Genomic DNA, 57671 nt, shown 5'->3' with positions numbered 1-57671 from the left:
ATACATCAACGATAGCAAGGCGACCAATGTTAATGCGACTTATTTCGCTTTAGAAAGTATGAAGCAGCCGACGATTTGGATTGTTGGCGGAAAAGATAAAGGCAACGACTACACCGAAATTGAAGAATTGGTGAAGAAAAAAGTGAAAGCTATTGTTTGTCTTGGTATTGACAATCAAAAGATTATCGACTTTTTTAAAAATGATAAAGAACAAATCTATGACACATCGAGTATGGAAGATGCTGTTAAAATTTGTTCGCAATTAGCAGAAGAAGGTGATACGGTTTTGTTGTCTCCTTGTTGTGCAAGTTTTGATTTGTTCAATGGTTACGAAGATCGCGGGAACAAATTCAAGGCGGAAGTTTTGAAATTAATTAAGTAAAAGAAGCAGAAAAACGGAAGATGGAAAACCAAACGACAGATAATAAATTCGAATTACTAAAGGGCGACAAAGTCCTTTGGATGGTTATCATTTTGATATCCTTTCTGTCGATATTTCCTGTTTATTCGGCAAGTTCAAACCTAGAATATATCGCGAATAACGGTACAACAACCTCACACGTTCTTAAGCACATGATTTTCCTTGTGATAGGTTTAGGAATTATGCGCGGTATTGGCGCCATCAAATACGAATATATTGGTAAACTAAGTTCGATCTTGTTGGCGATTACTGTCGGATTATTGGTGGTTACGATGTTTACAGGACAGACTATTGACGGGGCGAGTGCGTCGCGTTGGTTGAAGATTCCGGGGACACCGATTTCGTTCCAGCCGTCGTCGTTTGCATATTTAATGTTAATCATTTATCTGTGTAGATATTTAACAAAGAAAATAGCGAGAGAGCGTTTACCTATCGAAAATGTCATGTACATTTTCGGACCAATTTTATTGGTTTTTGGTTTGGTTGCAAAAGATAACGGATCTACGGGTTTAATGATTTTAATAGTGTCCATCGCGGTTTTGGTCTTTGGACAATTGCATTGGAAGTACATTGCAGGTTTTATCTCGGTGTCAGTTATTGGAGTTATTATGTTTTTGTTGGTGGCATTAAATACTAACATCATCAACAATAACCGCGTACACACGTGGATGAGCCGTATCGAAACCTTTACAAATGCTAGAAAGAATGCTGATGTCGAAGATGAGTCTTTAAAGGCGAAAAACTACCAAGTCATGCAAGCGAAAGCAGCGATTGTTCACGGTGGATTTTATGGTATCGGACCAGGAAAAAGTGCTTTAAAACAAACGCTTCCACAATCGGTTTCGGATTTTATTTTCGCAATTATTGTTGAAGAATATGGTTGGATTGGGGCTTTTGTATTGATAAGTCTTTACATGATTATGATGATTAGAATTGTCATGATTGCGAGTAAAATGCCGGCATTTTTTGGTTCCTTATTGGTGCTCGCCATTGGATTAATGATTTTTGTGCAATTGGGTGTTAATATCGCGGTTGCAGTTAACCTAATTCCAGTTACAGGACAGCCTTTACCGCTGATAAGTTATGGTGGTACGTCGATGTTGGTGACTTACATTCAGTTGGGGATTATTTTAAGTATTAGTTCTCGAATCCAAGTTTATGACGAGGAAGGTATGGGCAAAAAACAAACGATAGAGGAGATTAACGATATCGCATAAAACAAAAAGAGTCCCAAGGGGACGGTTTAACAGAGAATAGGACGAAGTCCTATTAAAAGGAATAATAATTAAAGTCCCAAAGGGACGACTTAATAAAGAATAGGACAAAGTCCTATGTGAATAAATATTAGCAAATGAACAAATTAAAAGTTTTATTATCAGGTGGCGGAACAGGAGGACACATCTTCCCAGCTATCGCTATTGCTGATGAAATCAGAAAAAGATTTCCAGAAGCTGAGTTTTTGTTCATTGGTGCAAACGGCAAAATGGAAATGGAAAAAGTTCCCAATGCAGGTTACAAGATCGAAGGTCTTAACATTGCAGGAATTGACCGTGGTAATATTTTGTCAAATTTCAAATTGCCATTCAAGCTTTTGTCAAGTTTATCAAAAGCAAAAAGAATAATAAAGGAATTTCGTCCAGATGTAGCAATTGGGACGGGAGGATTTGCAAGTGGACCAGCTTTGTGGGCAGCTTCTAAATTGGGTGTTCCAACTTTTATTCAAGAGCAAAATGCCTATCCAGGAGTTACCAACAAGTTATTGAGTAAAAAAGCAAAAGCGGTTTTCACAGCTTATCCTAATATGGAAAAAGATTTTCCGAAGACGAAAGTTATCTTTTCTGGAAATCCGATTAGACAAAATATCGTAACAGATATGTTGGATTCTAAAACTGCTAAAGAACAACTTGGCTTGGATGCTGATAAATTGTGCATTTTGTCTGTTGGTGGTTCTTTAGGTTCTCGAACTTTAAATAATGCTTGGATGGATAATCTTGTAGAATTCGGTAATGAAAATATGCAGCTTATCTGGCAAACAGGAAAGACAGATTATAAAAATTTAGTTGAAGAATTGACTAACAACCAACAATCGACAACAAGCAACCAGATTCAAATAAAAGAATTCGTTTACGAAATGCCATTAGCGTATTCTGCGGCGGATGTGATTGTATCGAGAGCTGGAGCGATTGCAATTTCCGAATTGTCAGTTGCTGGCAAACCTGTGTTATTGGTGCCTTTCCCTTTTGCTGCGGAAGATCATCAGACTAAAAACGCACTCAATTTGGTTGAAAAAAATGCAGCAAAAATGGTAAAAGATTCAGAGATGAAGGACTTGTTTTGGCCAACATTAATGGGTATTTGCAAGGATGAAAATCTAAGAGCAGAGATGTCCAAAAATATCAAAACTTTTGCAAAACCAAACGCAACGGTTGAGATTGTTGATGAGATTTTAAAAACAATTAAAAAATAGTCTTCGGACAAAATATAAAATGAACTATCTAAATACATTCAAGCATTTCTATTTCATCGGTATCGGCGGTATCGGGATGAGTGCTTTGGCGAGATATTTCCACGCTTCAGGTCGCGAGGTTTTGGGTTATGATAAAACCAATACCAAGTTGACAACGCAACTAATGGCAGAGGGAATTGACATCACTTTCGAAGATAAAATTGATGACAAAATAAAAGCTTTGTCGCCACAAGATACGTTGGTGATTTATACACCAGCAATTAAGACTTTAGGTATTTTAGATTATTTTGATGAGGAAGGTTTCACGATTCAGAAGCGTGCAAAAGTTCTTGGATTGGTAACCGAAGATACGCAGTGTATAGCCGTTGCGGGTACGCACGGGAAGACGACAACTTCGACACTTATTTCGCATTTGTGCAAAGAAGCCAACTTGCCATTTTCTGCTTTCTTAGGCGGAATTTCAGAGAATTTTAAATCGAATTTTCTCTACAACGGTAACGAACTTTCTGTAGTTGAAGCCGACGAATACGACAGAAGTTTCCTAAATCTTTCACCAGATTGGGCGGTTGTAACTTCGACGGACGCTGACCATTTGGATATCTATGGCGATAAAAACCACATTGAAGAAGGTTTTCGTGCATTTGCAGCTTTGGTGCCAGATGACAAACAACTTTTTGTGAGAAAAGGTTTGGAGATTGGTCGTCCACATGTGACTTATGCGGTTAACGAAGAAGCCGATTATTACTCGAATAATTTGAGAATGGATCATGACAAAATTTATTTTGACTTCCATACGCCGACAGAGACGATTAAAGATTTCGTTTGGGAAATTCCGGGCATCCACAACGTTGAAAATGCAACGGTTTCTTTAGCGATTTTAAATAAAATGGGTGTTGATTTTGACACGCTTAAAAAAGCAATTGCAAACTTTAAAGGAATTAAAAGACGTTACACCAAACATATTTTTGACAACGGAAAAATATACATCGACGACTACGCACACCATCCAACTGAACTGAATGCTGTGATTGGTTCGATCAAAACTTTCTATCCAAATAAGAAATTGTTGATTGCGTTTCAGCCGCACTTGTTTAGTAGAACGCGCGATTTTGCTGATGATTTTGCGAAAAGTATTGCAAAAGGAGATGATTTGTTATTGTTAGATATTTATCCTGCACGCGAACTTCAGGAGAATTATCAAGGCGTAACATCAGCTTGGTTATTGGACAAAGTGGATGCCGAAAACAAAGAAGTCGTGACTTTAACCGAAAGTTTAGAAAAGATTAAATCTAAGGATTTCGACATTTTGTTGACCGTTGGAGCTGGTAATATTGATACACTTTATGACCCAATTATGGAGTGGTTGCCAACGATTTAGTAGGATTAAATTTAAAAATAAATAGAGACGACTTTTTGAATTGTACAGTAAATAATGAAGAATAAATACAGAATATTAAAAATTTTAGTAACCGTAGGAATATTGGTGTTCTTGCTGAGTTTCTCTTTGAAACGTTTCAGCGAAAAGCCAGTTTCTGAACCTAAAGTTAAGCTTAACCAAACAGCGCCTTCTGTATATTTTATTTCAGAAAAAGAAGTTTCGGAATTGATTAAAAAAAATAATCCCGAGAACAAAATTGGGACTTTGGATATTCCCAAGTTAGAGAAGAAACTCAATGACAACGACTTTGTAGACAGCGCTAATGTCTATTTAGATCTTAACGGAACTTTAAATATCGATGTTAAACAAAGAGTGCCTGTTTTTAGACTTCAAAAAGGAGGAAAAGATTCTTATGTGGATGCTAATGGTGTAGAATTTCCGATTTCTAGAAATTACTCGTTCCCATGTTTGTTGGTCTCGGGTGATGTTAAAAAAGAAGAATACCAAGCTTTAGGAAATCTGGTCTACAAAATCAACAAAGATGATTTTAGTAAAAAATACTTCATCGGAATTTCAAAATACAAAGGTGATTATAGCTTGTTAACCAGCGAAGGCAATTACAAAGTTGAGATTGGTGATCTCAATAATATTGATTTTAAGGTAAAAGGTTTTAAAACTTTTGTTGAGAAATACATGATTTATCAAAATCCAGAAAAATATAAAAAAATTTCTGTAAAGTACGAAAATCAAATTGTAACAACACTTAATCCTTATTTTAAGGAAAATGATAGCGTCTTAAAAGCGCAGCAAAAAGCTTTAGAAAAACCTCTGGCAAAAGCGGCTAGCAAAGAAGATGCTAATAAAACTGAAAAGAAACCAACTGTAACAACAGCAAGCAAACCAAAGTCGCAAGAAAAGGATAAAGCTGAACCTAAAAAACAAGAAAAGCCAAAGACAACGGCTAAACAGGATAAACCAAAAACACAACAAAGCGCTTCTCCTAAAAAAGAAAGTGCAAAGAAAAAAACAAAAATAGTAGTAGAATAAAAAAATCAAATCGAGCATAAAATGGAAAACCACGAGTATTCAGTAGGTCTGGACATTGGGACAACAAAGATTGTCGCCATTGTTGGTAGACGCAACGATCGAGGCAAGATCGAGGTCCTCGGCGTAGGAAAAGCAAAAAGTCTCGGCGTACACAAAGGGATTGTTAACAATATTGCGCAAACGATTAGCTCAATCAAAGCAGCAGTAGAACAAGCGGAATCTAGCGCAGGTGTTAGCATTAGAAAAGTGACAGTTGGGATTGCGGGTAAGCATATCCGTTCATTACAACATTCGGATTATATCATGCGAGAGCATCCGGATAAGTACATTACAGATGAAGACATCGAAGCACTTAAAGATCAAGTGCGCAAGTTAGTGATGTTGCCAGGTGAAGAGATCATCCATGTTCTTCCACAGGATTACAAAGTTGATTCGGAAGGTGAGATCCAGGAACCAATCGGTATGCATGGTAAACGTCTAGAGGCTAACTTCCACGTCGTAGTTGGGCAGATGGGTTCTATCCGTAATATCGTAAGATGCGTTCGCGAAGCTGGTCTAGATATGGAAGCTTTGACTTTGGAGCCATTGGCATCGTCAGAGTCTGTTTTAACTAAAGAAGAAAAAGAAGCTGGTGTCGCAATTGTTGACATCGGTGGTGGTACAACAGATATCGCTATTTTTAAAGATAATATCATCCGTCACACATGTGTTATTCCTTACGGTGGAGGGATTATCACAGACGACATCAAAGAAGGATGTTCTATTATCGAAAAACATGCAGAACAACTGAAAGTTAAATTCGGTTCTGCTGTTCCAGAATTAGAAAAAGACAGTACCTATGTAACCATTCCTGGTTTGCATGGTCGTCCAGATAAAGAGATCTCATTAAAATCTTTGGCGCAAATTATCAATGCGCGTATCGAAGAGGTTTTAGAAATGGTGAATACCGAACTAAAAGCTTACGGTGCATTCGAGCAAAAGAAAAAATTGATTGCAGGTATCGTGTTAACTGGTGGTGGGTCTAACCTAAAACACCTAAGACAACTTGCAAATTATATGACAGGATTCGACTCAAGAATTGGTTTCTCTAACGAATATGTTAGCAATGACAAGAGTCAACAATTAAAAGGTCCAGAATATGCGACATCCATCGGATTGTTGATGGAAAGTCTTAAGATTCGTGATAAGAGCGAAGTTAATTATGCACAAGAAGAAGTTGTAGAAGTTAAAAATACAGTAACAGAAGTTGACACAACTAATACCGTAACAGAGAAAGAAGCCGAAGCTCAAGTTGAAAAACAGATCGTTGAAGCAACTAAGCAAAAAGGTGGTCGATTAACTTTTGGACAATCGATTTTAGAAAAAGTAAAAAAATTCTTCGAAGAAGTAGAATAAATTTTGAAGCGAAAAAGCTATTTTTAAATAGTGGACAAGCGGAACATATTATAAAATGACAACAATGGAAAATACAAATAGCAACCAAGGATTTTCATTTGACCTACCAAAAGGCAACTCTGCGATCATCAAAGTTATTGGTGTTGGTGGCGGTGGAAATAATGCACTTAAGCATATGTACGAAAAAGGAATCTACGGTGTAGATTTCGTGATTTGCAATACAGATGCTCAAACTTTAGATAACAACCCGGTAGCTAACAAAGTACAATTGGGGATTACAATGACCGAAGGTCTTGGCGCAGGCGCTGATCCAGAGGTTGGCGAAAAAGCGGCCATCGAGAGTATCGACGAGATCAAAGCAGCAATGGGACAGAATACCAAAATGGTTTTCATCACAGCTGGTATGGGCGGTGGTACAGGTACAGGAGCTGCACCAGTTATCGCAAAAGTAGCAAAAGAGATGGGGATCTTGACTGTAGGTATCGTAACTGTACCTTTCAGTTTTGAAGGCAGAAGACGTCTCGATCAAGCAGAATTAGGTTTAGAAAAACTTAGAAATAATGTTGACTCACTTATTGTGATTAACAATGATAAATTAAGACAACAATTCGGGAACTTAGGTTTTAAATCTGGATTCTCAAAAGCCGATGAAGTGTTGACAAACGCTGCGAAAGGTATGGCAGAAGTTATTACGGGTTACTTCGATGTTAACATTGACTTCCGTGATGCGAAATCTGTACTGCAGAACTCTGGTACAGCTTTGATGTCAACGGGTACAGCACAAGGCGAAAACAAAGCCGAAGAAGCTGTTAAAAAAGCTTTAGATTCTCCGTTATTAAACGATAACAAAATCACTGGTGCGAAAAACGTTCTACTTCTTATCCGTTCTGGTAACGAAGAAGCAACAATGGACGAAATCGGTATCATCAACGACTATATCCAAAGAGAAGCTGGTAACACGGCGGACATTATTTTTGGAGTTGGTTCGGACGAAGAATTGGGCGATGCAATCAGCGTATTGGTTATTGCAACAGGTTTTTCTAAAGATGATGTTAGACAAACTAATGTTAAAGAAACGATCCAGAAGATCGACTTGTTCGCAGATAGAGATCAATCTATACCAAGACGTACGGATTCTCCTTTCAAAACCAGAGCTGAAAGAGATGCTGAAGGCGGCTTAGAAAATCGCGGAAAAAATGTTTTCCGTCTAGAAGATGATGAGGATTTTTCAACTCCCAATTTTCCAACTAATACCTTCGCGGGAACTGCTGTAGAAAAAGTTCCACAAGAAGTTAAGTTTTTCGAAAAAGAAGAATCCGAAAGCTTCAATCAAAATTGGGAGCGAGACGAAGCACCTCAAGAATTCAACCTTTTTAATTATGATGAAGAGGAAGAATTTAATCATAATGAAGACCTAGAAGCGGAAGCTTTTACGTTTGAGGTGGAACATAAAGTTAATGACCAACAAAATATCCAAATCTCTGATGAGGAAAAACCTGTTGAAATTAACTTCGTAATCAACGAGCCGATCAACGAAGAATCGATGTTTGTACACAAAGAGGAAGAAGTTGAGCCGATTATTAATAAAGTAGAAGAAGTTAAAGAAGATTTTAACCCAGTTTTCGAAACTAAAATTGAGGAAGAAATCCAGGTTCCAAAACCGGATATGCTTTACAATCGTCCTGCGGTTAACGAGCCAAAACCAGTAGAAAATTCATTGGAAAAAATCATTGAAAAACCTGTGGTAGAGGAGAAAGTTGATGAGTCAGAATTTACGTTTATCAATAAGTCAACCGAGTCTAACAAGATTCAGGAGAGAAGAAATAAACTTAAAGAATTCAATTCTCGTTATCAAAAATTTGATCACGTTGAAGAGTTTGAAAGCATCCCAGCATTCAAAAGAAAAAATATTGACATCGATAGCAATAGCGCATCAGATAGCAATATCAATAACTTTTTGAGTGACAACAACGGAAGAGTTCAACTTCGCGAAAACAAGTTTTTGAACAAAGACGTAGACTAAATAATATAACAATGTAAAAATGTAGCATTGTAACAGATAGACTTTAATTGCTAAACTGTTACTTTGATACATTGTTAAATTAATTAAAAATGAGTTTAGAACAGAAAATAACAGATGCGATGAAAACCGCTATGAAAGAGAAAGACAGAGTTGCTCTCGATTCTCTTCGTGCCGTTAAAGCGCAGATTCTTTTGCTTAAAACTGAGCACAAAGGTGCCGAAGTTTCAGAAGAACAAGAGATTGCAATTTTGCAAAGAATGATCAAACAAAGAAAAGATTCTTACGATCAGTTTTCGGCTCAAAATCGTATGGATTTGGCAGACGTAGAAGTTGCCCAATCCAAGGTTATCGAGCAGTTTTTGCCAGCCCAACTTTCAGAAGAAGAATTGGAAGCGGCTATCAAAAACATTATTGCTCAAACAGGTGCCGAAGGCGCCAAAGATCTAGGAAAAGTAATGGGTGTTGCATCCAAAGAATTAGCTGGTAAATCGGACGGAAAGAGCATTTCGACGATGGCTAAGAAATTACTTTCTTAGAAGGCTGCAGTTATTAAGATTGTGGTTGACGTTCTACTAAAACCTCCAATCTATAACCAAAACCTTAAAAAAGGATATCCAAACTTTGCATATCGATTTGATTAATGGAACCCAATTTCATCACGAAATTGGGTTTTTTTGTGTCAAAATGTCTCAATAGATTTTTGGCATTGTTTTAATAACATAACTCAATAACAGAATTACAGATTAATCAATATCTTTGTTAAACTAAAAAAATAATTATTATGTATCCAGCAGATTTAGTGCTGCCAATGAAGGCAGAACTTACCGATAAAGGTTTCCAAGACTTGACAACACCAGAGCAAGTTGATCAAGCTTTAAAACAATCAGGAACAACTTTGTTAATGATTAACTCCGTTTGCGGTTGTGCAGCCGGCGCAGCAAGACCAGGCGCAGTATATTCATTAACTGGTGACAAAAAGCCAGATCATTTGGTAACAGCCTTCGCAGGTTTCGATACAGAAGCCGTTGCAGAAGCTAGAAAATTATTAGCACCCTTCCCACCATCTTCACCATGCATCGCATTGTTCAAAGACGGAGAGTTGGTACACATGCTAGAGCGTCACCACATCGAAGGTAATCCAGCAGGCGCTATCGCTGCTAACCTGCAAGCGGCTTACAACGAATATTGCTAAGCCATTGCCGATTCAAAAAATAGAAAGCTTCCAAATTTTGGAAGCTTTTTTTGTTTTTTCTTGGGCGGACAATTCGCGCTATCCGCTATATCTTTAGTCTTCGCTCGGTCGGCTCCGCTGCGCTCCGCCGCCTCACTCCGCCCAAAGGATGCCGCTTCTATCGCGGCCGCAATTCGGGGTTCGTTGGAAGCTTTCAGTTTTTAAGCCTTTATAAGTCTAGATTTATTATTGTTTTACGATACGCCCATCAATTCTTTCGCTTGCGATATAGCAGCTTGCGTTACGGTGCTACCCGAAAGAAGTTGTGCAATCTCTTGCAGGCGATCATCTTCGCTTAATGGGATAATGTTCGAGCGCGTCAATCCGTCCACATCTATTTTAGTTACTTTGTAGTGGTCGTCGGCTTTTGCAGCAACCTGTGCGAGATGGGTAATGACAATGAGTTGCATATTTTTTCCCATATCGTGCATTACTTTTCCGATTTCTTCGGCAACGCGACCAGAAACGCCGGTGTCGATTTCGTCCAAAATCAAAGTTGGAAGATTGCTATGTTCTGCCAAGATTTTCTTTATCGATAACATAACGCGAGACCGCTCTCCACCAGAAATAGCACTTTGGATTGGCTTCATAGGAAAGCCCGAATTCGCCTGAAACATGATTTGGATATGCTCTTTGCCAAAAGCGTTATATTGCTCCGAAATCGAGCGTTCCAAAGCAATTTTGGCTTTTTCTAAACCTAACTGTTTTAGGAGACTTTCAATTTTTTCAATAAGATTAGGTGTGCCTTTATCACGAAGTTTAGAAAGTTCCTTGGCTTCTTTTTCCAAATCTTTTTCGAGCTGAATAATTTGACCTTCGATGTCCGCAATTTCTTCCTCCAAATGCGTGAAGCCAGATTGTTCTTTGTCGAGTTGTTTTCTAATTTCGACCAGCGACTCTACATCCGAAACCTGATGTTTTAGGAACAAAGAATTTAGTAGATTCATTTGTCGCAACATTTCTGCGAGAGCAGCAGGATCGATGTCAACTTTTTCAAGTTCGTTTTCGAGTTCGCTTAGAATATCTTTTATTTCAAAATAAGCTTCGTCAAAACGTCTTTGGATGTCTTCAAAATTTGGTGACAAGTCCGAAATCTTTTGCAGTTTTTGTCTAGTATCCAAAAAACTTTGTAACACGCCGATCTCATCTTGATGAAATTTTTGGATGATTTGACCAAGATTCTCAGAAATATATTCTGCATTTTCACGCGTACTCAACTCATTCTGAAGTTGTTTGAAATCAATTTCATCGAGATTAATTTCATTTAATTCATTTAACAAAAAGCTTTTGTAGTCAGACTCTTTATGCGCATCTGCAAATTTTTGTTTTAAATTTTGAAGTTGGCGTTTAAGACTTTGGTAGGTGCTAAACTTCTTTTGATACGACTCCAAAACCTTTTGATTTTCCGAAACAGAATCCAATATCTGAAACTGATAAGCTTCCGAAAATAATTGCGAAGTCTCAAACTGCGAATGGATGTCGATTAGCTTGGACGACAATTCTTTAAGAACGTCCAAAGTCACCGGAACATCATTAACGAAAGCCCGCGACTTCCCACTAGAAAGGATTTCTCGACGGATAATAGATTCGGTATCAAAATCCAAGTCTTGTTCGTCAAAAAAGTTTTTAAAATCTTCACCAATCGTGAAATGCGCTTCTACAAGGCATTTTTTGTCGGCGTTGCTAATCGATTTTAGGTCGGCGCGTTCGCCCATAATGAGACGTAAAGCACCAAGTATAATAGATTTTCCTGCGCCAGTCTCACCCGTGATGACTTCCATACCTTTGTGAAGTTGGATGTCGAGGTGGTCAATCAGCGCAAAATTCTGAATAACAATTCTTGAAAGCATAAGATAGTTTTCCTCTGTGGAGGCTTATTTCCACTTATTCCATTTTGTGTCAATCTCTTTAGGCGCGAACATTGACATCAATTGTTTAAGATCATTCATATTAACAGAACCATTGTTGTTGCTGTCAAAAATGCTGAATATTTCGTTTTTCTTCGTGTCGATAAACACGTTGAAAGCAGGATTCATTTGGAAGTCATTTTCGTAGACTTTTAGTTGCATCAACGCATCTGCTATATTCTTCTTAGCAGGATTTTGATCTGGTTTCGCCATATTATCAAGACCAATACGATGATAATTATAATAAACAGTTCTCAACGTGCTGTTAGACTCTTTTTGGATTGCGTCAATAACAGAACCACGAGATTTAAGACCTTCCACTTGAGACCAGCCTGCGTAGTTGTTGTTCATTGAGTTTTGCGAAATTTTCAAAGCTTTATCAAACCAAGGCTGACCACCTTTTAGTTTAAAACTATCGCCGTCATAACCCAAAATAACATAAACATAGAAGCTAATAACATCGATTAAGTTTTTTCCTGAAAATTGTCTTTCATTAAAAACTAAGTTCTCATTTTCACTATATTCAAAACCGAAGTTGTTATCGTTGAAGTTGATAAGTGGTGACTCATACTGTGAGTTAAAAACAGGTCTATTGGCTTGTACAACGATACTTGCTTTGTAAGTGTTCCCCGATTTTTCGGAAATAACGATCGCAAAATTTGATTTTACTTTTTCAAAATTTTGAAGTCTTTTGCCTGTCCAAGACGTGTTGTTGATGAAATCTCTTAAGGATTTTTCTAAAGTCTTATAGGTCTGTACGTTGCTACCGCCTAATTGCTGATAGTTGATTTGGACGGTTGCTAAAAGTTCTTGTGATTGTGCAAATCCTGTTAAAACCAATAAAATAAATATGCTGAATAACTTTTTCATTCTAAAATTAAACTTTGAAACGTAAAAATACACTTTTCGATTGAATAAAAAACGTGAAAAATACGGCTTTCTTATATAATCTGACTATAGCTTCATTTTTTCTTTAACCAAATTAAGAATATCGATGGCGACTTCTTCTTTTGACTTCAAATCAAAAACTCTTTTTTCGTCTTTTGTAAAGATTTTTATTTTATTAGTGTCGTTTTGAAAACCTGCACCTTCATCTCTTAAAGAATTAAGGACAATCATGTCAAGGTTTTTCTTTTCTAATTTTCCTTTTGCATTTTCTTCTTCATTTTGAGTTTCTAAAGCAAAACCGACCAAAAACTGATTTTGTTTTTCCTTTCCCATTTGGAGAAGAATATCTTTATTCTTTACTAACTCAATGCTAAATTCTGAGTCGTTTTTCTTGATTTTTTCTGAAGCGACAACTTTCGGCGCGTAATCTGCAACTGCTGCACTCGCAATTGCAATGTCAACATTTTGATAATATTTAAACACTTCATCAAACATTTGTGAAGCTGATGTCACACGATGGATTTCAATGTTAGGATTTTCGGGTTTTAGTTGCGATGGTCCCGAAACCAGAATAACCTTTGCGCCTTGCGAAGCTGCTTCCTCAGCTAATGCAAATCCCATTTTACCAGAAGAATGATTCCCGATAAAGCGCACGGGATCGATGTTTTCATAAGTTGGACCTGCAGTTATCAAAACTGTTTTTCCTTTAAAAGCTTTTTCACCTTGTTCTGAGAAATGACGTTTAATATATTTTAAAATCGTTTCATTTTCTGCTAAACGTCCTTGCCCAACTAATCCACTTGCTAATTCGCCATATTCTGCTGGTATAATTGTAAGACCAAATTCTTCTAATGTCGCTAAGTTTTTATTAGTTGACGGATGTTGGTACATATCCAAATCCATTGCTGGCGCAATTATCACAGGACATTTTGCAGACATATAAGTTGCCATGAGTAGATTGTCGCAAAGTCCAGTAGTCATCTTTGCCATTGTATTTGCTGTGCAAGGCGCGATCAGCATAAGATCTGCCCACAGCGCCAATTCTACATGGTTGTTCCAAGATTGGTCTTGGTTGTAAAAATCGATATATGCTGGTTTTTTAGAAAGTGTCGACAGCGTTAACGGACTTACAAAGTCTGCAGCGGATTTTGTTAAAATAACTTGGACTTCGGCGCCAGATTTTATTAAGTCTCTTACAAGATAATTTATTTTGTAAGCAGCGATTCCGCCAGTTATTCCGATTAAAATTTTCTTTCCAGAAAGTGTCATAATTTGGATTTTTAACTTAACAAAAGTATCAAATTTAAAACAAAAAAACCACAGAATAATCTGTGGTTTGTCTATTGGAAGTTGTATTCTTCTAGTTTTTTTCTCCAGTTTCTCTGAAGTAGATTTCGTCGTCTAACCATTCTTGGATAGCGATAGATGTCGGTTTTGGAAGTTTTTCGTAATGTTTAGAGATTTCGATTTGTTCTCTATTTTCAAAAACTTCTTCCAAAGTAGAGTTATGCACAGCAAATTCATCCAACTTATTATGTAACTCGGTACGGATCTCGGCATTAATTTGCTCCGCTCTTTTACCCATAATTACGATAGCTTCGTAGATGCTTCCTACTTTGTTCTCGATTTTGTTTCTGTCGTAGGTAATGGTATTAACCTCTGCTTTAGTATCTTTTACACTCATTGTGCGAAATTTTTTAGAATTGCAAATATACAAATTATCTTCTTATTCTGAAAGTCGAGTTAGGATCACTAACTGTTGCGCTATCTTTCTTAGCTTTTTCGATGTTATTCTCGATAGCCTCTTGGTTGTTTTCTTCTTTCTTAAGCTCAGTTTTTGCAGCATTTTTAGCTTCCTCAGCTTTTTGTTTTGCTGTTAATTCTGCTTGTCTTTTCTCAGCTTCAGCAACGATTTTTTCAAATCTTACTTTTTCTTCTTCCAATTTTGGACGGAAAGCTAAAGCTGTTTTTGTATAATCCGTGTTAGGAAGTTCTTTTTCAATTGTTCTTGTATAAGCAATAGCGTTGTCTAGACGATCTTTCTTTTTTTCAGGCATCGAGAACATTGCTAACTCATATTTAGATTTCATTTTAAAATCTAAAATTTTTGGTTTAAGCTTTGTCGCAGGAAAATCTTCTAAAACATTGTCAAATGCAATATCCGCAGAAAGATATTCTCCCATTTTGTAATACTGACGAGCGTTTTCATAAGCTTTGAATTCTAACTTATAACCCAACTCATCCAACATGGTTTGGATATTTTTTGATCTTTCAGAATCTGGATAGTTGTTCAAGAAGTCTTGAAGCTCTGTAATCGCAGATTGTGTATTAGTCTGATCAAGATTATAATCGTTAGAACCTTGATAATAACAGATCGCGGACATATAAGAAGCTTCTTCACGACGTGGATCCTGAGGGAAGCTTACTGCAAAGTTTTTGAACTGATGTCCAGCAAGCTTGTAGTTTTTATCGTAATAGTTAGCATAAGCCGTGTTGTATCCAACATTTTGGAATTCGTCGGTTCCTGCAACAAGATTAGAAACTCTTTCGTACAAGGCAATCGCGTCGCTCCACTTTTTGTTTGCAAATTTTTCATTGGCAGTTTTCAAGATGAAATCTTTGTCGGCACTTTTCAATGCGCGATCCATTTCACGATTACATGATATAATAAGGCTTGATGCCAGAGCAACAATAATTAATTTCTTCATAAGGATGTAGTAAAGTTGACAAGGTCCAACATTACGATTTGCAAAAATAAAACTTTTTTGATAATAGGATTTATTATTATGATAATATTAACGTTTGTAAAAGCTAAAAAGTATTTTTAACTTAGAAAACTTACGCATATAGCTCAAAACCTAACAATGCAAAAGTTGTTTGTAGAAGATGTGATTTTACTTTTTTCTCCGCTTCCGAAAGATAATTGGCTTCGGTTGCACTTGGAAGATAAAGCTCGTAAAAATTTTTATTTCTAATAACAAATAAAGTAGAACCAATAATGTTGGTAAGGATGTCTTCGGATTTTGGCGCGTTGGTAAAAACCCCACTAATAATACCTTTTTTGATGATTTCTTCTAATCGACTGACGCAGATTTTGTAAAAGTCTAAAAGATCGTCTTTAATAAAATCGTTAACGCGAATCTCCTGCGTTACAAAGCCATGGAAGTAATTGTATTTGAAAAGAAGTCCAACAATGTAGTTGATAATTTCCTTCATTTGCATTTCTGCTTTTCCTTCTTTAATAGTCTCAGCAAACTCCGAAAAACTTTCTTTAGAGCGTTGTACACGATATTGGTACAAGAAAGTCATCATTTTCTCTTTAGAACCAAAATAATAAGAAATCATGGCGACATTAATGCCAGCTTTGCTACAAATATCTCTTACAGAAGTTGCGTCAAAACCTTTGGTAGCAATAAGTTCTTCTGCAACATCTAAGATTTTTTTCTGCTTATCGGTAAATTTTTTCTTGACCATATTAATTGTAAATTTAAGTAAAATTTTTAATTGTAAGAATTTGATTTTAATTTCATTAAATTATCTTTGAAAATGGATTTTTTTGACTTTCATCACCATCATCTTGGACAATTTGGGATTTATAATCTCGATTTGTTTTCTGATGATAATCCTGAGTTTTTTTCTGTGGGCTTGCATCCAAAAGACATTACTAATGATTTTGAAAGTGCTTTGGATTGGGCTAAAAGTCGTGCGCAAGAACCGAATTGTCTAGCAATAGGAGAGTGTGGTCTCGATGCTTTGGTAGAAGTCGATTCGGCTTTGCAAGAAGAGCTTTTTACGCAGCAAATTTTATTGGCAAATAAATTACAAAAACCAATCATTATCCATTGTGTGAGACGACATCAAGATTTGTTGAAGTTTCAAAAAATAGCTAAAATTCCGTTGATTGTTCATGGTTTTAATAAAAAAGAAAATATCGCAACAAGTTTATTAAATGCGAGATTTTATTTAAGTTTTGGAAAATCTTTGTTGGAAAACTTATCTTTGCAATCTGTTTTTAAAGAATGTCCAGACAATCGTTTTTTTTTAGAAACTGATGCGGCGGAAATAAACATTTCAGATATTTATGAAAATGCATCAATCATTAAAGCGATGTCTACTCGTGAAATGCAACATCTTATAAAACAGAACTTGAATTTAATTTTAAAAAATGAGTGAAATTTGGTTAGAACGCACCGAACTTTTATTAAAAGAAGAGGGTCTTAAAGTACTGAATGATGCAAAAATATTGGTGGTTGGTCTTGGTGGCGTTGGGTCTTTTGCTGCTGAATTTCTAGCTCGTGCTGGTGTTGGGCATTTGTATATTGCAGATGGCGATACCGTTGATATTACTAATATTAATCGACAATTGCCAGCGTTAACCTCGACAGTTGGTCAACATAAAGTGGATGTTGTTGCTGATCGATTGATGGATATTAACCCAAAACTAGATTTAATAAAAATCAACGAATTTCTTAGTCCAGAACGAATGGAAGAATTGGTTGTCTCGGAGAAATTTAATTATGTTTTAGATTGCATAGATTCTTTAACACCGAAATTAAGTTTGATAAAAACTTGTCGCCGAAATAAAATTAAGTTAGTTTCTGCGATGGGCGCTGGTGGAAAGACTGATCCGAATAAAGTGATGGTTCGTGATATTAGCAAAACCAACAATTGTCTTCTTGCTAAACAAGTTAGAAAACGTTTAAAAAAAGAAGGCGTAACCAAAGGTTTTAGATGTGTTTTTTCAACCGAAATTCAGGACGAGAATAGTTTGAAATTAACTGATGGTAGTAATTTTAAAAAATCATTTTATGGCACAATCAGCTTTATTCCAGCATTGTTTGGACTTTATGCTGCTGCCGAAGTGATCAATAGTTTAACAGGACGAAAATAATATATGACAGACTTTCGATATCCAAAATCTGAAAAATTAAAAAAGAAATCTGATATTGATTTACTTTTCAAAAAAGGAAAGTGGATGTCGTATGGTAATGTTCGATTAATAGTTTTAAAAAATCTTCCCGACCAAAAGAACAATCGTGTTGGTGTTTCGGTATCGAAAAAGTTTTTTAAAAAAGCGGTCGATCGTAACCGTATCAAAAGATTGTTGAAAGAATATTATCGCTTGAACAAATCTGATGTTACAGAACAATTTGGAAGTTCGGCTTCCATCATGTTGTTTTGGGTTTCAAAACAACTTCCGGCGAATCTACAAACTGTAGAACAAGAATTCAAAAATCTTTTTGCTAGTAGAAAACACTAGATCAAGTCTTTGCATAGTTTTTGATGCACGATGAAGTAAATAAAAAACTATGTCCGAATTTCTTCCTTATGTCATCAGTATTTTTGTTGGTATTGGTTTGGCTGCTGCAACAGGTTTCCGTGTGTTTTTGCCAATGTTTGCTGTGAGTCTTGCCTCTTACTTTCATTGGATTCCTGCTAATGAAAGTTTCCAATGGCTGGCGTCTTTGCCCGCGCTTATAACAACTGGTGTTGCCACTGTTATGGAAATTTTAGCCTATTACATTCCGTACATTGATAATATTTTGGATAGTATTTCAATTCCGTTGGCTACTGTTGCTGGCTCTGTGCTTTTTGCAAGTCAATACATGGGACTTGATGGTGTGTCGGAGTGGGCTTTGGCATTAATAGCTGGTGGTGGAACTGCTGCAACTATTGCTTCTGGTTTTGCTGGTACGCGTGTCGCATCGACCGCTACAACAGGCGGCATAGGAAATCACGTTGTCGCTACTACCGAAACTGCTGGTGCTAGTGTGATGTCTATTTTTGCTTTAGCATTACCTGTTTTAGCATTTATTTTTGCAATTGGTCTTGTGATTTTAGTCTTTGTATTTGGTCGAAAAATTTGGAATAAATTCCGAAAGAAAGAACCCAAAATAGAAGATGCAGATTATATATAAATAAAAAAGCCTCGAATTATTCGAGGCTTTTTTGTATTAATTAGTCAGTAAAATGATTAGTCTATTTTGATATTATCAATATGTATATCGAATTTAGTAGCAGAACCAGCTTTAATTGCCATCATGTCTCCAGTTGTTTTCAATGTTTTTCCTGTAAGATCAAGAGTGACTAGACGCCATTCGTTTTTGGTGTCGATTGTACCTCCATATTGATTGTTCTCTGCTGGAGCTAATGTAACATCTTTGTCACCAACTGATCCAACATTATAGAATATTCTTCCAGCTGTCGTTTCAATATTTATTGATATTGATTTTGCTGCGTTACCTTTTATCCAGAATGTAATTTTCTTAGGAGCCGCTGGAATTGTTGACGATTCTGCTTTTGTAGTGAATACAAATGCATTGGTTGCCGGTGTTCCATTTAAATAAAAAGAGTTTGACCCATTTCTACCTGTTCCATTACTCTGCACTGCTAAACCTGCTGTTAGTCCAAAAGAGTTAAGTGAAGATAAGAAAGTATTCCAATTTTCGAAATCAGCACCAGAAAAGAATAAGTTAGTAGCTTCAACACCACCAGGGTTAGTACTTCCTCCAAAACGGTCCTTTGTAAAGTTGATATCAGATAGGTTTCTAATATACATTTGGTAAGGTTCATTACATCCATTTGGATTTGTACAATATGCACTTACAACAAAAGTAATATCACCACTTTTTGTAGGTAATATTTGTGCACCAAATGTAGAGAAACCAGAATTTCTAAGAGCAACTGAACCACCGTTTTTCGCAACTAAAGTTCTATTCGTATCTACTCCAGCTTGTGCTACAAAGTCAACAAATGTTTTAGGATTAGGAGACACTTCATCTTGAGAAAATTGAACATCAGTTACAGCAACTAATGTATTTAAGTATTTTGGATTTTTAGCTTCTGTTATGCTGTTAAGTTTTGTAGGAACCAATTTTGCAATATCAAGAGCATTACCATTACATACACCGGCAATATAACGTGAGAACAATACACCTGGAATACGCCCTATCGCATATTGAGGGTCAACAGATCCTATTTTTTTAGTACCTCTATCCATACCAACTACTAGACCATTAGCTTTTATTCTTACATGAGAGCCAACTGGAAAATCCGCATAGTTAGACGCTTTGTCAACCTCAATAGAAAGTCCAATTGTTGGATTTTCTGGTTTATCTTGGATAGAAATAGTTTTATAGAAATTACCAAACTCATCTGATGATACTATATATGCATCAAATATTACAGGTGCCCCATCTACAGGAACTTTATATATACTAGTGCCCGATGCTAAGGCTGCAAAATTAGCCATGCTGATTGTTGGTGCATCAAATTTATTATTACAAACGATTGGCGGTGTTTCCCAATCATCGTTCTTTACACATGATGTCATTGCCGTTGTCGCTACAACAGAAAAAACAAGGCTTTTAAGAAGTGAATTTATTTTCATTGCGATATTTTTAAAAATTAGAATCTGAATTGTACATTAACAAAATAAGAACGCCCTTGAGTGTACCAATACTTTGGCCCAAACAATGTTTCTGCTCTGCTATAGTCTTTAATAAAACCGTCGTATTTGATGTTTCTACTTTGTTCGAATCCTCCAGTTATGTATTTTTTGTTATCTAAAATATTATTAACAGTTGCGGAAATCAAAACATAATACTTTCCAATTAACCAAGATTTACCAGCATTTGCATTAAAGAAGAAAGATGAAGGTAATTGTTTTGGAGCCATAATTTTTCTTAGTACAGCTGGGTCAACATCTAGATCTGGAGTATGTGATGCACTGTTCTGTACAAAATTTTCTGATCTTAGAATCGCTGAAGGATCTAGGAAGTTTTGATCTAGATAGTTCCAGTTAGCACCAAACCACCAGTATTTCGGCGAGTTATATCTAAAACCTAAGGAGTAAGCCTGTTGTGGCGTTCCTCCTAATTTATAGTTCTTAAGATTAGCTTTACCAAAATTCATGTAAGGTAATCCGTTTGAGAATTCTCCTACTGCATCAGAAGAGAAGTAGATTGTTGGATCGTTATTATATGTATATTGTCCAACACTTGCTAAACCTTGTAATGATAAAGTTGGAGTAAGCTTGTAATCGATACCTAATTCTAAACCAATATTACGTTTCTCTACATTTGACATAGCTTGCGTTAAGAAAGCACTTTGGATTGGTTTGGACGCATCGTCAGAATCAAATTGTAATCCGTCAGCGAAGAATCTTTGTGTATTGGTTTCATTTTGAGTATCAACCCAATAACCAGTAAGTCTTAACTTTAGGAAAGGTGTAGACATTACGTAGCTTAAGTCATTAGCATTAACAATTGTATTCTTAATGTTAGGCGCTGTAGAAGCGTTAAGTCTCGGATTGATAAATAAATCCTCTAAGAAAGGTGCTTGTGAGAAATAAGCGCCGTTATATACGATAAAGTTACGGCCATCAACTTTGTAAACCGCTTGACCTTTCATACCAAAGTTCCAGAAGTTTTGATCACCACTTTTTCCGTACGAATCTTTATAAAGGAAATGTTTGAAATGTCCTTCTCTACTAGATGAACTATAGCCAGCTAAAGCAGAAACAAATACATCAAATTTTCCAGTTGAGAACTTTAATCCTGGATTAACTTTTACTTCTTGTCTTGAGAAAGTATAGTCATAACCAATTTTGTCTCCCACTTTTTTAGCAACAGATCCATTTTCCAGATCAAGTTCGTTTAACAAACCTGAAGTTCCTGGTTGGTTAGTTGCTGCGAAAGGATCTTTGTTCCAAGCGAAGTCAGCACCTAGAAGGTCTTTTACTTCACGATAAAGATCAGACTTGTAGTTTTGATATGATAAGTTTAAGATAAATCTTGTTCTATCATTAAAGTTATATGTATAATGCGTGTTAGCATTCCAGATTTTGTCATCACTAACATCATTAACTTGGAAATACAAAGCTCTACGACCAGTTACTCCATATTGGCTTACAGGAGATTGGTTCATGTTTGCACGATACATTGCATCCCAATTAAGTTGTGTATAAGCAGGATCTCCACTTTGCCACAATTGTGTAGCCGTATTATAAGCATCTCTAGCAGTAGCCCATCTTGTAGGATCGTTCGGGTCGATAACCTCCATAGAAGGATCAAGAGATAAGAAGTAACTAGGAAGTCTTCTGTAGTAAGTAGGAGAAGGGTTGGTTACATTTTGCCAATCCAATCTAGCACCTTTATCTTTACCAAATTGATAAGATAAGCTAGTCGTTAAACTTGACCTTTTATTAATTTTCCAGAAGTCTGTTAGTTGTAAAATTGGTTGGAAGCCAGTTCTAACTCTTTCGCTTCTTTTTTCACCGTTTTGCCACCCCCAATATGAGTTGTAATGTACACCTCTTAAGTCAAAAACTTCTTGTGTACTTGGGCTCGCAGTAGATCTTCTGTAAGGTGCTCCAATGGCATTGAAGGTAATTGTATGGTTGTCAGATAATTTCTTTTCAACACCGATGTAACCTCCCCAAGCATCATAAAAAGTACCTTCTTGGATACCTTCTTGCGCCCAACGTCTAGCTGCCATAGCTGTAATAGCCCATCCACTTTTTGACATTCCAGAAGAGTATCTTAGAGAAGCTCTGTTACGATAGTTTCTGTTGGTTAATGAGTAAGTTGCTTGGAAGCCTTTTCTGTATTCGCTAGCATTAGTGTACTTATTAAGCACTGAACTTGCGCCACCGAAAGCATATTCTGAAGGAGCATGATTAGAAGCAATCTCTGGGTAACGAGTAATCTCATTAAGACCACCCCAGTTAGAGAAATCCACATTTCCGTTATCAGCTTTTACCATGCTGATACCGTTAAGCATTGTTTCACCAGATCTTCCATCAATTCCTCTTGGACGGAACCAATAGAAGCCCAAATCAAAACTTGCTAACTTATTGAATACATCTTGAGAAGATTGTAACAAACCTACAGTAGAACCTTGGCTTGAGTTTTCCTCATCTCCAGTACTTTCAATAATTGCAAGACCCTGGTCAGCACCAGTTAGGGATGAGTACATTGTAACCACACCTAGATCTTTTCTCTTTTCAGTTGAGATATCAAACTCCATTACTTTTGTTTCGTAATTAGATTTCGAAATAACAATCTGATAATGACCTGGCTTAAGATCAACAAATTGGAAGTATCCAATCTTGTCTGCCGTTACATCATTGGCTTCTCCTTTTAGGTCTACATTAGCCCTTTCTACTGGCTTACCTTCAGCATCCTTTAGATACGCAAATACAGTGGTTTGCGCATAATAAAATGATGCAGGCATCAGTGAGAATAAGGAGATTAATGATAATTTTTTAATCATACTTTCAACTATTTATAATCTCTTTTTTATACTTAATTTTCAATGCATTATGAATCGGGGGCACAAATGTACTTAAAAAAAATATATTTAATAATTAATATCCTTAATTTATGATTAAATTTAGTTAATACCTCTTATAGGCTCTGTTAATTTTTTTAGATTTGCTAACAATCTATAGAATAATATAGTACATTTGTCGTCCTCAATTTTAATAAACTTTATACAATGAAAAAATATCTAAGTATTTTGACCTTAGCTCTTGGATGTTTGGTTTTTGCACAACAAAAAGGACAGCTAAGAAAAGTGGCGACCGTTGGCTTTCTTAACGTAGAAAACCTTTGGGACACTATCCAATCTGCTGATTACATAGATGGAACAAAGGATAAAAGTAATCCTTCTTTCCATAGAAGTGTACCGATTGACTCTATCAAACATCTTATCGTTGATGAGACACCCTTCAAGGGAGAATGGAGTGACGAAGCTCTTAAAGGCAAGCGTGTTGTAAAATATCAAGGTGGCTCGGACGAATTTACTCCCAAAAGTACTAAAAACTATAACTACAAAGTATACAGCCAAAAACTTGAAAACGCTGCAAGAGTTATTTCTGAACTTGGACAAAAACAAACAGGCACAGCGCCAGCTATTGTTGGATTATTAGAAGTTGAGAATAGACAAGTTGTTGAAGATTTGGTAAAGCAACCAAAGCTTGCTAAATATGACTATGGTGTTATTCATTATAATTCTTATGATTATAGAGGTATTGACCCAGCGTTTATTTATCAAAAAAGAAGATTCACACCAACTAATTCTTTAAAGAAAGAAATTAAAATATATGGTGAAAATGGTAAGAGAGAATACACACGTCATATTTTAGTCGTTACGGGGATGTTGGATAATGAGCCAATTGCTCTATTTCTTAACCACTGGCCATCTAGAAGAGGTGGAGAAGCGGTTTCTTTACCGAAAAGAAATGCAGCTGCGGCCGTTCTTAAACAACAGATGGATAGTATTCGTATCCAATCGCCTAACACGAAAATGTTAGCAATGGGGGATTTCAATGATGATCCAGTAAGTTCAAGTCTTAAGAATGTTCTTAAAGCAGCAGGCTCACCAAAAGACTTGTCAGAGTCAATGCCTTATCTTAACTTAATGTATCCGTTATATAAGAAAGGTGTTGCTTCGTTAGCTTATCAAGATGCACCTAACTTATTCGATCAAATTATTGTTTCGGGTAACCTATATGCTCCAGCTAACGAGCTTAAAAAAGATTATACGGTACTAAGAACGGAAATCTATGCGCCAGATTACCTGATAACTAAAGAAGGTAATTATAAGGGTTATCCTTTCCGTTCTTGGAGTGGTGATAAGTTTACAGGAGGATTTAGCGATCACTTCCCAGCATTTGTAATCTTACAGAAAGAACCATAACTTTGAGTTCTTCAATATAAGACAGAAGCGCCCAATCTCCGATTGGGCGCTTCTGTTTTTATAATTTAATATTAATTTTAGTTCAAGAAAATCAAAAATCCCGACTTGCAATATTGCAAGTCGGGATGTCTTATAATAGAAATTGTTTGTAGCTTATTTGTTGAAAAGTTCTTCAACTTTATCCCAGTTGATAACGTTAAAGAAAGAACCAACATAGTCAGGTCTTCTATTTTGATAGTTTAGGTAGTAAGCATGCTCCCAAACGTCAAGACCAAGAATTGGAGTTCCATTGCAATCTGCCACGGGCATTAGTGGGTTATCTTGGTTTGGTGTAGAACATACAGCAACGCTACCATCTTCTTTTTTACATAACCAAGCCCATCCAGACCCGAATCTTGTTTTAGCAGCTTCAGAAAAATCAGTTTTAAATTTATCAAAACCACCATAATTTTCGATAGCAGCTTTTACATTTCCTACAGGCTCTTTGCTACCACCAGGCGTCAAAATTTCCCAAAAAAGAGAGTGGTTGTAGTGTCCACCGCCATTATTTCTAACTGCAGGTTTGTCAGTTCCAACTTTGCAGATTTCTTCAATCGTTTTACCTTCTAGATCCGTACCTTCAATTGCTTTATTAAGATTGTCAATATAAGCTTGGTGGTGCTTAGTATAGTGGATCTCCATTGTTTTTGCATCGATGTTTGGTTCTAGAGCATCGTATGCGTAACCTAATTTTGGTAATTCAAAAGCCATAATAATTGTTTTTTTATGTTAATGTTCAATTGTTCCCCAAATTTAATCAAATAATATGCGAAGCCTCGAATAATGCCGTTAATTTTATAAATCTTTAACATTGTTTTCATGAATCATAATTTTTTTTGGCGGACATTTCGGGCTATCCGCTATATCTTTTCCCTTCGCTCGGTCGGCACCGCTCCGCTCCGCCGCCTCACTTCGGCAAAAGGATGCCGCTTCTATCCCGGCCGCGATTTCGGATAATTTAGGAATCGATGTTATATAATAGTAATAAAACTAAAAAAAATGTATTTTTGCAAATTACAAGAATTATACATGAAAAACATAAGAAACTTCTGCATCATTGCACATATCGACCACGGTAAAAGTACATTGGCAGACAGACTTTTAGAATATACCAATACCGTAACCCAAAGAGAGTTACAATCTCAGACTTTGGATGATATGGATTTGGAAAAAGAACGAGGAATCACCATTAAATCTCACGCCATCCAAATGGATTACGAATTAAATGGTGAAAAATATGTTCTCAATCTTATCGATACGCCAGGACACGTAGATTTTTCTTACGAAGTTTCTCGCTCTATCGCAGCTTGTGAAGGTGCTTTATTGATTGTTGATGCTGCCCAAAGCATCCAAGCACAAACCATTTCTAACCTCTATTTAGCCTTAGAAAATGATTTAACAATTATTCCGATTCTTAATAAAATCGATTTGCCATCTGCCAATCCAGAGGAAGTAACCGATGAAATCATGAATTTAATTGGTTGCGAATATGAGGATGTTTTAAGAGTTTCTGGTAAAACAGGAGAAGGCGTTCACCATCTTTTGGAGCAAATTGTTGAGAGAATACCAGCACCAGTGGGAGAGCCAGATGCGCCGCTTCAAGCTTTGATTTTCGACTCTGTTTATAATCCATTCCGTGGAATTGAAGCTTACTTTAAAGTAGTAAACGGAAGCATTAAAAAAGGTCAAAAAGTAAAGTTTATGGCAACAGGAAAAACCTATGATGCTGATGAAGTGGGAACTTTAAAGCTAAAACAAGCGCCTAAACAAGAAATTAAAACAGGAGATGTTGGATATATTATTTCAGGGATTAAAGATGCTCGTGAAGTAAAAGTAGGTGACACAATTACAGCCACTGAAAACCCTGCTGCAGCTGCAATCGATGGTTTCGAAGAAGTAAAACCAATGGTTTTCGCAGGTATTTATCCAATTGAGTCTGAAGATTTTGAAGAATTAAGATTTTCATTAGAAAAACTTCGCCTGAATGATGCTTCTTTGGTTTTCGAGCCAGAAAGTTCTGCCGCTTTAGGATTTGGTTTCCGATGCGGATTCTTAGGAATGTTGCACATGGAAATTGTACAAGAGCGTTTGGATAGAGAGTTCAATATGAATGTTATCACAACCGTTCCCAACGTATCTTACCACGGTTACACCAAAAAAGAACCAGAAGTTCCAATTTTGATTAACAACCCATCCGAAATGATGGATCCAATGACAATGGACAGAGTGGAAGAGCCTTATATTAAAGCTTCTATCATTACAAAATCCGATTTCGTGGGTTCTGTAATGACGCTTTGTATTGAAAAACGTGGCGAAATTGTTAACCAAAGTTATTTAACAGCGGATAGAGTTGAATTAATCTTCAATATGCCTTTGGCGGAAGTAGTTTTTGACTTTTATGATAGATTAAAATCAATTTCTAAAGGTTATGCCTCTTTCGATTATCATCCAATTGGTTTCCGTGCATCGAAGTTGGTGAAAATGGATATCCTTATTAATGGTGATATGGTAGATGCTTTATCGTCGTTAATTCATGATTCTAATGCATATTACATCGGTAAAAGAATGTGCGAAAAATTGCGTGAGTTGATTCCGAGACAACAATTTGACATTGCTGTTCAAGCAGCTTTAGGAGCAAAAATTATTGCGAGAGAAACCATTAAAGCCTTAAGAAAAGACGTTACCGCAAAATGTTATGGTGGAGATATTTCCAGAAAGCGTAAACTTCTTGAAAAACAGAAAGAAGGTAAAAAGAAAATGAAACAAATTGGTCGTGTAGAAGTTCCACAATCTGCATTTATGGCAGTTTTGAAGTTGAACGATTAAAAATATTAAAATAAAATTTCGAGAATTGATTATTTTATTAACTTTGGTAAAAACAATAATGTTATGTATCTAGCACAAATCGACACTAAACAAAGTCAGATTCCTTTTTATATAAACATTTTTTCTGATATATTAAAAGGAGAAAATGAATATAAAAAACAGATGGATACTGCTATAAAAGAAGCAGCATTAATTTCAACTAAACAGAAAGAAATTTATTCCGTTGAGAGAAATCATTATTTTTTAATTACCTCTTTGCTAATGTATTACAATGATAAACTTTCTGAATTATCTATTGAAGATACCATTTCAAGTTCTGTTTATACAGAAATCATAGCTCTTTTAAGTCAGAATTACGGAAATGACTGCTAAAGCTATTGAGCTACAACTTTTGCAGCTGGAGGGTATTTTTTCTAAAAGTAAGGCAAATATTTATTCCGATAACAAAAAGGAAAAATATTTTGAAGAACTCCATTCTTTATTTGATGCTATTAAAAATAGTGATTTGACTAAATTTGATGATAATTTACTTGAAATTCATTATGGTATATTATATTATCTTTTTGAAGCATTAGAGTTTTTAGATAATAGCACACTAAACCTCATTCCTTTTGAAACAGTTTCTTGTTTAGAAAAAGTTTTGGATGAATGGATTTCCGATGATAATTTTATAATAGCCACTTCTTTATCAAACACGAATTTGGATTTTCGATTTAAATCTGAAGACATTGAGTTTTTCAATTTAATGAATCACATAATCTTTGATTTATATGGGGTAAGAATTTCTAAAAGATTAATAAGAATTGTCTTGCCAAGAGTTTTATCAAGAGATTATCTTTCAATAGTTGTTTTGTATCACGAATTGGGACATTTTATAGATATTGAATTGAAAATTAGTGAAAATATTTTTTATAATAAATACGGATTTAAATCCCATTATGACAATTCTGAATTACAATATCTTTATCATGCTAGGGAGTATTTTGCAGATACATTTGCAGCTCAATATATAAATGATGCATCCAATTTATTTTTAAATTACATTGCCGGCAAAGCTCCAGATTCTGAAACACATCCGTCCACAATAAAGAGAATTGATTTTGTAGATAAATTTCTTTTGGAAGAGAAAATTGATTTAGTTGATAATTTTAATATGGTTTTAACTGCACAGTCAAAACCTTTAATTAAAATTAGACATAAACTTTTTGATACAGACACATCAGAGTTCAATCAATTTATCCCTCAGCAAATAAATAATGATGAAGAATTACATTCCATATTTAAACTAGGATGGGATTTTTGGAATAACTCTGAAACGAACAAACTTAATAAAGTTCCCAAAAAGCAGAGATATTCTATTATTAATAATCTTGTTGAAAAGTCAATTTCTAATTATATTGTAGTGTCAAATTGGAATAAAGCAACGATATGAGTATCATTACCAAAACAGAATTACAAAAGCTTATTGAAGATAGAAGTTTAATTATAACACCAATTTTGGATAATAATCAATTTGGTGAGATTAGTTTTGATTTTCGAATTGGAACAGACTTTTTAACACAACACCAAGGGCGCAATGCATTTATTGATACTACAAAAAATAATAACATCACTAGATCAATTAAAAGCAGTTATTCAGAAACTAGAAGGAAATTAGGAGAGCCTTTTTTGATTCATCCGTCTCAACCAACTTTATTTTCTACCCTAGAATATGTAAAATTGCCTACTGATGTTTATGCAGTATTAAATCTTAGAAGCTCATATAGCAGATTAGGATTATCAATTTCAACAATAGTCCAACCAGGCTACTGCGGTTGCTTATCAATAGAAATAGTGAATTCGGGTAATACAAGTATAAATATTTTAACTGGTACAAGGTTTCTGCAAGCACGTTTTTTCAGAGTATCAAATGATACAGATTATTTCAGTTCAAATAGAAAATATACGTGCCAAGTTAGGCCTATGCCATCAAAAGCAAATGAGGATGAAGATTTAGAAAAGCTGATAAACATGAGTAGATGATAGCTCTTTGATATCCTTAAAATTAAAGAAAATGAAACAAATTGGTCGTGTAGAAGTTCCTCAATCTGCATTTATGGCAGTTTTGAAACTGAACGATTAATTTTATTTTTGCATAAATATCAAAGCCGTTCCAATTGGAGTGGCTTTTTTAATTTTTTATTGAAACATGTTTTTTCTTTCTGTATTTTTACAAGATTAGAATACTTGCAATGGGCAAAATCTTCCTTTTTGTTTTTATGATATTTGGTTTTTTCGGAGCGAAAAGTCAAGTCAATGCGGATTTTCGAGAAGTGAAAGAGAGGTTCCAGCATCATCGTACAATGTTGGAAACCGAATTTAATAAAAAACAAAATCAATTGTCTAAATCTGGAATGATGGAGATGGTTAACCAACAGAAAGAATATTTTTTAAAAAAACTTGATAGTGTCGAAAATGCTGCATTGGTGGCGACTTTGGTTAAAGTAAAAAATCTTGAAGATCTATCTCGCAACATTCCTGAAAATTCGGATGCTTCCAAAATAGACGATTCGAAAACTGAAGCTTTAGCAAAATATCCTGGCGGAATCGATGCTATTCGAAATTTTATCTCTGAGCATCTTTATACAGATAGCGTCAATTTTGATGAACAAGAAAAACTGTCTACCAAAGTCAAATTCATTGTCGAACGGGATGGTAGCGTGAGCCAAGTAAAAGCCTCGGGAAATAGTGCTAGTCTCAATCGTCAAGGCGAAATTGTATTGTATTTATTACCCGAAAAATTTTCTCCAGCAGCCATTAATGGCATTCCTATACGTTCTAATTATTCGATTCCTATTACAATTGCTAAAAATTAAAAGATGTTTACCGACGAATATTTTATGAAGATGGCGTATCAAGAGGCGGAAGCGGCTTTTGAACGTGATGAGGTGCCAATCGGATGTATTATTGTATCCAATAACCGAGTGATCGCGAAGTCGCACAATTTAACCGAGGCGCTTAACGATGTTACAGCGCATGCTGAGATGCAAGCGATAACTTCTGCGGCCAATTATTTGGGAGGTAAATATTTACAAAACTGTACACTTTATGTGACTTTGGAGCCTTGCGTGATGTGTGCTGGCGCTTTAACGTGGTCACAGATTTCTAAAGTTGTCATTGGCGCTCGAGACGAACATCGAGGTTACATCAACAAAGGATTATCATTACATCCAAAAACGGAAGTAGAAATTGGTGTTTTGGAGCAGCAATGTTCACAAATTGTAAAAGATTTTTTTAAGTCTAAACGATGATAAACTTTCCAAAAGATATCAGTTTCAAATATCCGTGGAGAGATTATCAGCAAAGACTTTTAGAAAATTTTAAAACCTATTTGCAAGATAACCAAATACACATTATTGCACCTCCAGGTTCTGGAAAAACAGTGTTAGGCATCGAAATGCTACTACGTATTAACAAGCCAACATTAATTCTGGCACCAACCAATACCATTAAAAATCAATGGCTTGATCGTTTTCTAACTTTATTTTTAGATTTAAAAGAAAAACCTGATTGGATTTCTTTAGATGTCAACAAACCTGCTTTTCTTACAATTGATACTTATCAGGCGCTTAACGCGGTGGAGAAAGATCCAAAGCGATTCGATGTTTTGGTTAAAAATTTAAAAGGAATAAAATTTTCTTGCCTTGTATTAGACGAAGCTCACCACCTTAAAAAAGAATGGTATCGGAGTTTAGCTCAATTGCAAAGTCATTTCGAAATCGTCAATATTTCGTTAACAGCAACGCCGCCTTATGATAGCTCTTACGCCGAATGGCAAAATTACATCACACTTAACGGAAGTGTAGATGCAGAGATTAGTGTTCCAGAATTGGTTAAAGAAAAGAGCTTGTGCGCGCATCAGGATTTTGTCTATTACAACTTCCCAAGTCGAACAGAATATGAAAGCATTGAAAAAATAAAAGAAAAATCCAACAAAACTTATCTGGATTTTATCAATGATAATACGTTATATGAGCTTTTAACGAATTTAAGTATCGTTAAATCACCTCAAGAAAACGAGCAGAAAATATTTCAGGATTTTAGTTTTTATTCAGCAGTAATTATTTTTTTAAAGTTTAAAAATTTTAGATTTCCACCTGAGCATTTTGAAGTTATCGGAGCTACTGTAGATAGTATTCCAGATTTGACGCCTGCTTGGTTAAGTCTTCTCTTAACGAAATTACTTCTGACTTCTGATTACGAAAATTATGTCAATGAAAAACAAAAAAAGCAATGGATTCAAAATCTGAGAAATGCTGGTGTTTTGGGCGAACAAACGATAAGTTTTAGAATTAATAATGAAGTCGAAAGTCTACTTGCACAAAGTATAAATAAGCTGGAAAGTATTATTGCTATTGCAGAATTAGAGTTTTCTTCCTTAAAGGAAAATCTTCGTTTGGTGATTTTAACCGATTATATAAGGAAAGAATTTATCAGTCAATCTTTCGAAAATAATATTGTCCTAAACCGAATTGGTGTTTTTTCAATTTTTGAAAGTTTGCGACGTAAGAACTTAGATGGTTTTACAATGGCTGTTCTTACAGGTAGCTTGGTGGTTTTACCAAGATCTGTGGAGGAAGCATTTTATAAGAAATGTGCGGCGCAAAATATTCTTAATTTAAAACTAGAAAAACTCAGCTATGATGAGAGTTTTTTGTTAGTAAATGTTTCTAATAATTTTCAAAATAAATTAGTAAGTATTGTAACAGAACTTTTTGAAGAAGGGCATTTCCAAGCAATTATCGGGACCAAAGCTTTACTAGGAGAAGGTTGGGATGCGCCTTGCATTAATTCAATAATTCTCGCGAGCTTTGTTGGATCTTTTGTTTTGTCCAATCAGATGCGTGGTCGGGCGTTGCGACTTCCTACTAACAACTTAACAAAGACCAGTAATATTTGGCATTTGATAAGTGTCAATCCACTTGGTGATAATGGTGGAAGCGATATAACTACGATGCAAAGGCGTTTTAAAGCTTTTGTTGGTGTCGATTATAATAAAGATTTGATTTCCAATAGTTTTTATAGATTAAATCATCTAGAAAATAGTTTTAATATTTCTCAAATTGAAAGAACAAATCAAGCGACTAAAATGCTTGCCATACAACGTCATTCACTTTTAGAAAAATGGGAACACGCAATATCTAATGGACATCAAATGATTGATGAATATGCTATTCCAGAAGAGGTTTTTAAAGTCAAAAAGACCAAACGCTTTTATTTTGACAAGTCTGTTCGCAATGTTTTTGCAATATTAACATTAGGAATAATGAGTTTTAGTTGGCAGGGTATTGAAGTCATGCTTAAGAATTTTTTAGGAAGTCAAAATCTGGGTAGCATTTTACATTTGGGTTGGATTTTTACAGTAATTGGTGCTTTAATGTTTGCTAAACCGCTTTACAAATCTGTTAGACTTTGGTATCTTTATAAAGAGCCTATTGGGTTTTTTTCAAAAATTTGTGAAGTTGTTTTTGAACAATTGAGAGAGGAAAAAATGCTGACATCCAAAGATGTAAACCTTGTCACCGAAACGAAAAATGGACAAGTTAGCTGCTATTTAGAAAATGCAAATAGCAACGAAAACTCTATATTCTTTTCTGCCATTAATGAAGTATTTTCAGCCATAGATTCGCCTAAATATTTTATTAAAACCGAAGACAAACTTTGGAAAGGTCGTATGGTGCACAATTATTTTAACGTTCCACAAGTTTTTAGTAAAACGAAAAATCAAGCACAAAAATTTTCTACACTTTGGGAAACGCAAATTGGCGCTAATACTTTATATCTTTCTTGGAACCTTGAAGGACGAAAAGAATTGGTAAAGGCGAGATTCAATTCTTATTTTAACCAATTCGAAAACCAATCGCAAGTCATCACCGAATGGAAATAAAAAACCACTCCATTTGAGAAGTGGTTTTAATTTTTATAAATCTTTTCCGAGGAAGTAAAGTCCCTTCAATGTGTGAAGCCTATCCGCTAAATGGATTTTTTCGGTTAGAGGTTTGTAAACATGGCTAACGCCGCCAGTTGCAACAACAAAACAATCATCGTTAACTTCAGCATTTATTCGGTCAATAAAACCTTCTACCATTCCTAAAAATCCGTAAACCATACCGCTTTGCATACATGTTACGGTGTCGAGTCCTAGAACAGATTTTGGTTTTTTAAGTTCAATTTCTGGAAGCTGCGCCGTTTGATTAATCAAAGAATTAAGAGAAGTGATAATGCCTGGCGCAATGATAACACCCAGTGTTTCTCCAGTTTCGGTGACGCAACTTGCGGTAAGTGCCGTTCCAAAATCGAGGACAATTTTCTTCTTAGCGGGATAAAGATTATGAGCTGCAACTAAATTCGCATAAATGTCAGTTCCCATTTGTTTAGACTTCGCTTGTACACCAGATGGCGTTGTGCGATCCACCAAAACAGGTTTTTTCCCATGGATTTTTTCCACCGCACTCGATATATCTCTTGTTAGTTGAGGTACAACCGAACCAATGATAATTTTTTCAATGCTTTCTGGCTCTATTTTGTAGGTTTGATAAAGCATTAGAAATTGCGCATACATTTCGTCTCTCGTGCGATAAGGTTTGGTATTAATTACCCAAGAAATGTCGCAATTATCATCATCGAAAAGTCCGAAACGAATGTTAGTGTTACCTATATTTATTACAATTGAATTCATTAGTTACTTGCTATCAAAGCTTTATTATTGATTTTAAACTAAATTTTTAGAGCTAATTTTTTTAATATAAAAATTACTTAACCTCCAGATAATTATCTTCGGGATTAACATCTGCTAATCTTTGGCTAAAATCTATACCCATCGCAGAGATTTGCTCTTTTCCGTAAGGGATTGTAAAGCTGTATTCTTGTTGTGTCCAAGGCCAATAGGCCAAACTTTGGATGGGGCCATAGATGTCGGCTTTTTTCCAAGTATGTGTCATATTCAACGGGATGTTATAATTGATCACTTTTTTATCTTTAGTCAAGATGCTAAAATCAATAGGCATTGGCGTTGCACCTTTATTGACAAGTGTAATCGTTGTTGAGTTGCCATCGTATTTTACATTTTTAATACCGTAATCAATTGTCTTGGTCGTATTGATCCAGTAGTTATAAAACCACTTGAGATCCATCCCTGAAACTTGTTGTGCGATATGCATAAAGTCACGCTCTGTTGGGTGTTTCATCGCCCAATCGTCATAATAACGAAGCATTACTTTGTTTAGATTATCTTCACCAATAATGTAACCTAATTGTACTAAAAATAACTCTCCTTTAACATAGGAAGCAAAAGAATAAGCCGTTCCGTTATCGTGATGGTCTGCGAACCAAACTGCAGGTTCTTCTTTTCCTGTTTTGGTAAAATCAGCATATCGCGCAAGACTTTCTACGAAAGGATTTGGTTGAGGCGATTTTGGCGGAAATAGCTGATTCATTACAAAGTTCTCGGCATAACTTGTAAAACCTTCGTCTAGCCAAGGTTTTTCACTTTCGTTGGTTGCTAACATTTGCTGGAACCAAGAGTGCGCGCCTTCATGAAACATTAGTCCACAAAGACCTTGCAAAGATTTTGATTCACCTAAAATCATGGTACACATTCCGTACTCCATGCCGCCGTCACCACCTTGTATGAAAGAGTAAGAAGGCCATTTATAACGGCCGAATTTGTTATTCATGATTTGGAAAAACTTTGTTACATAAGGTTTCGACTCTTCCCAATATTTAGTTTTCTCAGATTTCTGATACACAAAGTATACTTTTGGACCATCTAAAATTGTGAAGCTGTCAACAGAATAATCGCGATCAGCAGCCCACGCAAAATCTAACATGTTTTTCGCCGTCCACTTCCAAGTTACTTTGTTGTTGGCATCAGGTTTTAAAGTTGGATTCTTAGTATAACCAGCGACCTCGTTAGGATTTTCTAAAGTGCCACCTGCACCAATTATGTAGTTTTTATCGATTTTAATATTGATGTCAAAATCAGCAAAAGGCGCATGGAACTCTCTTCCGACATAGTCAAAAGTTGCCCAGCCGTCGTAGTCGTATTCAGCAATTTTTGGATACCATTGTGTCATCGTCATATCGACACCTTCGCGGTTGTTACGACCAGCGCGACGAATTTGCATCGGGATATTGGCGTCCCATTCCATCGTGAAAGTTGCTGTAGATTTAGACTTTATTTTTTCAGGAAGATAAACTTTCATTATCGTCTCCTGAATTTCGAATTTCAATTCTTTACCATTCAGTTTTATCCAATGGATATTTTGGCGACCTTCTTCATTTTGTGGGATGCTCGCTAATCGGCTGACAACGCCATTTGCCGTTTTTGCCGCCAATCTTCCGTCGGCATTTACACCTTGGTTTTGTACACGTTGATCCATCATCGATCCCGCCTTAAATGCGTTCCAATACAAATGAAAATACACCACATCCAAGTCGTCTGGCGAATTGTTGGTGTACTGCAAGGTCTGCTTACCTTGGTAGGTGAAATTGGTTGCATCGACATCGATGTCCATTTTGTACTTCGCATATTGTTGATAATAAGCGTCTTTTTGCGCTGATAAAAACAACGAACAAAGTACCAATAACAAAGAAAATTTCAAGTTTTTCATAACAAATTTTTTAGGGCGTGTCCCTTTGTTTTTTCTCCATGGCTAAAGCTCTCATCCAAAAAAACAAGCGGGTCGCTACGTTCGCTTCAATCTTTGGTTTGTCGCTCGGACGACTCCGCTACGCTCCGTCGCCTCACTCCAACCCAAAGGATTTCCGCTGCCATCGCTCACGCAAACACAACTTTTTATTTCAAATTTTCTCAAAAATACTTAATTAATCCTGAAAACAGGGTACAATCTGTGGGTTTTCTCGTAATAAGGCGAGTTTTTGTAGACCCAATCCAATTGTGCTGCGCCATCTTGAGCAAATTTAGGATCCTTTGCTTTTTCTAACTCGAAAGCCGTTTTTAGCGCTTTATCATTATTAATTAATTGCTCAGCCGTATCTTCAAAAACATAAGCCGAATAATATTCTTTTTGACCAAGAATAGCATCGAAAAAATTCCAGTTAAAATAAGAATCCACGGCTTCGGGTTCCAAAATTTCGAGTAAGAACTTCATGCCGTTTTGGTTGAGATTGAGAAGCACGTCACCAGTACGGAAAGTCTTTTGCGTATTTTCTTTACCAACAACAGTTTCGTAATGAAGATAATGACCTTCGTATGGATTTTGCACCGTTTTAAAATCTCGAATTCGATATTGCTCAACAGAAATTAAACTGTCTTTTTTAATGGTTTTCATTTCGATGTTATTTAGTTTTAAAAGGTCAATAACATGATATTCGGATTGCGGAATCACATAATATTTCGGGATTTTCACAAAACTTATTGGTGTGTAAGTGTCGTAATACAAAATCGGTTTTGAGAATTTTTTGTTTCTATCATAATACAGCCTTGGCTTCCCCGAAATGACGCTTGGCTTATATCCAGCTTCAAAACCTTTAAAGTCCAGTTGACTGTATTTTGTAGAATCCAACTTCCAACGAAGCGGATAATCTTGACCTATTTTGTATTCGTTGCGAGCTTCTTGGCGCTTTTGTTTTATTTGTTGATAATTTTTTTCCATATAATTAATGCTTTCCAACATATAATCATAAGTCACGGCAACACGATCTTTATAAGGTTTTAGCATGTGTGTTTCCACAACGGTTCCAATCGAGTTAAACAAAGTCGTGTAGCCAGTCGCATAACGTGGCGAATCTACAAAAGCAGGGAATCCTTTATCTGGAACATCTCCATGAATATTAACATAAGGCACCGAAAGAATATTGCGTTCCGTAAAAGTTTTTAAAATTTCGGGTTGCATATTTTGATGAAAATAATTGCCAAGCGGTTTTCCTAAACGCTCTTTATTCGTTGAAATATAAGTGAAAGTATATTGATAATCTGCGCCATTGCTAACGTGATTGTCAATAAAAACATCAGGCTGAAAATATTGATAAATCTTCTGAAAACTCCAAGAATTCTTAGTGTCCGTTTTTATAAAATCTCTGTTAAGATCGTAGTTGCGGGCGTTTCCTCGGAAGCCATATTGTTCTGGACCATTTTGATTGGCACGCGAAAACTGTCCACGATTCATCATGCCGCTAACATTATAGGCTGCAATTGCTGCAATCAATATATTTTGTGGAGCCTTTAGTTTTTTTGTTGCAAAATCACGCATCATCGCCATGGTCGCATCGATGCCATCTGGTTCTCCAGGATGAATTCCGTTGTTGATAAGCAACACAGATTTGGTCTTGATAAGAGTTTCAACATCTTGTTTGTAAGGATTAAATATCACAACTTCGATAGGCTCGCCGTTGTCATCTTTACCCATTTTTAGATAGCTGATAGTTTTAAAATCCTTTGCTAATTGTTGGTAGTAAGAACGCATCGTTGCGTAAGTTGTTGTTTGGTTGCCATTGCCTTGTTCGAAAGGCGTTTTGTAAGATTGTCCCCAAAGAATTGTCGAGACAAATAGGCTTGCGATAAAAATTGCTTTCATAAAAGAAATCTGATTTCGAACTCAAATTTAAGAAGTAATTTCTTTTATGACCAATGTTATAATCTTATTTAAAACTAAATTTTTGAGTTTTCCAAAATGAGTTGATCAATGAGTTGAACACTTTTTTCGAAACGTTCTTGCCAATTTCCAGAAATTTCGATGAAGTCAATGTTAGATTTTTGGAGATGCTTTCGATGATGAATATCAAGGGCATTTCGGTCAGATTCGTTGAGTCGAGTTCCGTCTTGAAAGTAAGGCGCATCTGCTGAAAGATATAAATAAAGATTGGCCTTTTGTTCTGCTTTTATATAATTAGGAATATCTAATTCTTTATTAAAAATGAATTCTGAATATGATTCTGTAATACGGAAATCTGTATCAATAATGTTTAAGTAATTGTTTAAATTAGATAATTTAATTCGTTTATAATGTTCAAGGTATATTTTTGAAAGATCATTAAATTCGAAATTTTTAGAATCATCAACAATATCCCGTCCTGCTTCAAGAACAAAATTACAATTATAATGTTTTGCTAGCTTTACGGTAAGCGTGGTTTTGCCTGTGCTTTCGGTTCCTAGCAAGACGACTTTTAACGAAAAATATTTTTGAACAGCCTTTGGTAAAAATTCCCAATGTTTGTAAATGTTAGCTCGGATTTCGGAAGCAGAAATATGATGTTTAAGTCGTTTAATATCAAATAATTGATGTTGAATATTCATTAATTCTGCAATCATTTCTCCATAAGGTTCAGACGTGACAACTCTTTCAAAATCAGGGAAATAAGTTTTAAAAACCTCACTCCACTGTTTAGAAACTTCCCAAGAAGCTTCTGACGTATTGGCGTAATCTTCTTCTTTGTATCTGAACACAATAACTTTTAATCGGTCGTTGTTAGTAAAACTCTCTTCAATCCAATTTTTTCTTAGTTCGCCCGAAAGTCGTTCTTTTTCTTCTGCGCAAACCATAACTTCTACATAATTATTGTTTTGTAAAGCAAAATCTATCAAAGCTTTGTGTCCAAAATGAAATGGGTAAAACTTTCCAAATACGAAGGTTTTCATGATTAGAATGCTTTATATTTAATACTTATCATAAAGTTTCTTGGCATTTGTACAAAGTATTTTGCGGTGCCATCCGGCTCAACGTAAGCGTGATTAAAATATATATTATTGAAAATATTATTGACAAGAATACCAACTTCCCATTTTGTAAAATTGTAGAATGCGGCTGCGTTTACAAGTTGAGAAGATGGGATTTTTTTATCATTCGCAAAATTAATAAAAGATGTTGCTTGGTAACGATAACTCGCTTGTAGTTGCAAAGCATTTTTTACATATTTAATTTCTTGATTTACAATTAAGTTAGGTGTTAGTATCGGAGTAAAACTTTCAGTTCTTTGTTTGATTTTTGAAGACATCCAAGAGCTGTTATTTGATAGCATCCAATTGTCATTAAGCTTATAATCAGCTGAGAACTCAAGTCCCATTCTGTAACTTTTGTCCACCTTGTTAGTTAGTGCAATTCCGTTAGGTCCAAATTGTCCGTTTAAAACAATTTCATCTTTAAAATTCATGAAAAAAACATTCGTAGTTATTTTTAGTTTGTTACTTAAATAACGATATCCAAACTCGTAATCTGTAACATATTCTGGTGTTGTCGTACCCAAAATTAATTCATTGTTCTCGTCAATCGATAAATTATCATTTCCTGCAAAAATGTCGTTTCTAGTTGGTTCTCTTCCAACTTTTCCTAGACTGAAATATAGTTCTTGATTTGATTTTAGGCTATAAGTTATTCCAAATTTTGGGTTTAAAAAATCCCATTCTAACGGTGTAAGTTCTGCGTCACCTTTGTAAGAGAATTTTGCATGACGGTATTGAAGGCTTACAGAAAGTTTTAATTTTTCCCAGTGATAATCTGCCTTTGCAAAAGCGCTAAAGTCATTTTTATAACCTGTATTTTCGTAAAGTTGGCCTAATTGCTTTTCTGTGAAAATATGGTCGCGATTATACCAATTGGCATTAACTCCACTTTGTACTTTTAAGTGGTTCCATTTTGTTTCTAAATTTGAATAAAAACCGCCAAAGTTAGATTGGAAACCATAATTGTAGATTTCAGCATCTTCTTGAAGTCCGATAAAGTTGTTGAGGTTAAAGTCATAATTTCCTTTTAAAAACGTGTAATGAACCGAATTTTGCCAAGTTGTATTTTGCCCAAGTTTAGTTTGATTTGATAATTGGAAAAAACTCTGGAAGAAATGATCTTTTTCGTTTCTATTTGCATTGGTACGAGGATCCTGATCAATTTGTTCTTTGGTAACGCCTAGCCAAGCCAAATCGTTATTTTGATTTCCGATAACTGTGTTGAATTTCCACGTAGATTTCGGATTAAAAATACCTGTGCTTATCATTGCAGATTGCCCATGATTGGTCGAGTTATACTTGTAACCTCCGTTGTATATTTCGCTAAATCTTACGTGGATTGCCTTATTTTTTACCAAACCGGAAGTGTATTTAGCATAAGCTCGAAATGCATTGTAAGATCCGTAATCTGTCCCAAATTCTAATGCTCTTTGATGAAGATTTGGTGCATTAATTTGTAAACTTCCACCATAACTGGCCGTTCCGTTTTTGCTGAGTCCAATACCTTTTTGAATTTGCAAAAAGTCAACGGAATTAAAAAAATCAGGGAAGTTAGAAAAATAAGCACCTTGATCTTCTGGCTCGTTCATGGGAGCGCCTTCGAAGTTAACATTAACGCGTGTCTGATCGATGCCTCGAATTCTGTAATATGAATATCCGTTGTTGCTACCAGTATCCGAGTAGGCGGTTACAGCAGGGAGTTTGTTGATAAGAAAGGGAAGTTCTGTACCATTATTCTGAACGTCTTTTTGTGGAAGATAATTGAGGTAATTGACTGCATCTAACTTTTTGGCTTGGCTTATAATAACAATACTGTCAATATTTTGGATGCTATCTTGTTTTTGAGCATTAGTTTGAATAGCTACAAACAAAAAAAGGATTATGATTAAATGTTTCATTTTGTGTTGATTTTACACAAATGTATAATTGATTTTTTAACTTTCAAAATTTTAATTAATGTTTATTTTACGCAAATATTTAAAATGCTGAAAATCAATCTATAAAATTAAATTTCGAAATAAAAGCCTTGTTGTTCTAAACTCTGATATTTCTCTTGATTAAATTGAAATAGTTTAGCCGGTCTACCGCTTCCTTCTTTTCTTAAATTTTTTGTTTCGATTAGAAGATTGTAACTCATTACTTTTTTTCTGAAATTACGACGATCAATGTCTCTTCCCAAAATACTTTGGTAAAGACTTTCTAGATCCGAAAACGCAAATTCAGTTTTTAAAAGATTAAAACCAATCGGTTGATATTGGATTTTAGTTCGTAGACGCTCTAAGGCTTTTGTAACAATCGTTAAGTGATCGAATGCGAGATTGGGAAGATTATTAATACTAAACCACTGTGCGTCCGATGCATCTGTGGAAGCTTTAAGGTCGTATGATTTTGGATTAACAAGACCAAGATAAGCCACCGAAATAACGCGATTTCTAGGATCCCGATTGAGTTCTCCAAATGTGTATAGCTGTTCAATGAAGGTTGTGTTGACACCAGTTTCCTCGTGAAGTTCCCGAGAAATAGCTTCCTCCAAAGTTTCTTCATTTTTTACTAAACCACCAGGTAATGCCCAAGAGTAGAGGAAAGGTTCTATATTTCTTTTAATTAAAAGAATGTGCAATTCTCTATTTTCGAAATACCCAAATACAACTGCGTCAACGGCTACTTTTATATTTTGCATTTTGTGTTATTTTCACGCAAAGATAGGTTTTATTAAGTTTGTTATACCAGTCTTTTAAATATTTTAGACATACAAGATTCAAAAACATTAGTAAATTTGTATCTCAAAACACAAAAAAATAGAACTATGAGAAGTTTAACTATTATAGGTTTGGTCCTATTTGGGATTGCAGCTTTACTATTTTACGCAACAACCAATTTTTCTATAGGAGAAATGAAACTGTCCCACTTTATGGGAATTATGGCCGGTGTCGGTTTGGGTTTGATAATCGGAGGAATTGTTGGCTATGTGAGTAAGGGAAGTGCTATTAAGGAGGATGAGCGTAGAAAAGCTTATAAGCAATTAGAAAAAGATAAGTTGGAGCTTGAAAAGCAACAACAAACTTTGGCTAAAGAACTTGAAGAGGCGGCTAAGCAACAAAACAAAGAGCAGAATTATTTGTAATTCTGCTCTTTTTATTTAATGAAATTTTTTTATTAGAAATTGTAACCCAAACCTAGGATAAAGAAGCTTGGTCTATTGTCATAGTTTATCTCTGTATTGTTACCACCAACTGTGTTGATGAATTTTCTTTGATCTTTAGAGAAGGCTCCTTCGTATCTTGCATTGATAACGAATTTCTTAAGTGTTACATTTGCACCAAATTGGTAACCAACACCAAAGTCTTTAGTTTCTGATTCTGTAAAGTTTTCAAACTTATTGTCTTTTGAAGTGTTAACTGAAAAAACAGGACCAACAAAAGCGCTCAAAGTTTCTCCCATTAGATTGTAACCTAACAAAACAGGAATGTCTATTCTATCGTTTTTAGCTTCAAGTTCTATATTTTTACCAGCAACAGGGTCATTAACTTCAACAGAGTTTTTGATACTTGTGTAATAGATTTCTGGCATTACAAAAAGAGAAGTTACAGGAAGATTAATTTTAGCAGATAGACCAAAATTAAATCCAGTGTTGCTCTTTCCGTTGCTTTCCCAAGCATTAGAAGCTGTGTTTTTAATATCCTTCCATTTTGCTGAAGACGTATTGAACAAAAGGTTAGCTCTCGCTCCTAGTGTAACTTGAGAAAATGCTGCAACACTTGCAAACATTGCCATCGCTGTGATTAATTTTTTCATGAATATATAATTTTACGTTAAACTTGTTTGATCATTTTCAAGCATAAAATTTCTTAATTGCTTGAACAATTCTGATGAATAAACGAAGTCAATTAAGTTTTTATTCTTAGCTGTGGCCAAAATATCTTTATTGCCTTCCCATTCTTTAACACCGAGACGAAGATACAAAATCTTTTCTCCAATGGTCATTACCGAGTTCATATCGTGGGTGTTAATGATGGTTGTAGTGTTGTATTCTTTTGTAATTTCCATTAAAAGATCATCGATAACATTAGATGTATACGGATCTAGACCAGAGTTAGGTTCGTCACAAAAAAGATACTTCGGATTGTTAACAATTGCTCTCGCGATGGCAACACGTTTTTGCATTCCACCAGAAATCTCTGAAGGGAATTTTCTATTGGCATTTTGCAAATTAACACGCCCAATTACTTCTAAAACTTTACGTTTCTTTTCACGGAAAGTCATATTCGTAAACATATCTAGCGGAAATTGTATATTCTCCTCAACAGTCATCGAATCGAAAAGTGCACTTCCTTGGAAAACCGTTCCAATTTCTGATCTTAATAATTGCTTTTCGTCACGAGACATATCAACAATATTACGACCATCAAATAAAATAGCGCCACTTGTAGGTTGATACACATTAAGTAAACTTTTCAGGAAAACCGTTTTCCCAGAACCACTTTGTCCGATAATGAGATTAACTTTTCCTGTTTCAAAAGTTGTAGTAATACCTTTAAGAACTTCAGTTCCGTCAAAGCTCTTTTTTAAATCTTTAACTTCAATCATTAGCTTAAAAGCATTTGGGTTAATAATAAGTCACAAATAATAATTGATACGATTGTCCAAACAACCGCCTGCGTACTTGCCCGACCAACTTCCAATGAACCTCCTTTTACATTATATCCAAAATAAGCAGGAATTGTGGCAATTAAAAAAGCAAAAACTGCAGTTTTCAAAAATGCATACCAAATAAAGAATGATGGCATATACATTTGGATACCAGTAATATAATCTGCTTCCGTCCAGTTTTTAGTAACGATACCTGCAATATGTCCGCCCCAAATACCTACAGATATACTTATTGCAATTAATAAAGGATTAAAAATAACGCTCGCAAAAATTTTAGGTAAAATCAAAAAATTTGGAGAGTTAACACCCATAATATCTAGTGCGTCAATCTGTTCTGTAACACGCATTGTTCCTATACTTGAGGCAATATATGATCCTACTTTACCTGCAAGAATTACCGAAATAATCGTTGGTGAAAACTCAAGGACTAAGACAACCTTTGTTGCATATCCAATAAAGGATAAAGGAATCGGAAAACTAGAAGCTGAGAAATTGTTAAACATCTGGATGGCTACAACTGCGCCCACGAAGAAAGATGTGAAAAGTACCAATCCAAACGAATTAACGCCTAGGTCGTATATTTCTCTCATGAGTAGCTTCATGAAAACCTGCATTTTTTGCGGTTTGCTTATTACTTTTCCTAACAAGAGAACGTATTCGCCTATTGCCTTAAATAATCTTCTAAACATTTTGTAAAATTAAACTTTTTGCGGAGATTATCGTGCATTTTTATCTCCAACAATTACCAAGTATATGGTTTTGAGAATAATAACAAAATCTAGGCTAAAGCTCCAATTTTTTACATAAAAAGCGTCGGCAAGTGCTCTTTTTTTCATTTGGATGTTCATGTCGCCATCATCACCACGTAGTCCATTGACTTGGGCAAGTCCTGTTATTCCTGGCTTTACAAGACTTCGAATACTGTAACGACTAATCTTTGGTTTGTAAAATTCGTCAACTAAAAGCATGTGTGGCCTTGGTCCGATAACAGACATTTCGCCCTTAAAAACGTTAATAAATTGTGGCAGTTCGTCGATGCTAGATTTTCGAAGAAATTTTCCAAGTTTAGTAATGCGTTTATCACCGACTTCTGTTGTTTTGGTTGTGGAATCTGCATTGTTGACCATTGTACGGAACTTCCAGCATTCAAAAATTTCTTCATGAAAACCATAACGCTTTTGTTTAAAAAAGATAGAACCTTTACTGTCTAACTTTATTAAAATAGCAATAATGGGAAATAGCCAAGAGCAAATTCCAAATAATACAACTACTGAAAAGACAATATCAAAACATCTCTTTAATAATGCATTTGTGAAATAATCCAAAGGATATTTAGTAGGAGATAGGATTGGTAAGGTTACAATATAGTTAATGTCGTATTCAAAAAAATTATTCTGAATGATATTCGGTACTAATGAAATAATGACTTTGTTACTTTCAGCAGCAAGAAAAATTTTTCGTTCTAAATCTGCGTTTAAACAATTTTCAGAAGGAAGAAAAACAGTGTGGATTCCTTCTTTCTTCCAAAAATTAATAAGCTTGTCTATATTGTAATTTTCTTGTGGGTATTCAAAAATCTTGTAACCATAATCAGAACGAGTTTCAATGATTTCTCTTAGGATTTCCGTTGAACCATTTTCACCAATGAACATAACGTTTCGGTGGTTTTTCCCCAAAGTTCTGATGTACTTTAAAAGAGAAAAAACCAAGCTTTTAAAAGGAACCATCACTAAAAGCATGAAGCCAGCTAGATAGAAACGTTCTGTTTTTAAAAATTCGTTATTACTTACCTTTCCTAATAGAATGACACCCAAAAAGAAAATGAAGATGTGAACAATAATCCTCTCGAGGTAACTAGTAAATGTTAAGCTCCTTGGGACATCATATAGCCGAGTACGTCCACTCAACAGGATCCAAAATAAACATAATAAGGCTGTAGAAAGTAGATTTTGTTCAATCTCAACCGAGTCGTATTTCCATTCAAAATTTCGATAATAAAATATCACAAAAACAGATGCTACTAGAATCATATCTAATAGTATCATAAGGCTTTTAAAATATCGAGAATATCGAAGTTTTTGCATCTACATTATAATCAATCCGCTAATATAATATTTTTTTTAAGGAATATTTAAGTATTTATGCGTTTGGATTGAGGAACGCCATTCTGGATGTTCCAATATAAAGTCGGTTATCTTCGGATAATTAGCATCTTTTTTACTCCATTCACTTTGTAAAAACAATTCGCAGTTAGGATTTACCTTTGCGGCTTGTTCTTCAGCGAATTTTAAATCACTGTTGTTAAATACGATGACTTTCAATTCATTAGCTACTTTGTAGATGTCTTCTAATGGTAAGCCTGTCTTTTTAGGAGATAATGTAATCCAATCCAATTGTCCCGACATCGGATAAGCGCCAGAAGTTTCGATATGAATGGTGCAACCAAGTGATTTTAACTTAGATGTTAGTAAATCTAAATTCCACATCAAGGGTTCGCCACCAGTTAATACTATAGTTTTACAATATTTGGCTGCGGTTTCCGCAATTTCTTCGGTTGACATTAATGGATGAAGTGTCGGATCCCAACTTTCTTTAACATCACACCAATGACAGCCAACATCGCAACCACCTAATCTAATAAAATAAGCTGCTTTTCCAGCATGAAATCCTTCTCCTTGAATAGTGTAAAAATGCTCCATCACTGGGAGCATTTTACCTTCTTTTAATAATAAATCTTCTTGTTCTTTAGTCATTATAAACTGAAGTTTTGTAAGCGATAATCGTGTTTTTCATTAACATCGCTCGTGTCATGGGACCAACACCACCAGGTACTGGCGTTATCCAACTTGCCTTTGCAGCGCAACTGTCAAAGTCTACGTCGCCTGCAAGATGATAACCTTTTTCTGAGTCGTCGTCAACACGTGTAATACCAACGTCAATAATTACAGCGCCTTCTTTGATCATATCACCTTTTAGGAAGTGTGGATCGCCTAAAGCGGTAATCACGATATCTGCTTTTTTAGTATATTCTTCTATATGTTGTGTGTAAGAATGCGTCAACGTCACAGTCGAATTCCCTGGGAAATCTTTTCTCCCCATCAAAATGCTCATTGGTTTTCCAACGATGCGACTACGACCAATAATTACACAATTTTTTGCTTTTGTTTCAATATTGTAGCGCTCTAGCAAAGTCAAAATTCCAAAAGGAGTTGCAGGTAAAAACGTGTCCATTTCTAAAGCCATTTTCCCGAAATTTTCTGGGTGAAAGCCATCCACATCTTTTCTAGGGTCAATTGCCATAATGATTTTTTCTTGGTCAATTTGCTTTGGTAAAGGTAATTGAACAATAAAACCATCCACTGCTTTTGATTTGTTAAGTTCATCAATTTTTTCTAAAAGTTCAGCTTCAGAAACTGTACTTGGGAATTTGATTAAACTTGAACTAAAACCAACTTCCTCACAATCTTTTACTTTGCTATTGACATAAGCTTTACTTGCGCCATTGTTACCAACTAAGATGGCAACTAAGTGTGGAGCACGTCTTTTGCTAGCCAAAATTTTTTCGACCTCCTCGCGGATTTCTTGTTTAATTTCTTTTGAGACTTTTAGTCCGTCTAAGATTTGCGCCATTTTTCTTTCTTTTTACTTTTTATATTAGAATATTTTTACTTCTTTTTTAAAATCAAAACGTCTTGAAAATCTCGATCTTTTCTATCTAGACTAAAATCTCTCCAAAAACCAACTATGTGCTGCTCGATTTTGAGACCTGCATCTTGTATCATTTTTTCTAAAAAAGAATATTCGAGCGCAATGTTTGCACCTTGTACTTTTTCATCGAGTAGACGGTAGCCATCTTTTTCATAAGGAAATTTAAATCCAGGGAATTTACTCAAATCCTCATTTTTTCTATAAATAAAGAATGTCGCCAAGCACATTCCATCTATTTTTAAGACACGTTGGATTTCATTAAGATAGTTATCAATTTCATTAACTCTCATGTGTGTAAAAACCGAGAATAAAAAAGATTTATCAAATAAATTATCTTGATATGGGAACTTAAAATTTTCAGCTTTTCCTTCGTACTCATTATATAGATCATTATTTAATGGAACGAACTGAAATTTAAAATTCGGAAAATCTTTGCTAATTGTTTTTTGACACCAATTTACTCCTTTTTTTACCACATCAAAACCGTCGTATGTAGCATCAGAATTTAGATATTTTGTAAGATGAATGGCAGTTCTACCCATACCGCTACCTATATCTAGAACTTTGTCATTGGGCTTTAACGCTATGTATTTTTTAAGTAAGGATAATTGTTCTTGTCCCTTTTGTTTAAAATCGCCAGGTCCAATAAAAATATCTCCTTTTTTAGGAATATACTTTTCTCTTTTACCAGTAATGCCTTCATAAAAGTCAATAGGAGAGAAGTATAGCTTTCTAACGAAAAAACGATACTTTGGTGATAGTTTATAAAAAAGATTCCTTTTTAACATAGTTTAGATTTCTTATAATAATTCATCAAACCATTAGTTGATGAGTCGTGGCTTGTAACGTCTTGATTGTCTTTTAATTCTGATAGAATTTTGTTGGCTAGAACTTTTCCTAACTCAACACCAAATTGGTCAAAACTGAACACATTCCAAATGACACCTTGTACAAAAATCTTATGCTCGTAAAAGGCAATCAATTGTCCTAAAGTGTAAGGTGTTAATTCTTTGATTAATATAGAGTTAGTCGGCGTGTTACCAACAAATATTTTATAATTGATAAGCTTTTCTATATCTTCTTCAGAGAGACCTTGATTCTCTAATTCTACTAAAACTTCTTCTTCGGTTTTTCCAAATGCTAAAGCTTCCGTTTGAGCGAAAAAATTGGCTAAAAGTTTATCTTGATGATCAGACACATCATTGCAAGATTTTGAAAACGCAATAAAATCTGATGGAATTAATTCTGTGCCTTGATGGATTAATTGATAAAATGCGTGTTGTCCGTTGGTTCCAGGTTCACCCCAAATAATAGGTCCTGTTTCATATTCGACAAAATCACCATTTCTGTCCACCGATTTCCCATTACTTTCCATGTCGCCTTGTTGCAGATAAGCCGCAAAACGATCAAGATATTGAGAATAAGGTAAAATAGCGTATGTTCCTGCCGCGTAAAAATTTCGGTACCAAATCCCCAAAAGTCCCATCAACACAGGGATGTTCTCTTTAAAATCTTTAGTTTTAAAATGAATATCTGTTGCTTCGGCACCTTTTAATAATTGTTCGAAATTATCATAACCAACTGCCAAAACAATGCTTAATCCAATCGCACTCCATAAAGAATAACGACCCCCAACCCAATCCCAAAACTCAAAAGTATTTTCGGCTAAAATTCCGAATTCATTAACTTTTTCTGTATTTGTAGAAAGCGCAACAAAATGTTTAGCAACATCAGCGTCATTTGCTCTAGATTTTAAGAACCAATATTTTGCAGACTGCGCGTTGGTCATTGTTTCTTGCGTGGTAAATGTCTTAGAAGCGACAATAAATAAAGTCGTTTCTGGATTTAGGTTTTTAAGAACTTCAGCAATATGATTGCCATCAACATTTGAAACAAAATGAACATCCAAACGTGTTTTAAAATGCTTCAAAGCTGAACAAACCATTACTGGACCAAGATCTGAGCCGCCAATCCCGATGTTGACAACATCCGTAATTTCTTTTCCTGAAAAACCTTTGTGCTCACCAGAAATTACTTTTTCTGAAAAAGATTTCATTTGGTTCAAAACCTTTTTGATAGCTGGTTTAATGTTTTCGCTATCTACCAAAATTGGTGTTTCCGAAAAGTCGCGTAAAGCAGTATGCAGAACGGCTCTGTTTTCAGTTTCGTTGATTTTTTCACCAGAGAACATTTGTCCGATGGCTTCCTTTAATTGCGTTTCTTCTGCTAATTTTAACAACAGATCCAAAGTACGCGAATCGATAAGGTTTTTTGAGTAATCAAATAGTAAATCTTCTGTTTCAAGAGAAAACTCTTTGAAACGTTCTGGATTGTATTTGAAAAGTGTTCTCAATTCAAAATCGTTGTTTGCGAAATGACTTTCTAAGTCTTCCCAAGCTTTGGTATGAGATGGATTAATTTTTGGAAGCATAATCACAAATGTTTTTAATCTACAAATTTACTGAAAATTCGTCGGATGAGCTTGCAGATTTTTATGCTTTTCTAAATAAAAAATTCCGCCTCGATAGACGGAACTTTTATTATGATTTTAGCTCTTTCGAAAAACGATTTAAGAAGAGTTTCTTTTTGTTTAAATAAATTAAACCAGCAATTATTAGTAAAATTGGCCAAATAGAAACCAAGAAAACCACAATCTGCTGAATCATATAAAAGCCTTCTACCAACCCATTTTTTAATTCGAATCCGAAGTTGCTTTTGAATTGATTATCATAGTTTTGCGTATTTGGAATTGGGATTTGTGCAACACTAACATTTGGTTCTTTTAGATAAATATCAACTGTACTGTATTTCAGTTGGTCGGCTATACTGATGTTGGCAACTTTTTGATTGTTGGCTTCGCGATAATTGTCGTCGGCCAGTTCTACTTTATCTTTGTTGGCTTTAAGTTGATTGATGTTTTCTTCGTTCTTTTGTTGACGTTGCGCATCTAGTTTTGCTAAAGCAATATTTGCGGTAACATCATCTGCATTGATAATTCTTGCATTTAGAAACAATTTATTTTGATTAATATCATTTAAAAAATCCCCTAAAAATTCAGTCGGAACCCGAACTTGCATCGTGTTTTCGTTTTGATATTTTCGAACTAAAGTCGCTTCAGTATCAGAAGTGTTGAATGTTCGTTCTGAAACCGTTTGCGCTTTCATTTGGCTTTTCGTAACAAAACCGCCCAATTTCACCAAAGATTTTTCGATAGCCACCGAAGCATCGTAGACATTCTTAACTTCCATGTCAATGTTGGCGGTTTTAATGAATTTCTTACCTTCAACTTGTTGAGACGCCGCAACAGAAGCGTTATCTGTAGTTGCCATTTCTGCTTTAGACATTTCCATTGTAGAAGCTTCTCCTGTTTCGTGTTTAACACATGAGATAACACCTAAACTAATAAAAGCTGCTGCGATTGAGATTTTAATAATTGATTTCATAATATATGGGTTTTAGAATTGTGATAAAGCTAAAACCAAACTGAAATTTTCTTTTTGTAAGCTTTTTGTTTTTTAGTTGTAAAGCTTAGTTTGCAATTTTAAACGATTGAAAATCTGTATTTTGTAAAATATAATTGTATTGGCTGAAAACTTATTATTGCTAAACTTTAGGAACAAAATTTGTTCTTTGTTTTTCAAAATCACAGCTTATGTCTTCTAGATTTTCAAAAATTAAAAATATAATAGAACTACTTCGTCATTTGGACATCGAAAAAATTTCTGAAATTTCTTCTAAAGTTAACCTTCCAAAATTGGTTAACAATGTTTCTCATTTAAGCGAAAAACAATTAAGTGCGATGATGAAAATGATGGATCCTAACAAAAAAGAAAAAATCCTTCCCGAAATAGATGGCGATTTTTACGACGTTAATCACACCTTAAGTCCAGAGCATCGAGAAATTCAGTTAAAAGTTCGTGCGTTTATGGAAAAAGAAGTAAAACCTTTGGTTAACGACTATTGGCTTCACGACGAATTTCCGTTGCAGTTAATTGAAAAATTTAGAGAATTAAATATCTGTGGTGTGACTTATGATGGTTATGGTTGCCCGAATTTACCATTTTTAATGGAAGGAATTTTAGCAATGGAAATGGCGCGTGTGGACGCCTCTATTGCAACATTTTTTGGTGTACAATCTGGATTGTCAATGGGATCAATCTATATGTGTGGCTCGGAAGCTCAAAAAGAAAAATGGCTTCCCGCTATGCAAAAATTTGAAAAGATTGGCGCTTTTGGTTTGACGGAACCAGAAGTTGGTTCTGGTGCTGCAGGAGGACTGACGACGACTTGCAAAAAAGTGGAAGGCGGCTGGATTCTTAATGGTCAAAAAAAATGGATTGGAAACGCAACCTTTGCAGATGTTATTATCATTTGGGCACGCGATGTTGATAGTGATGAGGTTAAAGGCTTTATTGTTGAAAAAGATAATCCTGGTTTTGCAGTCGAAAAAATCAAAGGAAAAATGGCACTTCGTATTGTACAAAATGGTTTGATAACCTTGACAGATTGTTTTGTTACCGATGAAAATAAATTAGTAAACGCCAATTCTTTTAAAGATACCGCTAAGGTTTTACAAATGACTAGAGCAGGTGTCGCTTGGATGGCTGTTGGTTTATCGCGTGGCGCCTACGAAAATGCCCTCGAATATACGCGTGAAAGAAAACAATTTGGAAAACCGATTGCAAGTTTCCAAATGATACAAGTACATTTGGTGGAAATGTTGTCCAATTTAACAGCGATGCAAACGATGGTTTTCCGACTTTCAGAAATGCAGGATGAGGGAATTTTAAAAGATGAACATGCTTCTCTGGCAAAGGTTTTTTGTACGATGAGAATGCGAGATATAGTAAGTCGTTCGCGAGAAGTTATGGGAGGCAACGGGATTTTGTTGGAACATAATGTTGCGCGATTTGTTGCTGATGCCGAGGCGATTTATTCTTATGAAGGCACAAAAGAAATTAACTCTTTAATTGTTGGTCGAGCTATTACAGGCTTCAGTGCTTTTGTCTAAATTTGTGTCATGAAATTTATTTTTTCATTTTTTATATTTTTAAGTTTGATTAATTGTAGTCAAACACAACAACCTATTAAAACTACCAAAACAATGGAACATCAGGACAATCCTTACTTTTCACGAACGGATAGAACTAAATTAAATGTTAGTAATGACGAATGGAAGAAAATTCTTCCTCCCGATTTATATGCGGTGGCGCGAGAAGCAGCAACCGAAAGACCTTTCACAGGGAAGTATAATGATTTTGACGCGATTGGCGACTATTATTGTGCGGTTTGTGGCAATCACCTTTTCCGTTCAACTTCGAAGTTTGCAAGTTCTTGCGGATGGCCAAGTTTTTTCGAAGCTGATAAAGAAGGTGTCATTTATAAAAGAGATTCTTCGCACGGCATGGAGCGTATAGAAGTTTTGTGCAAGCGTTGCGATTCCCATCTGGGACATGTTTTCAACGATGGACCACCACCAACAGGAACACGTTATTGCATGAATTCCATAAGTTTGGATTTTGAAAAAGATTAAAATTTAAACCATAAAAAACAAAAAGGCTGCTTCATTGCGAAACAGCCTTTCTTATTATAAGCCGATTTTGTATTTATTTAAAAATATTAAAACTTAAAATCTACACCAACATACATATTGATTCCCATGATTGGAGCATAGACCATTCCGCCGTCAAAGTTGTTGCCGAAAGGGTTTTGCGCATCAAGAATCGCATTGTGTTGTTTGTAATTGGTTAAGTTTTCGCCACCCAAATACACTCTAATTTTATCAGTAAAGTTTTTAGAAACCTGTGCATTAAGTGTTGTATATGGTTTTGAATAATTTCCTAAATGTCCAGCCGCAGCATTATGCCCCATATTTGGAAGTCGTTGTTCTCCAATCCAGTTAAGTGTTGCATCAAAATTCCAGAAACCACCTTTTTCGGATTTGTTGGTGGCGTAGGCTGCGTTAAAGAAAGCTCTGTGTTTCGCCATGAAAGGTACTTTCTTCAATCCACTAATGTAATCTGTTGCCACATCGTAATATTTGTATGCCAAACGGAAATCTAAATTTTTCGCAGCGTTGATGTCCCATTGCGTTTGGAAACTTGTTGCAAAAGATTTTCCTTCAAGGTTATAGAACAAAATTTTATGCGCCGATTGGTCAAGGTCAACAACAACTTGATCTTGGAAATCTGTTCGGAAAACGTCAGCAACAATGCTGTTTTTTCTATTAAATAATCTAAACTCTTGTTGTAAGCTGATTCCATAATTCCAAGCGATTTCTGGTTTTAGACCATAAATTTTTCCACCGTTGTTAACAATTTCGATCTTACGATTCGATGCGAAATATTGTTGATTTTCTGCAAAAACATTCGCTGTTCGGAAGCCTTTCCCTCCTGATAATCTCAGGATTGTTTGAGGTGTGATGTCATATTTAAAATTAAGTCTCGGCGTAAATTGCGTCCCAGCCAAATTATGAAAATCCACTCTTGCACCAGCAACCAACGTATATTTAGCTCCAGTCAACGTATATTCCGCAAAAAGTCCAGGCACCGTCTCTTGACGTTCGATGTTTTGGTTTAAATAATCTTCGTTGTAATTATCCAATAGGAAGCTCGCACCAACTTTGTACTTGTGGTTGGTATTTCCAAGAATACTTTCAAAAATTAAATTGGAATAAAAAGTCGATTGCTTTCCAAAGTAATTTCTAAATCCGAAAAAGCTATCTTGTTGATGATAAGTAAATTGATTCATCCAGCCCAAACTTTGGTAAGGTTTTCCTTTAAAAACATAACCTGTTTTATTCCAAACCTGAAATCTAGAAATGTCGATCCCTACACCATAAAGATCTTGTTCCTTTTGAGAAAGTCTTTTGTTATAGCCAACTTGTCCTGCAGTTCTTTGATCTTGCAAAAAGTTAACGCCAAAGTGCGATCCCAAACCAGAATGATCAAGGTCATTATAGTTTAATAAGTAAGTAACATTAAGTTGCGTGCCTTTTGGACGATCCAGAAAGCCATCTTTGTTCATATCCGTATTGCCCAAAGTTGCGTTGCCGTGTAGCAAAATACTTTGATTCCAATGGTCTGATAATGGGGAAGTATGCGTAATGTTGGCTTCTGTTCTTCCTTCAAAATCTGCAAAAAGATTGATTTCTGTCGCCGATTTTTCGTCGTTGGATTTTAGAAGTTCGGTGTTAATTTGTCCAGTAATACTTTCGTAACCGTTAACAACTGTGCTTCCGCCTTTTGTCAGTTGGATGCCGCCAATCCATTTTCCAGGAATGAAATTAAGTCCATAAGCTGATGCCAAACCACGAATTTCTGGTAGAAGTTCTTTCGTTAAACTCGTGTATTTTTGGTCAAGACCTAACATTTTAAGTTGTTTAGTCCCAGTCACTGCATTGCTAAACGAAACGTCAACCGTCGCATTGGTTTCAAAACTTTCGGAAAGATTACAACAAGCTGCTTTTAGTAATTCCTTAGAATCGATATTAAATGTCAAACCAACTTCTTTTTTGCTAAGAGCTGTTGCTGCCTTAGTTTTTGTAACCGTTACACCATCAATTTGGTTGGCTTCTTTGTCATGCCCATGACCAGCGTGTTCATCTTCAGTTTTAGTGGCTTGTTTTGGAGCTTCTTCCTCTTCATCCATATGGACAAGTGGATTTTTTTCGCCCCATTTGAAGTTACGATCATAAAGACAACATTTTGGAAGTTTGTCATAGACTTTAGTTTCAGACGTGTATTTTTCGTTGTCGTGACCAACATCTGCAATATGTTTTAATATCTTATCTGATGAGGTTTTTGTAGAATCGTAAGTGATATGTATTTTTTGTTCGTTGGCATCCCAATTTACAGAGGAAGTTCCCATGTCTTTGGCAGCCTTTTCGATACGCATTTTACAAGAGATGCAATTTCCTCGCACGTAAAAAGATTCTGTTTTCAGAGTTTCTTGTGCCCAAATTGTTATGGAACAAAGTAGCATAACAAAAGTGAGAACACTTTTATTTAAAAATTTCATTTGAAAAAAATTCGGAGGTTATTTTAATTTACAAACTTTGTTAGGATCACAATCCGCAGACATTTTGGAAGAATTGTCTGGACGCTTGTACTGACAACATTCTTCTAACGAAGAATATTTTTTGTTAGCCGCACGGAAAGCTTGGTTGTCGTAACCTGCATCAGCAACGTTTTTCAAAACATTATTGACAGAAGTATTAGCTGTTTTGTAAGTAACTGTTAAGACTTTTGATTTTTTGTCCCAAGTTGCAGTTTCAACATTTTTATCTGCTTTAGCTGCAGTTTCGATGTTATCTTTACACATACCACAATTACCTTCTACACGATAAGTTTCGGTTTTGGATTGCGCTGAAAAGTTTGAAAATAAAAATATAGATAGGATGAAAATCCCTGATTTAATAATAGATTTCATTTTTAAAATAATTTAATTGATAATAAAATTCGCTCGAAAAAATACTTCTCAAGCCTGTGATAATACAATTAAGCTATTTTGGGCGGTTGCCAAATGTTAAAGAAATTATTATTAATGAAATTAAAAGAATACCCAAATGTTTTTTGAGTGTTAAAAACATTAGCAAGACTATTCTTTGCGTTAAAATCTGTTAAAAATAACGGCATGTAGCAGCTATGACACGTGTGACATTGCTGACAATGGTCTTGACAAGAGTCTTTGGTGTTGTCCGATTTGGAGTCTGTATGACAAGCGTCTTTTTCTTCAGAGTGTTTTGTACAACAATCATCAGAGTTGGTTGTCATTTCGCAACAAGTGTCATCAGCAATAGAAAGTTCGATAACCTGCATTGGGAAAACCATACTTCCCAAACAGAACAGACTAACGAAAAATAATAACTTTCTGAACATTTATTTTAACAAATCATTGCAAAACTACAAAAAATATAATAAATGAAAATTCGTTTAAGTTAAAAATTATTAAAGTTTAGTTAAACTTCGTGATGTATAATCCTTTGATAATCTTATAATTGTAATTTTGCCCTCGCAAATGTAAAGTATATATGAAGAGACTCCCAATTTTTCTTTGTTCGGTATTTTTGCTAGGAACATCTTTTTATCCTAGTACAAAAATCAAAATAACTTCAACAACAACCAAAGAAAGTGACAAGACTGTTGTGGTTGAAAAAAGCAAAGAGGAAAACAAAACAACATCAGCAGAGACGATCTACAATTCGATTTCTTTTGAAGGTAATGATGTTTTAAATTTTGATGTTTTTAATAGAGCTTATTTAGGGTTTCAAAATTTAAAAAAATCAGGCGCTCTTAACCAAGATGCGAGATTGTTAAGTGTCTGCGATTTTAGCCTTTCGTCTAACAAAAAAAGACTTTGGGTTATTGATGTAGAAACAAAAACCGTGCTTTTTAACTCATTGGTTGCACATGGTAAAGGGACGGGTGAAGAATTCGCTTCTAACTTTTCCAACACAGAAAATTCTCACCAATCTAGTCTGGGATTTTATGTCACAGAAACAACCTACAATGGTGACAATGGCTATTCTTTACGATTAGTTGGGATGGATAAAGGTTACAATGATGCCGCTATGAAGCGCGCTATTGTAATGCATGGCGCCGATTATGTAAGTGAAGATTTTATAAAATCCGAAAAGAGATTGGGTAGAAGTTGGGGTTGTCCAGCTGTGCCAAGAGCTTTGGCTGCACCAATTATTGATAGAATTAAAGATAAGACTTGTCTGTTTATCTATTATCCAGATCAAAATTATCTTTCACAATCCGAGTGGTTGAAGGTGGCAGAACCTTTGTCAAACGAGGTTCTTGCAAAGCAATAGATTAAATAATAATTGAAAGGAAGCCATCATGATTTGATGGCTTCTTTTATTGTTTTAATATTTTTAAAATCTTGACCGTCCCACTGATAAAGGTTTTTTATCTTTTCGCCAGTCGTCACATCGTTATCATCGGTTTGTCCTTTTTCTAAAATATAATAGAATTGATTGTTTAGTTTGTTTTCTGCGCTCGGCAATTCGATACTTTCGGAATGATAGAAAATTCCGCCATCAGCAACGCTTTCAGTTTTAGGTAACAAAATCAAATTATCTTTAGTCACAAAAATCGTCTGTTCGTAAGTTGGAATTCCGCAAGCTTCTCCCGAAACCATAGTTTTAATGGTATAATCAATATTTTTCAATCGAATTGCTTTTTCAACAGTTAGAGAATGTGCAGAGAGATTTTCTGTGGTTCCGGCATCAAAATTCTTTTCTGAAACCAGAGTTTCATTTTT

The 57671-nt window shown here is 35.3% G+C and carries 53 protein-coding genes (2 of these 53 cut by a window edge); 25 read left to right on the top strand and 28 right to left on the bottom strand.

What is annotated here, in order from left to right:
• The 9 genes from murD to AC23MB_RS00485 all read left to right on the top strand — a co-directional run.
• Window positions 1-382: the end of a UDP-N-acetylmuramoyl-L-alanine--D-glutamate ligase gene (murD, locus tag AC23MB_RS00525; protein WP_487786270.1), read on the top strand. It extends 956 nt beyond the left edge of the window; 382 of the gene's 1338 nt are visible here — the last part of the coding sequence; its start codon lies off the left edge, out of view; its stop codon occupies window positions 380-382.
• Window positions 383-402: 20 nt separating this feature from the next.
• Entirely contained in the window at window positions 403-1638 is a 1236-nt protein-coding gene (locus AC23MB_RS00520) for an FtsW/RodA/SpoVE family cell cycle protein (RefSeq protein WP_313028487.1), read from the top strand.
• A gap of 134 nt (window positions 1639-1772) precedes the next feature.
• Entirely contained in the window at window positions 1773-2888 is a 1116-nt protein-coding gene (gene murG / locus AC23MB_RS00515; protein WP_313028488.1) for an undecaprenyldiphospho-muramoylpentapeptide beta-N-acetylglucosaminyltransferase, read from the top strand.
• Between the two features lie 19 nt (window positions 2889-2907).
• Complete coding sequence (murC, locus tag AC23MB_RS00510; protein WP_313028490.1) at window positions 2908-4266, top strand: UDP-N-acetylmuramate--L-alanine ligase; 1359 nt, start codon at window positions 2908-2910, stop codon at window positions 4264-4266.
• Window positions 4267-4320: 54 nt separating this feature from the next.
• A complete protein-coding gene (locus AC23MB_RS00505; RefSeq protein ID WP_313028491.1) occupies window positions 4321-5313 on the top strand; it encodes a cell division protein FtsQ/DivIB in 993 nt (330 codons plus the stop codon).
• Window positions 5314-5334: 21 nt separating this feature from the next.
• Entirely contained in the window at window positions 5335-6708 is a 1374-nt protein-coding gene (gene ftsA, locus AC23MB_RS00500) for a cell division protein FtsA (protein WP_313028493.1), read from the top strand.
• Between the two features lie 64 nt (window positions 6709-6772).
• Complete coding sequence (gene ftsZ / locus AC23MB_RS00495) at window positions 6773-8731, top strand: cell division protein FtsZ (RefSeq protein ID WP_487786269.1); 1959 nt, start codon at window positions 6773-6775, stop codon at window positions 8729-8731.
• Between the two features lie 89 nt (window positions 8732-8820).
• Window positions 8821-9267 (top strand): GatB/YqeY domain-containing protein, encoded by a 447-nt coding sequence (locus AC23MB_RS00490; protein ID WP_313028495.1) that lies wholly within the window; start codon window positions 8821-8823, stop codon window positions 9265-9267.
• A gap of 245 nt (window positions 9268-9512) precedes the next feature.
• Window positions 9513-9923 carry a BrxA/BrxB family bacilliredoxin gene (locus tag AC23MB_RS00485; protein WP_079667618.1) on the top strand — a complete coding sequence of 137 codons (411 nt, stop codon included), beginning with the start codon at window positions 9513-9515 and terminating at the stop codon, window positions 9921-9923.
• Window positions 9924-10156: 233 nt separating this feature from the next.
• Here the strand turns inward: AC23MB_RS00485 and recN are convergent, their stop codons facing one another.
• The 6 genes from recN to AC23MB_RS00455 all read right to left on the bottom strand — a co-directional run bounded on the left by recN (window position 10157) and on the right by AC23MB_RS00455 (window position 16231).
• The gene (gene recN / locus AC23MB_RS00480) at window positions 10157-11812 is read right to left on the bottom strand and encodes a DNA repair protein RecN (RefSeq protein ID WP_487786268.1); all 1656 of its coding nucleotides are present in this window, start codon (window positions 11810-11812) and stop codon (window positions 10157-10159) included.
• 24 nt (window positions 11813-11836) lie between these two features.
• Entirely contained in the window at window positions 11837-12739 is a 903-nt protein-coding gene (gene porD, locus AC23MB_RS00475) for a type IX secretion system protein PorD (RefSeq protein WP_487786267.1), read from the bottom strand.
• 84 nt (window positions 12740-12823) lie between these two features.
• On the bottom strand, window positions 12824-14026 hold the full coding sequence (coaBC, locus tag AC23MB_RS00470; protein WP_487786266.1) for a bifunctional phosphopantothenoylcysteine decarboxylase/phosphopantothenate--cysteine ligase CoaBC: 1203 nt from the start codon (window positions 14024-14026) through the stop codon (window positions 12824-12826).
• Between the two features lie 91 nt (window positions 14027-14117).
• Window positions 14118-14441 (bottom strand): DNA-directed RNA polymerase subunit omega, encoded by a 324-nt coding sequence (locus AC23MB_RS00465; RefSeq protein WP_313028500.1) that lies wholly within the window; start codon window positions 14439-14441, stop codon window positions 14118-14120.
• 34 nt (window positions 14442-14475) lie between these two features.
• Window positions 14476-15465 (bottom strand): outer membrane protein assembly factor BamD, encoded by a 990-nt coding sequence (locus AC23MB_RS00460; protein WP_313028501.1) that lies wholly within the window; start codon window positions 15463-15465, stop codon window positions 14476-14478.
• 130 nt (window positions 15466-15595) lie between these two features.
• Entirely contained in the window at window positions 15596-16231 is a 636-nt protein-coding gene (locus tag AC23MB_RS00455) for a TetR/AcrR family transcriptional regulator (protein WP_313028502.1), read from the bottom strand.
• A 72-nt stretch (window positions 16232-16303) separates the two neighbouring features.
• On the opposite strand from AC23MB_RS00455, the gene AC23MB_RS00450 reads away from it, so the two are divergent.
• The 4 genes from AC23MB_RS00450 to AC23MB_RS00435 are packed head-to-tail and all read left to right on the top strand — an operon-like array spanning window position 16304 to window position 18675.
• The gene (locus AC23MB_RS00450) at window positions 16304-16930 is read left to right on the top strand and encodes a TatD family hydrolase (protein WP_374330271.1); all 627 of its coding nucleotides are present in this window, start codon (window positions 16304-16306) and stop codon (window positions 16928-16930) included.
• Window positions 16923-17648, top strand: a complete 726-nt coding sequence (locus AC23MB_RS00445) for a tRNA threonylcarbamoyladenosine dehydratase (protein ID WP_487786265.1) — start codon at window positions 16923-16925, stop codon at window positions 17646-17648. Before AC23MB_RS00450 ends, AC23MB_RS00445 begins: the two co-directional genes overlap by 8 nt.
• 3 nt (window positions 17649-17651) lie before the next feature.
• Window positions 17652-18017: a ribonuclease P protein component gene (gene rnpA / locus AC23MB_RS00440; RefSeq protein WP_312321801.1), complete on the top strand. Its 366-nt coding sequence runs from the start codon at window positions 17652-17654 to the stop codon at window positions 18015-18017.
• Window positions 18018-18066: 49 nt separating this feature from the next.
• Window positions 18067-18675 (top strand): DUF4126 domain-containing protein, encoded by a 609-nt coding sequence (locus AC23MB_RS00435; RefSeq protein ID WP_487786264.1) that lies wholly within the window; start codon window positions 18067-18069, stop codon window positions 18673-18675.
• Window positions 18676-18731: 56 nt separating this feature from the next.
• Here AC23MB_RS00435 and AC23MB_RS00430 read toward each other — a convergent pair whose 3' ends face one another.
• Together AC23MB_RS00430 and AC23MB_RS00425 are read right to left on the bottom strand one after the other, a co-directional pair.
• Window positions 18732-20090 (bottom strand): DUF5689 domain-containing protein, encoded by a 1359-nt coding sequence (locus AC23MB_RS00430; RefSeq protein ID WP_487786263.1) that lies wholly within the window; start codon window positions 20088-20090, stop codon window positions 18732-18734.
• A 74-nt stretch (window positions 20091-20164) separates the two neighbouring features.
• Window positions 20165-23032 carry a carboxypeptidase regulatory-like domain-containing protein gene (locus tag AC23MB_RS00425; protein ID WP_487786262.1) on the bottom strand — a complete coding sequence of 956 codons (2868 nt, stop codon included), beginning with the start codon at window positions 23030-23032 and terminating at the stop codon, window positions 20165-20167.
• A 225-nt stretch (window positions 23033-23257) separates the two neighbouring features.
• On the opposite strand from AC23MB_RS00425, the gene AC23MB_RS00420 reads away from it, so the two are divergent.
• A complete protein-coding gene (locus AC23MB_RS00420; RefSeq protein ID WP_487786261.1) occupies window positions 23258-24460 on the top strand; it encodes an endonuclease/exonuclease/phosphatase family protein in 1203 nt (400 codons plus the stop codon).
• A 153-nt stretch (window positions 24461-24613) separates the two neighbouring features.
• Here AC23MB_RS00420 and AC23MB_RS00415 read toward each other — a convergent pair whose 3' ends face one another.
• Window positions 24614-25210 (bottom strand): superoxide dismutase, encoded by a 597-nt coding sequence (locus tag AC23MB_RS00415; protein WP_487786260.1) that lies wholly within the window; start codon window positions 25208-25210, stop codon window positions 24614-24616.
• Window positions 25211-25528: 318 nt separating this feature from the next.
• Here AC23MB_RS00415 and lepA point away from each other — a divergent pair, with 318 nt between their 5' ends.
• From lepA to AC23MB_RS00380, 7 genes are all read left to right on the top strand, one after another.
• Window positions 25529-27325 (top strand): translation elongation factor 4, encoded by a 1797-nt coding sequence (gene lepA / locus AC23MB_RS00410; RefSeq protein ID WP_487786259.1) that lies wholly within the window; start codon window positions 25529-25531, stop codon window positions 27323-27325.
• 63 nt (window positions 27326-27388) lie between these two features.
• The gene (locus AC23MB_RS00405) at window positions 27389-27697 is read left to right on the top strand and encodes a hypothetical protein (RefSeq protein ID WP_487786258.1); all 309 of its coding nucleotides are present in this window, start codon (window positions 27389-27391) and stop codon (window positions 27695-27697) included.
• Entirely contained in the window at window positions 27687-28757 is a 1071-nt protein-coding gene (locus AC23MB_RS00400) for a hypothetical protein (RefSeq protein ID WP_487786257.1), read from the top strand. The genes AC23MB_RS00405 and AC23MB_RS00400 overlap by 11 nt, the downstream gene beginning before the upstream one ends.
• Window positions 28754-29347 carry a dCTP deaminase gene (gene dcd, locus AC23MB_RS00395; protein ID WP_487786256.1) on the top strand — a complete coding sequence of 198 codons (594 nt, stop codon included), beginning with the start codon at window positions 28754-28756 and terminating at the stop codon, window positions 29345-29347. The genes AC23MB_RS00400 and dcd overlap by 4 nt, the downstream gene beginning before the upstream one ends.
• Window positions 29348-29556: 209 nt before the next feature.
• Window positions 29557-30180, top strand: coding sequence for an energy transducer TonB (locus AC23MB_RS00390; RefSeq protein ID WP_487786255.1), 624 nt, complete (start codon window positions 29557-29559; stop codon window positions 30178-30180).
• 3 nt (window positions 30181-30183) lie between these two features.
• A complete protein-coding gene (locus AC23MB_RS00385) occupies window positions 30184-30615 on the top strand; it encodes a nucleoside deaminase (RefSeq protein ID WP_079667736.1) in 432 nt (143 codons plus the stop codon).
• Window positions 30612-33251 carry a DEAD/DEAH box helicase family protein gene (locus AC23MB_RS00380; RefSeq protein WP_487786254.1) on the top strand — a complete coding sequence of 880 codons (2640 nt, stop codon included), beginning with the start codon at window positions 30612-30614 and terminating at the stop codon, window positions 33249-33251. Before AC23MB_RS00385 ends, AC23MB_RS00380 begins: the two co-directional genes overlap by 4 nt.
• A gap of 33 nt (window positions 33252-33284) precedes the next feature.
• Here AC23MB_RS00380 and AC23MB_RS00375 read toward each other — a convergent pair whose 3' ends face one another.
• From AC23MB_RS00375 to AC23MB_RS00350, 6 genes are all read right to left on the bottom strand, one after another.
• The gene (locus tag AC23MB_RS00375; RefSeq protein ID WP_079667735.1) at window positions 33285-34043 is read right to left on the bottom strand and encodes a type III pantothenate kinase; all 759 of its coding nucleotides are present in this window, start codon (window positions 34041-34043) and stop codon (window positions 33285-33287) included.
• A gap of 73 nt (window positions 34044-34116) precedes the next feature.
• A complete protein-coding gene (locus AC23MB_RS00370) occupies window positions 34117-35976 on the bottom strand; it encodes a M1 family metallopeptidase (protein ID WP_487786253.1) in 1860 nt (619 codons plus the stop codon).
• A 210-nt stretch (window positions 35977-36186) separates the two neighbouring features.
• Window positions 36187-37902: a M14 family metallopeptidase gene (locus AC23MB_RS00365; protein WP_487786252.1), complete on the bottom strand. Its 1716-nt coding sequence runs from the start codon at window positions 37900-37902 to the stop codon at window positions 36187-36189.
• A 74-nt stretch (window positions 37903-37976) separates the two neighbouring features.
• Window positions 37977-38963 carry an AAA family ATPase gene (locus AC23MB_RS00360; RefSeq protein WP_487786251.1) on the bottom strand — a complete coding sequence of 329 codons (987 nt, stop codon included), beginning with the start codon at window positions 38961-38963 and terminating at the stop codon, window positions 37977-37979.
• Window positions 38964-38965: 2 nt separating this feature from the next.
• Entirely contained in the window at window positions 38966-40942 is a 1977-nt protein-coding gene (locus AC23MB_RS00355) for a TonB-dependent receptor (RefSeq protein ID WP_487786250.1), read from the bottom strand.
• Window positions 40943-41049: 107 nt separating this feature from the next.
• A complete protein-coding gene (locus AC23MB_RS00350) occupies window positions 41050-41724 on the bottom strand; it encodes an NUDIX hydrolase (RefSeq protein ID WP_487786249.1) in 675 nt (224 codons plus the stop codon).
• A 126-nt stretch (window positions 41725-41850) separates the two neighbouring features.
• On the opposite strand from AC23MB_RS00350, the gene AC23MB_RS00345 reads away from it, so the two are divergent.
• Window positions 41851-42168: a hypothetical protein gene (locus AC23MB_RS00345; protein WP_312324469.1), complete on the top strand. Its 318-nt coding sequence runs from the start codon at window positions 41851-41853 to the stop codon at window positions 42166-42168.
• Window positions 42169-42200: 32 nt separating this feature from the next.
• On the opposite strand, the gene AC23MB_RS00340 is transcribed toward AC23MB_RS00345, so the two are convergent.
• From AC23MB_RS00340 to AC23MB_RS00300, 9 genes are all read right to left on the bottom strand, one after another.
• On the bottom strand, window positions 42201-42839 hold the full coding sequence (locus AC23MB_RS00340; RefSeq protein WP_487786248.1) for an outer membrane beta-barrel protein: 639 nt from the start codon (window positions 42837-42839) through the stop codon (window positions 42201-42203).
• Window positions 42840-42851: 12 nt separating this feature from the next.
• Window positions 42852-43631, bottom strand: a complete 780-nt coding sequence (locus tag AC23MB_RS00335) for an ABC transporter ATP-binding protein (RefSeq protein ID WP_312324466.1) — start codon at window positions 43629-43631, stop codon at window positions 42852-42854.
• Window positions 43631-44383, bottom strand: coding sequence for an MlaE family ABC transporter permease (locus tag AC23MB_RS00330; RefSeq protein ID WP_313028526.1), 753 nt, complete (start codon window positions 44381-44383; stop codon window positions 43631-43633). The genes AC23MB_RS00335 and AC23MB_RS00330 overlap by 1 nt, the downstream gene beginning before the upstream one ends.
• A gap of 27 nt (window positions 44384-44410) precedes the next feature.
• On the bottom strand, window positions 44411-45739 hold the full coding sequence (locus AC23MB_RS00325; protein ID WP_374330304.1) for an exopolysaccharide biosynthesis polyprenyl glycosylphosphotransferase: 1329 nt from the start codon (window positions 45737-45739) through the stop codon (window positions 44411-44413).
• 75 nt (window positions 45740-45814) lie between these two features.
• Window positions 45815-46447, bottom strand: coding sequence for a 7-carboxy-7-deazaguanine synthase QueE (locus tag AC23MB_RS00320; protein WP_312321644.1), 633 nt, complete (start codon window positions 46445-46447; stop codon window positions 45815-45817).
• Window positions 46440-47324, bottom strand: coding sequence for a bifunctional 5,10-methylenetetrahydrofolate dehydrogenase/5,10-methenyltetrahydrofolate cyclohydrolase (locus AC23MB_RS00315; protein WP_312321643.1), 885 nt, complete (start codon window positions 47322-47324; stop codon window positions 46440-46442). Before AC23MB_RS00315 ends, AC23MB_RS00320 begins: the two co-directional genes overlap by 8 nt.
• A 35-nt stretch (window positions 47325-47359) precedes the next feature.
• Window positions 47360-48190 carry a class I SAM-dependent methyltransferase gene (locus AC23MB_RS00310; protein ID WP_312321642.1) on the bottom strand — a complete coding sequence of 277 codons (831 nt, stop codon included), beginning with the start codon at window positions 48188-48190 and terminating at the stop codon, window positions 47360-47362.
• Complete coding sequence (gene pgi / locus AC23MB_RS00305) at window positions 48184-49833, bottom strand: glucose-6-phosphate isomerase (protein ID WP_487786247.1); 1650 nt, start codon at window positions 49831-49833, stop codon at window positions 48184-48186. The genes AC23MB_RS00310 and pgi overlap by 7 nt, the downstream gene beginning before the upstream one ends.
• Window positions 49834-49942: 109 nt before the next feature.
• Complete coding sequence (locus AC23MB_RS00300) at window positions 49943-50845, bottom strand: DUF4349 domain-containing protein (RefSeq protein WP_487786246.1); 903 nt, start codon at window positions 50843-50845, stop codon at window positions 49943-49945.
• A 209-nt stretch (window positions 50846-51054) separates the two neighbouring features.
• On the opposite strand from AC23MB_RS00300, the gene AC23MB_RS00295 reads away from it, so the two are divergent.
• Both AC23MB_RS00295 and msrB read left to right on the top strand, forming a co-directional pair.
• Window positions 51055-52413 (top strand): acyl-CoA dehydrogenase family protein, encoded by a 1359-nt coding sequence (locus tag AC23MB_RS00295; RefSeq protein ID WP_487786245.1) that lies wholly within the window; start codon window positions 51055-51057, stop codon window positions 52411-52413.
• A 93-nt stretch (window positions 52414-52506) separates the two neighbouring features.
• Window positions 52507-52935: a peptide-methionine (R)-S-oxide reductase MsrB gene (gene msrB, locus AC23MB_RS00290; protein WP_312321638.1), complete on the top strand. Its 429-nt coding sequence runs from the start codon at window positions 52507-52509 to the stop codon at window positions 52933-52935.
• 86 nt (window positions 52936-53021) lie between these two features.
• On the opposite strand, the gene AC23MB_RS00285 is transcribed toward msrB, so the two are convergent.
• The 3 genes from AC23MB_RS00285 to AC23MB_RS00275 form a co-directional block, all read right to left on the bottom strand.
• On the bottom strand, window positions 53022-55421 hold the full coding sequence (locus AC23MB_RS00285; RefSeq protein WP_487786244.1) for a TonB-dependent receptor domain-containing protein: 2400 nt from the start codon (window positions 55419-55421) through the stop codon (window positions 53022-53024).
• Window positions 55422-55439: 18 nt separating this feature from the next.
• On the bottom strand, window positions 55440-55832 hold the full coding sequence (locus AC23MB_RS00280) for a heavy-metal-associated domain-containing protein (RefSeq protein WP_374330313.1): 393 nt from the start codon (window positions 55830-55832) through the stop codon (window positions 55440-55442).
• 68 nt (window positions 55833-55900) lie between these two features.
• On the bottom strand, window positions 55901-56281 hold the full coding sequence (locus tag AC23MB_RS00275; protein WP_487786243.1) for a hypothetical protein: 381 nt from the start codon (window positions 56279-56281) through the stop codon (window positions 55901-55903).
• Window positions 56282-56433: 152 nt separating this feature from the next.
• Here AC23MB_RS00275 and AC23MB_RS00270 point away from each other — a divergent pair, with 152 nt between their 5' ends.
• Window positions 56434-57219: a murein L,D-transpeptidase catalytic domain family protein gene (locus AC23MB_RS00270; protein ID WP_487786242.1), complete on the top strand. Its 786-nt coding sequence runs from the start codon at window positions 56434-56436 to the stop codon at window positions 57217-57219.
• 26 nt (window positions 57220-57245) lie between these two features.
• Here AC23MB_RS00270 and AC23MB_RS00265 read toward each other — a convergent pair whose 3' ends face one another.
• Window positions 57246-57671, bottom strand: the 3' end of a protein-coding gene (locus tag AC23MB_RS00265) for an SH3 domain-containing protein (protein ID WP_487786241.1). 450 nt of this gene lie beyond the right edge of the window; only the last 426 of its 876 coding nucleotides appear in the window; its start codon lies beyond the right edge, outside the window; it ends in the stop codon at window positions 57246-57248.

The sequence above is a fragment of the Soonwooa sp. T0.1_25 genome, assembly GCF_057652215.1.
This window is presented reverse-complemented; position numbering and strand designations above follow the sequence as displayed.

What these genes read in the sequence shown, in the direction of transcription:
- lepA (WP_487786259.1), top strand. Translation starts at nt 25,529, where the DNA reads ATGAAAAACATAAGAAACTTCTGCATCATTGCACATATCGACCACGGT.
- AC23MB_RS00425 (WP_487786262.1), bottom strand. Translation starts at nt 23,032, where the DNA reads ATGATTAAAAAATTATCATTAATCTCCTTATTCTCACTGATGCCTGCA.
- AC23MB_RS00370 (WP_487786253.1), bottom strand. Translation starts at nt 35,976, where the DNA reads ATGAAAAACTTGAAATTTTCTTTGTTATTGGTACTTTGTTCGTTGTTT.
- AC23MB_RS00520 (WP_313028487.1), top strand. Translation starts at nt 403, where the DNA reads ATGGAAAACCAAACGACAGATAATAAATTCGAATTACTAAAGGGCGAC.
- ftsA (WP_313028493.1), top strand. Translation starts at nt 5,335, where the DNA reads ATGGAAAACCACGAGTATTCAGTAGGTCTGGACATTGGGACAACAAAG.
- AC23MB_RS00505 (WP_313028491.1), top strand. Translation starts at nt 4,321, where the DNA reads ATGAAGAATAAATACAGAATATTAAAAATTTTAGTAACCGTAGGAATA.
- AC23MB_RS00455 (WP_313028502.1), bottom strand. Translation starts at nt 16,231, where the DNA reads ATGGTCAAGAAAAAATTTACCGATAAGCAGAAAAAAATCTTAGATGTT.
- AC23MB_RS00310 (WP_312321642.1), bottom strand. Translation starts at nt 48,190, where the DNA reads ATGTTAAAAAGGAATCTTTTTTATAAACTATCACCAAAGTATCGTTTT.
- AC23MB_RS00340 (WP_487786248.1), bottom strand. Translation starts at nt 42,839, where the DNA reads ATGAAAAAATTAATCACAGCGATGGCAATGTTTGCAAGTGTTGCAGCA.
- AC23MB_RS00460 (WP_313028501.1), bottom strand. Translation starts at nt 15,465, where the DNA reads ATGAAGAAATTAATTATTGTTGCTCTGGCATCAAGCCTTATTATATCA.
- AC23MB_RS00325 (WP_374330304.1), bottom strand. Translation starts at nt 45,739, where the DNA reads ATGATACTATTAGATATGATTCTAGTAGCATCTGTTTTTGTGATATTT.
- AC23MB_RS00360 (WP_487786251.1), bottom strand. Translation starts at nt 38,963, where the DNA reads ATGAAAACCTTCGTATTTGGAAAGTTTTACCCATTTCATTTTGGACAC.
- dcd (WP_487786256.1), top strand. Translation starts at nt 28,754, where the DNA reads ATGAGTATCATTACCAAAACAGAATTACAAAAGCTTATTGAAGATAGA.
- murC (WP_313028490.1), top strand. Translation starts at nt 2,908, where the DNA reads ATGAACTATCTAAATACATTCAAGCATTTCTATTTCATCGGTATCGGC.
- AC23MB_RS00350 (WP_487786249.1), bottom strand. Translation starts at nt 41,724, where the DNA reads ATGCAAAATATAAAAGTAGCCGTTGACGCAGTTGTATTTGGGTATTTC.
- AC23MB_RS00390 (WP_487786255.1), top strand. Translation starts at nt 29,557, where the DNA reads ATGGGCAAAATCTTCCTTTTTGTTTTTATGATATTTGGTTTTTTCGGA.
- AC23MB_RS00285 (WP_487786244.1), bottom strand. Translation starts at nt 55,421, where the DNA reads ATGAAATTTTTAAATAAAAGTGTTCTCACTTTTGTTATGCTACTTTGT.
- AC23MB_RS00445 (WP_487786265.1), top strand. Translation starts at nt 16,923, where the DNA reads ATGAGTGAAATTTGGTTAGAACGCACCGAACTTTTATTAAAAGAAGAG.
- AC23MB_RS00490 (WP_313028495.1), top strand. Translation starts at nt 8,821, where the DNA reads ATGAGTTTAGAACAGAAAATAACAGATGCGATGAAAACCGCTATGAAA.
- porD (WP_487786267.1), bottom strand. Translation starts at nt 12,739, where the DNA reads ATGAAAAAGTTATTCAGCATATTTATTTTATTGGTTTTAACAGGATTT.
- AC23MB_RS00465 (WP_313028500.1), bottom strand. Translation starts at nt 14,441, where the DNA reads ATGAGTGTAAAAGATACTAAAGCAGAGGTTAATACCATTACCTACGAC.
- AC23MB_RS00275 (WP_487786243.1), bottom strand. Translation starts at nt 56,281, where the DNA reads ATGTTCAGAAAGTTATTATTTTTCGTTAGTCTGTTCTGTTTGGGAAGT.
- AC23MB_RS00420 (WP_487786261.1), top strand. Translation starts at nt 23,258, where the DNA reads ATGAAAAAATATCTAAGTATTTTGACCTTAGCTCTTGGATGTTTGGTT.
- AC23MB_RS00400 (WP_487786257.1), top strand. Translation starts at nt 27,687, where the DNA reads ATGACTGCTAAAGCTATTGAGCTACAACTTTTGCAGCTGGAGGGTATT.
- AC23MB_RS00315 (WP_312321643.1), bottom strand. Translation starts at nt 47,324, where the DNA reads ATGGCGCAAATCTTAGACGGACTAAAAGTCTCAAAAGAAATTAAACAA.
- AC23MB_RS00405 (WP_487786258.1), top strand. Translation starts at nt 27,389, where the DNA reads ATGTATCTAGCACAAATCGACACTAAACAAAGTCAGATTCCTTTTTAT.
- AC23MB_RS00270 (WP_487786242.1), top strand. Translation starts at nt 56,434, where the DNA reads ATGAAGAGACTCCCAATTTTTCTTTGTTCGGTATTTTTGCTAGGAACA.
- AC23MB_RS00450 (WP_374330271.1), top strand. Translation starts at nt 16,304, where the DNA reads ATGGATTTTTTTGACTTTCATCACCATCATCTTGGACAATTTGGGATT.
- AC23MB_RS00415 (WP_487786260.1), bottom strand. Translation starts at nt 25,210, where the DNA reads ATGGCTTTTGAATTACCAAAATTAGGTTACGCATACGATGCTCTAGAA.
- AC23MB_RS00365 (WP_487786252.1), bottom strand. Translation starts at nt 37,902, where the DNA reads ATGAAAGCAATTTTTATCGCAAGCCTATTTGTCTCGACAATTCTTTGG.
- AC23MB_RS00430 (WP_487786263.1), bottom strand. Translation starts at nt 20,090, where the DNA reads ATGACATCATGTGTAAAGAACGATGATTGGGAAACACCGCCAATCGTT.
- rnpA (WP_312321801.1), top strand. Translation starts at nt 17,652, where the DNA reads ATGACAGACTTTCGATATCCAAAATCTGAAAAATTAAAAAAGAAATCT.
- AC23MB_RS00330 (WP_313028526.1), bottom strand. Translation starts at nt 44,383, where the DNA reads ATGTTTAGAAGATTATTTAAGGCAATAGGCGAATACGTTCTCTTGTTA.
- AC23MB_RS00385 (WP_079667736.1), top strand. Translation starts at nt 30,184, where the DNA reads ATGTTTACCGACGAATATTTTATGAAGATGGCGTATCAAGAGGCGGAA.
- recN (WP_487786268.1), bottom strand. Translation starts at nt 11,812, where the DNA reads ATGCTTTCAAGAATTGTTATTCAGAATTTTGCGCTGATTGACCACCTC.
- AC23MB_RS00300 (WP_487786246.1), bottom strand. Translation starts at nt 50,845, where the DNA reads ATGAAATCAATTATTAAAATCTCAATCGCAGCAGCTTTTATTAGTTTA.
- AC23MB_RS00335 (WP_312324466.1), bottom strand. Translation starts at nt 43,631, where the DNA reads ATGATTGAAGTTAAAGATTTAAAAAAGAGCTTTGACGGAACTGAAGTT.
- AC23MB_RS00435 (WP_487786264.1), top strand. Translation starts at nt 18,067, where the DNA reads ATGTCCGAATTTCTTCCTTATGTCATCAGTATTTTTGTTGGTATTGGT.
- murG (WP_313028488.1), top strand. Translation starts at nt 1,773, where the DNA reads ATGAACAAATTAAAAGTTTTATTATCAGGTGGCGGAACAGGAGGACAC.
- AC23MB_RS00320 (WP_312321644.1), bottom strand. Translation starts at nt 46,447, where the DNA reads ATGACTAAAGAACAAGAAGATTTATTATTAAAAGAAGGTAAAATGCTC.
- AC23MB_RS00380 (WP_487786254.1), top strand. Translation starts at nt 30,612, where the DNA reads ATGATAAACTTTCCAAAAGATATCAGTTTCAAATATCCGTGGAGAGAT.
- pgi (WP_487786247.1), bottom strand. Translation starts at nt 49,833, where the DNA reads ATGCTTCCAAAAATTAATCCATCTCATACCAAAGCTTGGGAAGACTTA.
- AC23MB_RS00485 (WP_079667618.1), top strand. Translation starts at nt 9,513, where the DNA reads ATGTATCCAGCAGATTTAGTGCTGCCAATGAAGGCAGAACTTACCGAT.
- ftsZ (WP_487786269.1), top strand. Translation starts at nt 6,773, where the DNA reads ATGGAAAATACAAATAGCAACCAAGGATTTTCATTTGACCTACCAAAA.
- AC23MB_RS00295 (WP_487786245.1), top strand. Translation starts at nt 51,055, where the DNA reads ATGTCTTCTAGATTTTCAAAAATTAAAAATATAATAGAACTACTTCGT.
- AC23MB_RS00375 (WP_079667735.1), bottom strand. Translation starts at nt 34,043, where the DNA reads ATGAATTCAATTGTAATAAATATAGGTAACACTAACATTCGTTTCGGA.
- AC23MB_RS00280 (WP_374330313.1), bottom strand. Translation starts at nt 55,832, where the DNA reads ATGAAATCTATTATTAAATCAGGGATTTTCATCCTATCTATATTTTTA.
- AC23MB_RS00345 (WP_312324469.1), top strand. Translation starts at nt 41,851, where the DNA reads ATGAGAAGTTTAACTATTATAGGTTTGGTCCTATTTGGGATTGCAGCT.
- coaBC (WP_487786266.1), bottom strand. Translation starts at nt 14,026, where the DNA reads ATGACACTTTCTGGAAAGAAAATTTTAATCGGAATAACTGGCGGAATC.
- AC23MB_RS00355 (WP_487786250.1), bottom strand. Translation starts at nt 40,942, where the DNA reads ATGAAACATTTAATCATAATCCTTTTTTTGTTTGTAGCTATTCAAACT.
- msrB (WP_312321638.1), top strand. Translation starts at nt 52,507, where the DNA reads ATGGAACATCAGGACAATCCTTACTTTTCACGAACGGATAGAACTAAA.